Origin of the sequence: Streptomyces sp. NPDC102278, from assembly GCF_044766345.1 — a bacterium.
Lineage (GTDB): Bacteria > Actinomycetota > Actinomycetes > Streptomycetales > Streptomycetaceae > Streptomyces.
Genome location: NZ_JBIWLV010000007.1, coordinates 113,757 through 169,709 on the forward strand (window position 1 = coordinate 113,757; position 55,953 = coordinate 169,709).

Here is a 55,953-nt window from a genome sequence, read left to right on the forward strand (position 1 = left end):
GCCTGGGAGAGCCTGGTGTCCCGGCCGGAGGTGCCGGCCGCGAGCCGGGCCGCCTCGCGCAGGTCGCCCGCGAGGGTGCCGGTGTCCACGGCCGCCAAAGTGCCCTGCCGGTTCGCGCGCAGGGCGGCGGCGACCAGCCGCGGCTTGGTCTTCCACTGCCGGTAGAGCGTGGACTTGCCGCAGCAGGCGCGTGCGGCGACGCCCTCCATGGTCAGCGCCTCGTACCCGTGCTCGCGCAGCTGATCCAGGACGGCGTCGTAGAACTCCTGCACCCGCTCCGGGCTGATCTTGGACCGGCGCGCGGTGGTCGGCGGGGTCGACGTCATGGGATGCGGCCCTCCTCGGCGGCGTGCTGCGGGCCCAGGCGGCCCGCTGTGCCGTCCGGCGTGGTTCGAGTGTACGGCTACGCAAGCGTATCGGTACACCGGCGTATCGATACGCCAATGTATCGATACACTGGCGTGTCGATGTACGGCGAGGCCCTGACCGGACGAGCCCCGAACCAGCCGTGCGCCGAGGACAGGAAGCGAGACCGGGGGATGACCTCCCACACCACACCCGCGGACCCACCACCGGCAGGTTCGAAGGCCGCACGACGGCGACTCGTACGCGAGCTGCTGCTCGTCGCGGGCCTCTTCGCCGTCTACAAGGCGGGCCGTACGCTCTCGACGGGCCGCACCGAAGAGGCCTTCCGCAACGCCACGTGGATCTGGGACGCCGAACGCGTCCTGCACCTGCCCGGCGAGGGCGCGATACAGCGGCTGCTCCTGCACGGCGACGCCCTGATACACGTCGCGAACACCTACTACGCCGCCGTGCACTTCCCGGCGACCGTGCTCTTCCTGATCTGGCTCTACCTCCGCCGCCCCGGCCACTACCTGTGGACCCGCCGGGTGCTCGCCGTGCTCACCGGGGCCGCCCTCGCGATCCACCTGGGCTTCCCGCTGGCGCCGCCGCGGATGCTCGACGCCGCGCACCTCGTGGACACCGGGCAGGTGTACGGGCCCACCGTCTACCGGGCCGCGCCCGCCGCCGACACCATGGCCAACCAGTTCGCCGCCATGCCCTCGCTGCACTTCGGCTGGGCGTTGATGCTGGCCCTCGGGATGATCGCCGCCACCCGGTCGCGGTGGCGGGTCCTGTGGCTGCTGCACCCCCTGGTGACCCTGCTCGTGGTCGTCGGGACGGCCAATCACTACTGGCTCGACGCCATCGTCGCCACCGTGCTGCTGGGAGCCGCGCTGCTGGTCGTCCCCCGACCGGTGGCCGGGCCACGCGCGACACCGACGCAGGCACCGGCGCAGGAACCGGCGCAGGAACCGGCGTCGACGGGCCGGTCGGTCCCGCACCCCGTCCCGCACCCCGTCCCGCACCCCGCGGCGGCAGCACCGGCCGGCTCCGGCCCGGACGTACCCGTCCGCGCCGACGCGTACGGGGACCCGGCCGTGCACGTCCCCGCGACCGCCAGGGCCGGGCGATGAACGCCACCGCCCTCGCCGTCGCGCTCTGCCTGGCCTCCGCCGTGACCTACGCGGCCGCCGCCGTCGCCCAGGAACGCCTCGCCCGCGCGGCCGTCGCCCGCAGCGCCGGCGCGCTCCTCGGCAACGGTGCCTGGTGGTGGTCGGCCGGACTCAACGCCGCCGCCGCCCTGCTGCACGCCGCCGCGCTGCGGTACGGGCCGCTGACCCTCGTCCAGCCGCTCGGCGCCCTCACCCTCGTCGCCGCCGTGCCGCTGGGGGCGCGCGGCGCCGGCCGGCGGGTGGCGGCCACCGAGTGGCGGGGCACCCTCGCCACCGTCGCGGGACTCGGCCTGCTGCTGCTCCCGGCCTCCGGCCCCGCCCCCGACGACACCCTCACCCTGGCCGAGGCCTTGGCCGTGTCGGGCGCCACCGCCGCCGTGATCATGCTGCTGACGGTCCGCGGCGACGTGCGCTCGGGGCTGCGGCACGCGACGGCGTCCGGACTGGCCTCCGCCGCGGCCTCGGCCCTGACCCAGACCGTCACCGTCGCGGGCGGTCGCGGGGGATCACTGCTCAGCGTCCGGGTGATCGCGGTGGCCCTGCTCGTCGTGGTGTTCGCCGTCGGCGGGATGCTGCTGTCACAGCGGGCCTACCGGGGCGGGCTCGGTGCGCCGCTGGCCGTGGTCAACCTCGCCAACCCGCTCGCGGCCGCCGCGATCGGCATGGTCCTGCTCGGCGAGCGGCTCCAGGGCGGGGCCACGGGCATCGTCCTCGCCGTGGCCGGCGCCTTCGCGGCCGGCCGCGGGGTGCTGTTGCTCACCAGGACGACGCCGGGTGAACAGGCTTCCGTGCCCACCGCCCTGCCGACCCACCATGTGGCAGCATGACCGCCATGATCGAGCGGTCGTTCCTCTCCCTGTGGTCCAAGGACTCGGTGCTGTCCATCGGTTCGGTGGACTCGGTGCTCTCCATCGGCTCCGTCGGCAGTGTGCTGTCGGTCGCCTCGATCGGCTCGGCGCTCTCGGCCGTGTCGATCGGCTCGGCCCTGTCGCTGGGTTCGTCGGGATCCTGGCTCAGCACCGGCTCGGCGCTCTCCGCGTGCTCGACCTTCTCCGTCCTCTCCTACCGCTCCCGCGGCGGCCTCATGACGCTGGGCGCCGCCGCGGCCGTCGTCACCCTCGCGTACGCGGCCCGGGTACGGCGCGGCTGACCCGCGGAGAACCGTTTCGGCCGGCGGCGCGTCCTCCCTCGTGAGAACGCGTACGAACGCGATATCGCGCGACCGGAGCGGAGTGAACGACCATGGGCATCGTCGGCTGGATCATCCTGGGGCTGCTCGCCGGAGGCATCGCCAAACTGCTGCTGCCCGGACGGGACCCCGGCGGCCTCATCATCACCACCCTCATCGGCATCGCGGGCGCCTTCACCGGCGGCTGGCTCTCCGCGAGGTTCCTGGACCGGCCGATCCAGACCGAGTTCTTCGACGCGGCCACCTGGGGCTCCGCCATCGCGGGCTCGTTCGTCCTGCTCGTCGCCTACCGGATCCTCTTCGGGCACTCCCGCCGCTGACCCCCGCCCGCACGCCGCCTACGCCGACGACGGCGTGGTCCTCCTCCCGCCGGCCCCTACGAGGCCCGACCCCACCCGGCCGGGGCGGTCTTCACCCGCCCGGGGCGGTCTTCGTCTCCGGCTCGGCAGGGGCGAGAACCGGCCACCGTCGGACCGGCGGCCCTGGCGGCGCCCGGCCGGGCCGGGCTTCACTTCGGGCCCATGAGACGACACAGGATCACGGGCCTGCTCGGCGCGTTCGCGCTCGCCGCGGCCACCCTGGCCGGCGCCGGAACAACAGCGGCCGCGGCCCCGCCCGGCCCCACGACGGTACCCGCCTCCGCGGCCGTACCCGCCGGAGGCGAGCCGCCCGCCGAGTTCGGGACCGACTGGCACGACCCGCTCACACCCGGCCCGCCCATCGCCCGGCCGTCGACCCGGTCCTGCCGGGTGACCCTGGCGCGGGCCCGGTTCGTCGACTTCACCCCCTACCGGGGTGACTACGCGCCCCCGAGCGGCTGCGGCCGCGGCGACTGGGCCAAGGTGGTGCTCCGCCTCGACGGCAAGGTCAAGGGCCGCCAGTACGACCGCCTGGGCAACCTCGCCGTCGGCGGAGTGGAGATCCTGCGCACCTCCACTCCCGAGCCCTCGCCCGACGGCATCACCTGGTCCGTGGAGAAGGACGTCACCCACTACCGGGACACCCTCAGCCGGCCGCAGCCGGTCGAGATGCTGATAGGCAACGTCGTCAACGACACCTACACCGGCGTCATCGACGTCGACGTCACCCTCACCTTCTACGCCTCCGACGGTCGCACCCGTCCCGCCGCCGACACCCCGGACCGCGTCCTCCCCCTCACCACCCCCACCGTCATCACCCCCCGCAACACCGAGCGTCTGCTGGCGGAGGTGTACGCGACCGGCTCGGGCGGCGGCTGCGAGGAGTACTGGTACCTGACCGTCCCGGACGCCGCCCCCTACTCCTGCAAGGCGACCGACGGCCCCCACCGCGAGGTCCGCGTCCTCGTCGACGGACAGCTCGCCGGCCTCGCCGCCCCCTTCCCGACCGTCTGGACCGGCGGCTGGTCCAACCCCTTCCTCTGGTACGTGATCCCCGGCCCCCGCGCCTTCGACGTGCAGCCCATCCGCTACGACCTGACCCCCTACGCGGCGCTCCTCAACGACGGCCGCCCGCACCGCGTCGAGGTGTCCGTGGCCGGCGTCCCGGCCGGGCAGAGCGGCTGGAGCACCCCCACCAACCTCCTGCTCTGGCAGGACGCGGGACGGGCCGTCGTCACCGGCGCCCTCACCCGGCACGAGGAGGTCGCACCGACGGGCTCCTCCCGCTGGACCCCCGGCGCCGAACACCGGCTGGACACCGACGGCGGCCACGGCCTGACCGTCGCGGGATACCTCGACACCTCCCGCGGCCGGGTCGCCACCACCGTCACCCGCACGGTCCGGCACACCTCCACGCACCGCTGGACCGAGGGGGAGAGCCTCGACGCGCTCACCGCCGAGTGGACCGACCGGGAGAGCGTGACCCACGGTGCGACGACCACCCGCACGGATCGCGCGTACACGATGGACGGCCGGACCACCCTGGGCGCCGGGGACCGGCTGCGCACCGTCCTCTCGCTCGGCGACCGCGCCGACACCGTCGTCCTGCGCGGCGGCCGCGAGATCGACCGTTCGCGGCTCGACGACCGGTACACGGGTGACGCGAGCTACACGGCGAACGTCCCGCGCGAGGAGCGCCACGCGGTGGCCACCACCACGGCGCGCCACCGGCTGTACGGATCGCAGGCGCCCGGCGGGTGCCACGACCGTACGCTCACGACCGTGCAGGGCGTGCTGACGGTGGACCGGCGGGGCTGCTGACGCCCGCGCCGCCTACGATGACCGCCCATGGACACGAGTGAGGCCGGCAGACAGCCGGTCGACGGCCGCTTCGAACTGATCGGCCCCCTGGGCGCCGGAGGCATGGGCACGGTGTGGCGCGCCCGCGACATCGCGTTGCACCGCGACGTCGCACTGAAAGAGGTGCGCCCGCCGGACCCGGCGACCGCGGCCGCGCAGCCCGGGCTCGTCGTCCAGTTGCGGGAACGGGCGGTGCGCGAGGCCCGGGCACTCGCCCGGCTCACGCACCCGAACGTGGTGACGATCCACCACATCGTGGAGCCCGCGCCGGGCGGCGAGGGGCATCCGTGGATCGTGATGGAACTGGTCAAGGGCGGTTCGCTGCACGACCGGCTGGAGTCGGGGCCGATGCCCGTCGCCGACGTGCTGCGGATCGGACTCGACGTGCTGTCGGCGCTGCGGGCCGCGCACGCCGAAGGGGTGCTCCACCGTGACGTGAAACCGGCCAACGTCCTGCTGCGGCCGGAGGGCTCGGCCGTGCTCACCGACTTCGGCATCGCCGCTGTGCACGGATCGACCGCGCTCACCTCGACGGGCGCGCTGATCGGCTCGCCCGAGTACATCGCACCCGAACGGCTGCGCGGTTCCGAGGGGTTGGCCGCCTCCGACCTGTGGTCCCTCGGCATGACGCTGTACGTCGCCGCCGAAGGCGTCCACCCGCTGCGCCGCGCCACGACCATGGCCACGATGGTCGCCACGCTGGAGGATTCGATTCCGGCGCCGACGCGTTCCGGGCCGCTGGGGCCCGTACTGGAACGGCTGTTGGTACGGGATCCCGCCGCGAGGCCCGACGCCGAGCAACTGGGGCAACTGCTCCGGAACGCGAGCAGTGCTCTCCAGGGCACACCGCCCGCACCGGCACCCGTCCCCGCCTCCGTACCGTCGCCCGGATTCGGGCCCTACGGGCCGCCTCCCACGGCCGTGAACCCGCCCACTGCGCCCTTCGGCCCGCCGGGCGGCAATCCCTACGCGATGACCGCCCCCGTGCCGGCCGCCCGGACCCCGCGCCGCCGGCCCGTACTGCTCGCCGCACTGGTCGCCGTGCTCCTCGCGGGCGGCGCCACCCTGGCCGTACGGCTGCTGGCCGATGGCGACGACGGCGCCCGCGACGACGCGAAGGGAGGCCCGGCGGCCTCCCGCTCCGCCGACCCCTCGGCCGGCGCGAGCCCGGCCGGCGCGACGCCCTCCACCGGCACACCGTCCGCCTCCACCCCCGCCGGGCGGACCGACTCCCGCCCGGCCGTCGCCAACCGCGGCGACCTGCTCACCCCCGACGGCGCCCGCGCCGGCCTGGAGGCCCTGAAGCAGGGCACCGGCACCACCACGTTCGTGAGGCTGGTGGTCTACCCGGAGTACATGCTGGCCGACGTACCCACCGCGCCCGGCGCGAAGACGTACGACAACTGGCAGTACCGCGACGGCGTCGCCCGGCGCCTCGCCCCGGGCGGGACCATGGCCGCCAACGCCCGGCCGATGGACATGTCCGCGGTCAAGTGGGACGCGCTGCCGAGCCTCCTGGACGAGTCCAGGGAACGCCTCGGCGTCGCCGTGCCCAGTCAGCGGTACCTCATCCTCGACGTGTGGTCGGACGACACCCCGGCCGTCCGCCCCTACATCAGCGACCCGTACGGCCAAGGCGGATACGTCCTGGCGGGCGTCGACGGCAAGATCAAGAAGGTGGTCCGCAGCTGACGACCCGCCGGCCGGGGAGTCCGTGCCGACCTCAACCGGACGCGGTGGTAAGGCGGATGGTCCCCGGAGCCGGCCCCGACGACCGCGAGCCGGCTGTGACGGCCGCGGCCCGGAACGGGCCCCGGCGCGGGAGAGCGGCTCAGTAGGGCCCGTTGACGTTGTCGATCGAACCGTAGCGGGCGGCCGCGTAGTTGCAGGCGGCGGTGATGTTCGCGACCGGGTCGTAGGAGTCCTCGGACGTGCCCGGCACGTGGTACGCGCGGAAGGTCGGGTCGATGACCTGGAGCAGACCCTTGGAGGGAATGCCCGCGGCGGCGTTGGAGTCCCAGTTGTTGATCGCCAGCGGATTGCCCGAGGACTCCCGCATCACATTGCGGTGAATTCCCTCGTAGCTTCCGGGAATGCCGTGTTGGGCCATCACGTCCAGCGACTCGCGTATCCAGCCGTCCAGGTTGTTCGTGTACGCGGTCGCCGGTCTCGCCGCCGCCGCGGTCTTCGCCGCCGCGCCGAGGGACAGCTTGAGCCCGGGCCGGATGACCGCCGGGTCGGCGCCGACGACCCCGCGGTTCGCCTCGTAGAGCTGCGCCCATCCACCGGTCAGCGCGTGCTTGGCCGCGATCGTGGACAGCGTGTCGCCCGCGACCACGGAATACGTGGTGGGAGCGATGCTCTCGGCCGCGCCGGCGGTGCCCGCGCCGATCAGCGGGAGGGCCAGGGCGGCGCCGCCCGTGCCGGCGACGGCCAGCTTGCGGACGATCGAGTGCTGCTTCGGTCGGCGGTGCTTTCCCTTTGCGGGCATGGCGGAATTCCTCACGTGGGGGTGCGGGGAGCGTCCCTGGCGGTGAGGGGAATGAACGCTGGGCCACCGGGAACGAGGTGACCGTAAGACAGCCTGTGGGCGCCGAACAAGCCTGGAATTGCGTCGGGTGATCGACATCCCGCATTCGGCCCGGTTAATGACCTTGGGAATGGGAAGCGGAGAATGTCGATTCCCTTTCCAGGGAAAGGGAATCCGGCTCTTGCGTGGAATTGATGTTGAAGGGTCCCGCGTGACTCACATCACGGGTGCGCGGCCGCAGGCGGAAAACAGGGCAAGTCGCCCCTCTGTCTACCTGATTCGGGCGACCCGCCCGTTGGTTGCGAATCGCCCATCATGGTTCCTTTCCGGCGCGCATTCCGGTCGACCGGTGTCGGGGTCGCGACCCGGGGCGCGTGCGCGGGACCACGGCCGGTTCGGCTCCGCGAAGACCGCCGCCGACAGCCGGGCAGGCGCGCGGCCCAGCGCCCGCGCCGCGCGCCGGCGACCCGGACGTCGCGCTGGTCCCCGAGTACGACTTCGTCCCCACGCCCCGAGAAGCCCGGGCTGACCACCGAGCCCACCGTCCTCGCCCTGGTCGCGGCTGGCCATCCCGCGTTCGCCGCGGCGCTGCGGGCCGCCGTCCCACCGGAACTGGTCGGTCCACGGAACCGGCCAGTTCGCGCGCCGAAGGGTGACACGGCTCCCGCGCCGCGTGCCGTCCGTGTACGTTCGATGATCCAGACGGATCCGATCAGAGTGGGGTACGACGTGACACATCGCGTACGAGGGGTCATCGCCCGGAGCAAGGGCGCACCGGTGGAGACGACGACGATCCTCGTGCCCGACCCGGGCCCCGGTGAGGCCCTGGTCAAGGTCCAGGCCTGCGGGGTCTGCCACACCGACCTGCACTACCGCGAGGGCGGCATCAACGACGAGTTCCCCTTCCTCCTCGGCCACGAGGCGGCGGGGATCGTCGAATCGGTCGGACCGGACGTGACGTCCGTCGCGCCCGGCGACTTCGTCGTCCTCAACTGGCGCGCGGTGTGCGGAACATGTCGGGCCTGCAAGCGCGGCCGCCCCTGGTACTGCTTCGCCACGCACAACGCCACCCAGCCCATGACCCTGGAGGACGGCACGCCGCTCTCCCCGGCCCTGGGCATCGGCGCGTTCGCGGAGAAGACGCTGGTGGCAGCCGGCCAGTGCACGAAGGTGGACCCGGCCGCCTCGCCCGCCGCCGCCGGCCTGCTGGGCTGCGGCGTGATGGCCGGCCTCGGGGCGGCCCTGAACACGGGCAACGTCGGACGGGGGGACTCCGTCGCGGTCATCGGCTGCGGCGGCGTGGGCAACGCGGCCGTCGCGGGAGCCCGGTTGGCCGGCGCGTCGAAGATCATCGCCGTGGACCTGGACGACCGGAAGCTGGAGTGGGCGCGGGGCCTGGGCGCCACCCACACCGTCAACGGACGTACCGACGACGTGGTCAAGGCCATCCAGGCACTGACCGACGGCAACGGAGCGGACGTGGTCATCGAGGCCGTCGGCCGCCCCGAGACGTACCGACAGGCCTTCTACGCGCGCGACCTGGCCGGGACGGTCGTCCTGGTCGGCGTGCCCACCCCGGACATGAAGCTGGAACTCCCGCTCATCGACGTGTTCGGACGCGGCGGCGCCCTCAAGTCCTCCTGGTACGGGGACTGTCTGCCCGAACGCGACTTCCCGCTGCTCGTCGACCTCTACCTCCAGGGCCGGTTGGACCTCGACGCCTTCGTCTCCGAGACCATCGCGCTCGACGGGGTCGAGGAGGCCTTCGGCCGCATGGAGCGCGGTGAGGTGCTGCGGTCGGTGGTCGAGTTCTGATCCCGCTCAATCTCCCGATCCGCCTCCCGCGCCCCGATCCCGGCGACCAACCCCGGTGATCGAGGCGCGGCGGTTCGGAAGGCGGGGCGGCGGGGCGCGGACGGGCCCCGCCTGCCGTACCGCCCCGCCCCCCGGTGGGCGGTGCGCAGACTCGGGGGACCGTCCTCTGGGCACCGCCCGGGCGAGACCTCGACGCCACGGCCCTGACCGGCCCCACTTCGACGACGGGGCCTCTAGGGTGCGACGTATGACCGGACAACAGCCACAGCCCGCCCCGTTGCAGCCGATGCCCGCCGATTGGCAGCGCGCTCTCGCGGTGGTCGCCCACCCCGACGACCTTGAGTACGGCTGCGCCGCCGCGATCGCGGAATGGACAGACGGCGGCCGGGAGGTCGTCTACGTGCTGGCCACGCGCGGCGAGGCGGGCATCGACACCCTCGCACCCGAGGTGTGCGCACCCCTGCGCGAGGCGGAGCAGCGCGCGAGCGCGGCCGTGGTCGGGGTGTCCGCCGTGGAGTTCCTCGACCACCGCGACGGGACCGTCGAGTACGGCCTCGAACTGCGCCGGGACATCGCGGCGGCCATCCGCAGGCACCGGCCCGAGCTGATCGTCACCCTCAACCACCGGGACACATGGGGCGGCGCGGACGGGGGCGGCTTCTGGAACACCCCCGACCACAAGGCCGTGGGCCGCGCCGTCCTGGACGCGGCCGGCGACGCGGGCAACCGGTGGATCTTCCCCGAGCTGATCTCCGAGCAGGGCCTGGCGCCCTGGAACGGGGTGCGCTGGGTCGCGGTGGCCGGTTCCACCACGCCGACGCACGCCGTGGACGCCACAGCCGGTCTGGAGCGGTCCATCGCGTCCCTGCTGGAGCACAAGGCCTACATCGAGGTACTCACCGACCAGGACCCGCAGGAGTACGTGCGGACCTTCCTCACCGGTAACGCCCAGCAGGCCTCGGCACGCTTCGGGGGCCGCCCGGCGATCACGTTCGAGCTCTTCCCGCGTTGATCGCACCCCCCTAAACTGACGATCCGTCAGCGACGAGGGGGGTCGGGTGATCGACACCATCACCACGGAGATCGCGGAGGGGGAGGAGCGGGTCCGCCTCGAAGTCGAGGACGGGATCGCGTTCCTCACCCTCTGCCGGCCGGACCAGCTCAACGGCTGGAGCTGGGAATCCACCCGCCAACTGGGCCTGCTGGCCGACCGGATCCGCTTCGACCCCACGGCGCGCGTGGTCCTGCTGCGGGCCGAGGGGCGCGCCTTCTGCGCCGGCATCGACGTCACGGCCCCCGGTGGCGCGATCACCGGACGCACCCCCGCCGAGCGGACCCGGAACTACCACGAGGGCATCCGCTGGGTGCACGAGCGCTTCGCGGTCCTCGCCCGCCTCCCGCAACCCGTCGTGGCCGCCGTCCAGGGCTACTGTCTCGGCTTCGGCTTCGAGCTCGCGCTGATGGCCGACGTGCGGGTGGCGGCCGAGGACGCCGTCTTCGCCCTGCCGGAAGCCCGGCTGGGCGTGGCGGTGGACGCCGGCGGGGACCTGCGCATCGCCCGCGAGGCCGGCGCGGGCTGGGCGAAGTACCTGGCCCTGACCGGGCGCCGCATCGACGCCCGCACGGCGGAACGCCTCAACCTGGTCCAACAGGTCGTCCCCCGGGATGAGGTGGACACGGTCGCCCGGGCGCTGGCGGCCGAGATCGCCGCCAACGCGCCGCTCGCCGTCCAGGGCATCAAACGCGGGATCGACGCCTACGCGGACGCCGCCCTCCCGGCCGCCCTCGACGGCGTCGCGATGACGGCCGCGCTCACCCTCACCTCGCAGGACGCCCGGGAGGGGTACGCCGCCAAAGCCGCCCGCCGCCCGCCGCACTTCACGGGAGGCTGACCGGCTCACGGAGCGAACGGCCCGCGCCCCAACTGGGCACGGACCGGTACCACTTCCGGGTTCACCAGCGAGCGTCGCTGCCAGTTCGCACCGTCGACCACCAGCGTGTGCCCGGTGACGAAGCGGGCGTACGGCGAGGCCAGGAAGGTCGCCGCCCAGCCCAGCTCGCGCGGCGCGCCGACCCGCAGCGCGGGTTGCCGGCCGTCCTTGGCGTCCGGGGCACCCCGGTCCAGGCCGCCCCGGACGTCCTCGCTCATGTCCGCGTGCGGGAACAGCCCGGGGACCAGGCCGTTGATCTGGATGCCGTACGGGCCCCACTCGACGGCGAGCGTCTCCACGAGGTTCTTCACGCCCGCCTTGGCGGCGGCGCTGTGGGCGAAGCCGGGGCCCCCGGTCCAGGCGTACGAGGCGCCGATGTTCACGATCGAACCGGGGGTGCCCGCCGCGAGATGGCGGCGCCCGAACTCGCGGGTCATGAACCAGGTGCCGGTCAGGGTGATGTCGACCACCGCGCGCCACGCGTTCGGCGACAAGTCCTCCGCCGGGCAGGGGAAGTTGGCGGCCGCGTTGTTGACCAGCACGTCCGGCGGGCCGAAGGCCGCCTCGGCCGCGTCGAAGACGTCCGAGACCCGCTCCGGGTCCCGGATGTCACAGACGGCGGCCGCCACCCGGCCCGCGCCCGCGACGGCCGCCAACTCCGCGCACGCCGCGTCGAGTCGCGCGGCGTGCCGGCCGGCGATCACCACGTCCGCGCCGAGCCGGGCGAACTCGGCGGCGATGGCCTTGCCCAGCCCGGTGCCGCCGCCCGTCACCAGGACCACCCGGCCCGCGTAGGTCCCGGGGGGCAGGGCGGCGGCGCCGAGCGGCGGCGGCGCGGGCAGACCGCGCAGAGGGTTCTCCATGCGCCCATCGATAGCGTGTGGACGCGCAGATCACCAGGCCCGGGGCGGGCCCACGACAAGGTCTACGGCTGCGGGGCGTAGGCCTGCCTGCTCGCACAGGTCCAGATCACCGGCTTGAGCCCGCCCTTGGCGTTCACGGCCGCTCCGCCGACCCGGTCGTCGTCGGTGACCGCGTCGGCCCTGCTCGGCCGGTCGGCGGCGAGCCGGGGCAGCGCGAGGACCGGTCCGGAGCCGGGCCACCACTGCGCCTGGTCCTGGAGGGTCATCGACTCCGGGTGGAACTTGGCCGTGCCGACGCTCACGTTCGTCGTCGCACTGATCGCCTCGAAGGTGCCGTACGGGTGCGTGCTCAGCACACCGGGGGAGGAGCCGGGGTCGGTGTGCGGGGGTGTCCAGACGAACGGCCTGTACTCGTGCCAGGGCCCCAGCCAGTCGTAGCCGACGATCCGACCGCTATCGTCGATGTCCTGGACGTGGCTCGTGCCGCCGCCGCCGGGCGCCAGGGTGCGCGCCGGGCCGCCGTCGCCCGGCCACAGCACGGGGTGACTGCCCTGGAGGTGCTCGCCGGTCTCGGGCACCTCGTAGTCCTGCTCCGCCAGGCCGAGCACGTCCCCGCGGCCGTTGATGCCGGTGACCATCTCGATGCGCGTGCCCGGGCCCGCGTCCGCCGGCACGGGAAGGTCGCGCACCTTCAGGCCGTCCTTCCAGACGGCGCCGCCCGACGTGCCCCGCGAGACGATGTACCCGGCGTCGTTGACATCGGCCTCCAGGTCGGACCCGTAGCCGCCGGGCAGCGTGGTGACCGCCGCGGCGCCCTTCCGGTACGAGAACAGCGAAGTGCCCGCCGCCCCGTGCAGGACGCCCACCATCAGGCCGTGCCGGTTGACCGCGAGGACCCGCCCGGTGGCGTTCGGGTCGGTGACCGGGACCTTGTGGAGGGTGGTTCCCGTCCAGTACACGGGCTTGCCGCCGGACACCCCGACGCTGAGGTTCCCCGCGCCGAAGTCCAGCACTCCCTGCGTCTGTACGGAGTCCGGGGAGTGGGTGTCGGGCGTCAGCGCGCCCAGCACCTGGATCCTCGGGGTGCACGGGGCGGCCGCGACGGCCGGTCCGGCGGCCGTCACGAGGCCGGCCACGACCACGGCCGCCACTGCGGCCGCCGTACCCCGTCTGATGCGCACGTCGTTCATCGGTGGAATCCCCCTGGTGATGATGGTGTGGCGGCGCCGCGCACACGGCGGCGACAGGTGTCATCTCCCCTGTGGCACCTGCTCGTTGATGCTATCCCCGAGGGTCGTTCCGCAGGATGCCCCGGCGGGTGCCGATCCCGGGACGCCCAGGACGCGGGACCCGCCCCTCGGGGAGAGACCGGCGGAAGTGGTTCACAGATCGACAAGCGACCGCTTAGTATGCCCGCGGAGCGTGGTTCCTCGACGGCGGCTGGAGGCCCCGGATGCAGGCATGGCGAGTACACACCCCCGGCGAACCCCGCGAGGCGATGCGCCTCGAAGAGGTTCCCGAACCGATTCCGGGCGAGGGCGAGGTGCGCCTGAGGGTGCTCGCCGCCAACGTCAACTTCCCCGACGCCCTGCTCGTCCGCGGGCAGTACCAGATCAAACCGCCCCTGCCCTTCACCCCCGGCGTGGAGATCTGCGGCGAGACCGAGGACGGGCGCCGCGTCATCGCCAACCCGAGCCTGCCCCACGGCGGCTTCGCCGAGTACGTCACCGCGCCCGCCCGCGCCCTGCTGCCGGCCCCGGACACCCTCGACGACGCCGAGGCCGCCGCCCTGCACATCGGCTACCAGACCGGCTGGTTCGGCCTGCACCGCCGGGCCCGTCTTCGGGCGGGGGAGACCCTGCTCGTGCACGCCGCCGCCGGTGGCGTCGGCAGCGCCGCCGTACAACTCGGCAAGGCCGCCGGGGCCACCGTCATCGGCGTGGTCGGCGGCAAGGCGAAGGTCCGTACCGCCGAGGAACTCGGCTGCGACCTCGTGATCGACCGCACGGACGAGGACCTCGTCTCCCGCGTCAAGGAGTTCACCGGCGGACGCGGCGCCGACGTCGTCTACGACCCGGTCGGCGGCGACGCCTACACCGCCTCCACCAAATGCGTGGCCTTCGAGGGCCGGATCGTCGTCGTCGGCTTCGCGAGCGGCACCATCCCGACCCCCGCCCTCAACCACGCCCTGGTGAAGAACTACGCGGTCCTCGGCCTGCACTGGGGGCTGTACGCGATCAAGGAACCCGCCTCCATCCTCGCCTGCCACAACGAACTCACCCGACTCGCCGCCGAGGGCGCCATCGCGCCACTGGTCAGCGAACGCGTCCCGCTCGCCGCGGCCGCCGACGCCGTACAGCGCCTCGCCGACGGCGCCACCACCGGCCGCATCGTCGTGCTGCCCGCCCTGGACGGAGACGCCCCCCGATGACCGAAGCCGAAGAACTGCGCCTGCGCGTAACCGAGTTCCTCGCCGCACACCCGCCCGCCGACACCCCCCGGGACGAGTTCCTGCGCGCCCGGTTCGACGCCGGACTGGCCTGGGTCCACTACCCCGAAGGCCTCGGAGGACTCGGCGCCCCCCGCTCCCTCCAGGCCCTCGTGGACAGCGAGCTCGAAGCCGCCGGGGCCCCCGACAACGACCCGCGCCGGATCGGCATCGGCCTCGGCATGGCCGCGCCCACGATCCTCGCGTACGGCACCGAGGAGCAGAAACGCCGCTTCCTGCGCCCCCTGTGGGTGGGGGAGGAGGTCTGGTGCCAGCTCTTCAGCGAACCCGGCGCCGGATCCGACCTCGCCGCGCTCGGCACCCGCGCGGTCCTCGACGAGGCCACCGACACCTGGGTGGTCGACGGTCAGAAGGTGTGGACCTCCAGTGCCCACACCGCCCGTTGGGCCATCCTGATCGCCCGCACCGACCCCGACCTGCCCAAGCACCAGGGCATCACCTACTTCCTCTGCGACATGCACGCTTCGGGCGTCGAGGTCCGCCCCTTGCGCCAGATCACCGGCGAGGCCGAGTTCAACGAGGTGTTCCTGACCGGCGTCCGCATCCCCGACCGGCACCGCCTCGGAGCCGTCGGCCAGGGCTGGGCCGTCGCCCGTACCACCCTGATGAACGAACGCGTCTCCATTGGTGGCATGCGGATCCCGCGCGAGGGCGGCATGATCGCCCCGGTCGCCGCCACCTGGCGCGAACGCCCTGACCTGCGCACCCACGACCTCCACCAGAGGCTCCTGGAACTGTGGGTCGAAGCCGAGGTGGCCCGCCTCACCGGGGAGCGACTGCGCCAACAACTCGTCGCCGGCCAACCCGGCCCCGAGGGCAGCGGCATGAAGCTCACCTTCGCCCGCCTCAACCAGGAGATCAGCGCCCTGGAGGTGGAACTCCTCGGCGAGGAAGGCCTGTTGTACGAGGACTGGACCATGCGCCGGCCCGAGATCGTCGACTTCACCGGCCGCGACGCCGGCTACCGCTACCTGCGCGCCAAGGGCAACAGCATCGAGGGCGGCACCAGCGAAATCCTCCTCAACATCGTCGCCGAACGCGTCCTGGGCCTGCCCGCCGAACCGCGGGACGACAAGGACCTCCCCTGGAAGGACCTGGCCCGATGACCAGCCCGCGCGCCCCCTTCGACCTGCTCTACTCCGAGACCGAGGAGGAGCTGAGGTCCGCCGTCCGCTCGCTGCTCGCCGACCGCTGCGCCCCCGCGAGCATCCTCGCGCGCGTCGAGACGGACCACCCCCACGACCCGCGGACCTGGCAGACCCTCGCCGTCGGGATCGGCGCGGCCGGACTGCTGGTGCCGGAGAAACTCGGCGGCCAGGGAGCGAGCCACCGCGAGGCGGCCGTGGTCCTGGAGGAACTCGGCCGGGCGGTCGCCCCCGTCCCCTACCTGACGGCGGGCGTCCTCACCGCGGAGATCCTGCTCGGCTGCGACCCCTCCTCGGCCGACGTGGCCGCCCTGCTGCGCCAGGTCGCCTCCGGCGAGCGGCTCTGCGTCCCCGCCGTGCCGCTGACCCTGGCCCCCGGGGCGCCCCTGCCCACCGGGGTGCGTGACACCGGGGCGGGGACCCTGACCGGGTCCGTCGGCTCCGTCGCCGACGCGGCCGCCGCCGACGTGCTGCTCGTCCTCGCCGACACCGGGCTGTACGCCGTCCCCGCCTCCGAGGTCGCCCTGACCCCGTTGGTCCCGCTCGACCTGACGCGCCCGCTCGCCACCGTCACCCTCGACGGGGCCGCCGGCACCCGGCTGGCCGACCCCGCCACCGCGCGGGCCGCCGTCGCGGGCGCCCTGCTCAGCGGCGCCGGACTGTTGGCCTCCGAGCAACTCGGGCTCGCGCAGTGGTGCCTCACGGAGACCGTCGCGCATGTCCGCGGCCGCCACCAGTTCAACCGTCCCATCGGATCCTTCCAGGCCCTCAAGCACCGGCTCGCCCGCCTCTGGCTCGACGTGGCCTCCGCCCGCGCGGCGGCCCGCGCCGCCGCCGACGCCCTCGCCACGGGCGCCCCGGACGCACCACTCGCCGTCGCCGTCGCCCAGGCGTACTGTTCGGGCGTCGCCGTCCGGGCGGCCGAGGAGTGCGTACAGCTCCACGGCGGCATCGGCATGACCTGGGAGCACCCCGCGCACCTCTACCTCAAGCGGGCCAAGGCGGACTCCCTGGCCCTCGGTACGGCGGGCCACCACCACCGGGGCCTGGTGGCGGAGTTCGCGGAACTTCCCGCCCCCGGCCCCCATCCGGGGACGCCGGCCGCCGGCCCGACCCCGTGACGTGATCCCCATCCTCGTGGCATGACCGCCGCCATCACCCCGCTCACCCCCGCCGACCTGGCCGCGTACCGCGACGACCTCGCCGATCTGCTCGTCGCGGTCGTCGCCGGGGGATCCTCCCTCGGCTTCCTCACCGGACTCGACCGCGCCGGCGCCGCCGCCTGGTGGCACGGGCCGCTGCCCGCCGTCGAGGACGGCTCCCTCGCGCTGTGGATCTCCCGCGACGGCGCCGACGGACCCGTGGACGGCACGGTCGGCTGGTAGCGGGCGGCCGGCTCCGCCCCACCACCCTCTTCTTGAAGCACCCCCAGGGGTGACCTCGCCCCTCGCGCCGCGTTAGTCCGCGTAGCCGCGGGACCACCGAGCGAGGGAGACCGTATGCACGCCGTACCGCCCGCACCACTGACCCGGCGCGCGCTCCTGCGTTCGGCCTTCACCGCGGCCGTGCTGGCCGGTACCGCCGCGGCCCTGGCCCCCGTACTGCGTGCCAGGCGCCCCCGTCAGACGGTGACCCCGGCCCCGCTCGCCGAGGAGACGTACCGGGGCCGGCACATCGCCGTGGACCTCGCCGGTGTCCGCATCGACGGGCGCCCCCTGCACGTCATGCGCCGCGCGGACGGCAGTTACCTCAGCGGCGTCAACCACTTCCAGTCGTACGGGACCCCCATGGAGCTGGCCCGCGCGGCCGTCGACGAACTGGGCACCAACCAGCTGGCGATGGCCGCCCCCCACCACGGCTGACGGCAGGAGCCCGCGTTGTACACCCGGCAGAACCAGAAGAACCTCACCAGCGCCCAGAAGAAGCGGTTCACGGCGGCCGTGCTGGAGCTCAAGCGCAACGGCACCTACGACCAGTTCGTGCGGACCCACGACAAGTACTTCGTGCCCGACCGGGAACGAAAGCTCCGCGTCGGCCACATGTCCCCGTCGTTCTTCCCCTGGCACCGGCGCTACCTCCTGGAATTCGAGCGGCAGTTGCGGGCCGTCGACCCGGGTGTGTCCGTCCCCTACTGGGACTGGACCACCGACTCCAGCCCCGTGTCCTCGCTCTGGGCCGACGACTTCCTCGGCGGCACCGGGCGCGAGGGCGACCGGCAGGTGATGACCGGCCCCTTCGCCCACGACAAGGGGAACTGGACGGTCACCGTCGGCATCACCGAGGCCCGCTACCTCACCCGCAACCTCGGGCGCCCGCAGAACCCGATCGCCCTGCCCACCGCCTCCGAACTCCGATGGGCGATCGACGACCCCGCCTACGACACCTCACCCTGGGACTCCACGGCGAGCGCGGGCGGGTTCCGCAACAAACTGGAGGGCTGGGCCGCGCCGAAGAGCGAACGCTGGCGCAACCACAACAAGGTCCACCAGTGGATCGGCGGCCACATGACCGGCGGCACGGCCCCCAACGACCCGGCGTTCTGGCTCCACCACGCCTTCGTCGACCTCATCTGGGACCGCTGGCAGCAGAAGCACCCGAAGTCCGGCTACCTGCCCGCCGCCCCGCCGGCCCTGGGCGACCTCCAACGCGGCCGGGTCATCTCCCTGGACGAGCCGATGCCCCCGTGGGACGTCACCCCGCGCGAGATGCTCGGCCACCAGGGCCTGTACCGCTACGAATGATCCGATCGGCCCCACGGGAAAGGGCCCCCGCCGCACGGCGGGGGCCCTTCGTCACTCGGCCGTCAGGGCAGGCGATCAGCCGCCGTAGCCCTCGGTGTGGTGCTGGCTGCCGCCGTCCGACTGGTTGATGCAGGTGTTGCCGAACGCCGGGTTCAGCAGGCCGATCACGTTAACGGTGTTGCCGCAGACGTTGACGGGGACGTGCACCGGAACCTGGACGAGGTTGCCCGACAGGACACCGGGGGAGCCGACAGCCGCACCGTGCGCTCCGGCATCGGCGACTGCCAGACCCGCACCGGCAGCGATGCTGCTACCGGCGACAGCGGTGATGGCGAATGCCTTCGCGATACGCGACATCAAGATCTCCTCGTGAGATGGGGTCGCCACGGAATCCGTGGCATTTGACATGGCATACAACGCGGGGAGCGCCGCGGGGTCACGGTCACCGCCCCCACCCGGTGGCGGAACGTCGCACGGACGCACCCCGCGCACATCCCCGCTCGGCCGGCCGGGTCACGCCTTGTCACTCGTCGCGCGGCTGTGCGACGGTGCCCCGGAGACCGGATCCAGGTACCGGCGCCCCGGACCCCCAGGAGGACACGATGAGCTCAGCGGGCGGCGCCCGGCCCCGGGTCACGACCGGGAGCGGTGTGGTCGAGGGCCGGGTGGAGGCCGACGGGACCGCCGTCTTCCGGGGCATCCCCTACGCCGCTCCTCCGGTCGCGGCCCTGCGCTTCGCGGCGCCCGAGCCCCCGGCCGCTTGGGACGGCATTCGCGACGCGGGCGCGTACGGGCCCACCGCGCCGAAGGTTCCCTACCCGGAGCGGTTCGCGGCCCTGCTTCCCGACCCGGACGTCCCCGGCGACGACTGCCTGAACCTCAACGTGTGGACACCCGAGCCGGCGGCCGGGGCCCGACTGCCGGTCATGGTGTGGATCCACGGCGGCGCCCTCACCCGGGGGTCCACCGCGGTGCCCGTCTACGACGGGGCGGCCTTCGCCCGGGACGGCGTCGTGCTCGTCTCGGTCAACTACCGGCTCGGTGTCCTCGGGTACGGGCTCTTCCCCGACGCTCCCGCCAACCGCGGCCTGCTCGACCAGATCGCCGCGCTCACCTGGGTCCGGGACAACATCGCGGCGTTCGGCGGGGACCCCGATCGGGTCACGGTGTTCGGCGAGTCCGCCGGGGCGATCAGCGTCGGCGCCCTGCTCGCCGCGCCCCGGGCGGCGGGGCTGTTCGCCCGGGCCGTCCTGCAGAGCGGCGCACCCGAGGCGATGCACCGGGACCGGGTCCGCCCGATGGTCCGCAGGATGGCCTCGCTGCTCAAGGTCCCCGCCACCGCGCGCGCCTTCGCCGATGTCGCCCTGCCCGACCTGCTCGCCGCCCAGGAGGCGGTGTCGCGCCGTTCGGGCCCGGTCACCGGCGGTCCCGCCTTCGGTCTGGTCACCGACCCGGACACGCTTCCCGCGGACCCCCTCGACGCGGTCGACCCGGGCGTACCGCTGCTGCTGGGCTGGACCGCCGAGGAACACCGGCTCTGGCTGGCGCCCACCGGCGCGATGCGGGTACTGGAGCGGATGGGCCCGCTCGCCGTGGAGCTGGCGCGCGTCCGGGCCGGCAAGGACCGGGACGCGGTACGGGCCCTGCGCGCGGAACACCCGGGCGCCGGGCCGGCCGACCTCGCCGGACACCTGCTCACGGACCGGCTCCTGCGCGACCCGCTGCGGCGCCTGGCCGGCTCCCGCCGGACGGCCCCGAGCCACCTCTACGAGTTTCGGTGGTCCAGCGGGATCCCCGGGCTCGGCGCCTGTCACGCCCTGGAGCTGGGCTTCGTGTTCGACACCCTCCACAAGCCGGAGTCCTCCTGGCTGGCCGGCCCCGACGCGCCCCAGGCGCTCGCGGACGAGATGCACGCGGCCTGGGTCCGCTTCGCCGTCACCGGGGACCCGGGCTGGGCGCCCTGGGACGGCGCCGGCCCGCCGAAGGTGTTCGGCGGGCCGGAGCGCGAGGAGCGGGCGTCGGAGCGGGCCGTGGGCGCCGCTCCGTAGGAGGGTCGTTACTCGACCGGTCCCTCCATCACCTTGCTGATGAACTGGATCGGTCCCTCGCCCATGTTCGGGACGTACGTCTTGGCGTTGTGCTGACCGTTGGGGATGACCCGCAGGCTGGTGTGGATCGGCCCCTTGCCGTAGGTGGCGATGAACTTCTTCACGTCCGGCAGGGTCTTCTTGTTGTTCTCGTTGTCGCCGACCTGGAACGCGAGGTAGACGTCGGGGCCCTTCTTGGCGATGAGCTGCTTGGCGAGCAGCTCCGGGTTGTTCTCCGCCTTCTCCTGCTCGTGGCCCCTCCACAGCGAGGAGTCGGGGACGATGTCCGGGCCGGAGCAGATCGCCGCCTTGAACTTCTCCGGGTACTTCAGCACGGCCTTGAGGCTGGCGAAACCGCCGGTGGAGGAGCCCATGTAGGCCCAGCCGTCCCTCGACTTGACGGTGCGGAAGTTCTGCCGCATCAGGTCCGGGACGTCATCGGTGAGCCAGGTGCCCATCTTGGGCTGCTCGGGGATGTCCGAGCCGTCCCAGTAGATGCCCTTGTCGTCGGGGCCCGGGTTCAGCACCGGCATGGCGAGGATGAAGGGCTTGCCCTTGCCCTCGCCGTACCACTTGCTGATGCTGTTCTGCAGGCCGAGGTCGGTGCCCATCCAGTAGTTGGTCGGGTAGCCGGCGCCGCCGGGCAGGGCGATCATGACGGGGAAGCCGCTCTTGGCGAACTTGGGGTCGTTGTACTCCTTCGGAGCCCAGACCCACACCTTGCCCTTGAATCCGGACTTCTTGCCGTCCAGCGTGGTGACGGCCACATGCGTGCCGTCGGCCAACGTCATCGAGTTCTTGAACTGCGCCTTGGGGCCCGTGGGCATCGACATCTTCGAGGTCGCCGGCGGCTTGGCGGCTTCCTCGTTCTTGCCGTCGGGGGCGGCCCCTCCGAAGGACACGTCCTTGCCCTTGTCGGTGAAGGGCGGTATCTCGAAGTGGCTCATCACGAGCGCCGCGACGCCCGCGAGCGCGACGACGGTGGTCCCCGCGATCAGCCAACGCTTGACCTTGGACTTGCGCCGGGGCGGTTCGTCGTACGGGGGTTCGTCGTAGGACTGCTGCTGCCCGTACCGCGGATCGGGCCCGCCGTAGGGCGGCTGCTGCGCGTCGTACCGACCGTTGTACGGGGCGCCGCCCTGGTCGCCGTACTGATCACCCTGTTGACCGTACGGGCCGCCCTGGCCGCCGCCCTGCCCGCCCTGGGGCCGGCCCTGTGCGTCGTACGGCGGCTGCCCGTACGGCTGTCCGTACTGCGGCTGCCGCCGACCGCCCTGCTGCTGTCCGTGGGGCGGCCGGGGCTGCTGCGGCGGCTGCCCGTCAGGCCGATACGGCGGCTGGTTGTGCGGCCCGTCGGGTGCGTACGACATGTGCGGTGGCTCTCCGGCTGGTGCTGCCCCGTCGGGGCAAATTTGACTGCTTCCGTTCGAATGATGAACGAAAGTGCTCCGAGGTTCCGCATTTTTACTTCTCTTGACCTTCCGTGGAGGCGCGCATGACCCGTCTTCAGGAAGGTCCGCGGAGTTCCCGTTCTGTTCGCCGGGGATCCCTGGCCCATGCACATGCCCCTGGGTATGGTGCGTCCGCGCCGCCGCCCGCCCCCTCGTATGCCCGGAGGTATGTCTCGTGTTTGGCATGTCCCTTTCACGCCCCCCTCGCAAGACCGCCCTGGCCTCCGCCTTCGGTACCACCGTCGCGGGCGCCGCCCTGTGGGCGGGCCTCGCGGCCGCCCAGCCCGCGCACGCCGCCGCCCTCCCCGCCCCCGACCACGTGGTCGTCGTCGTCTTCGAGAACCACGCCTACAACCAGGTGATCGGCAGTTCCGGCGCCCCCTACCTCAACTCGCTCAAGACCGGAGGGGCCAACCTCACCCAGTCCTACGGCATCACCCACCCCAGCCAGCCGAACTACCTCCAGCTCTTCTCGGGCTCGCACCAGGGAGTCACCGGCGACAGCTGCTACACCCCCGGCTTCAGCTCCGCGCCCAACCTGGCCTCCGAACTGATCGCCGCCGGCAAGAGCTGGGCCAGCTACAACGAGACCCTCCCCGGCCAGGGCTCCACCACCTGCAGCAGCGGCAAGTACGCCCGCAAGCACAACCCCTGGTTCGCGTTCTCCAACGTGCCGACCGGCACCGCCAAGACCATGACCCAGTTCCCGACGGACTTCACCACCCTGCCCAAGGTGTCCTTCGTCGTCCCCAACCTCTGCAACGACATGCACGACTGCTCCGTCGGCACCGGCGACACCTGGCTCAAGAACAACCTCAAGGCCTACGCGGACTGGGCCAAGACCCACAACAGCCTCCTCGTCGTCACCTTCGACGAGGACAACAGGCTCGCCGGGAACAAGATCCCGACCGTGCTCTACGGCCAACCCGTCACCGCCGGCAGCACCTCCGCCACCACCTACAACCACTACGACGTGCTGCGCACCCTGGAGGGCCTGGCCGGTTTGACCACCCACGCGGGCAACGCCGCCGGCGCCAAGGACATCACCGGGATCTGGGCTTCCTGACCATGTACGTCGCGGACAGTCGCGGAACCCCCGCGCCCGCCGTGCCCCCCGAGCCGGCCGTCGCCCCGGGCACCCGCCCGGGGCGGCGCGCCGCGCTCGCCCCCACGGTGCTCGCCCTCGGCACGGTCAGCCTGATCACCGACGTCTCCTCCGAGATGGTCACGGCCGTGCTGCCGCTCTACCTCGTCGCCGGACTCGGCCTCTCCCCGCTCGGCTTCGGACTGCTCGACGGCCTCTACAACGGCGTCGGCGCCCTGGTCCGGCTCACCGGCGGCCACCTCGGCGACCGCTTCGGCCGCCACAAGGCCCTCGCCGGGATCGGCTACGGGCTCTCCGCCCTCTGCAAACCGCTGTTGCTGCTCGCGCACACCCTGCCCGCCATCGGGGCCGTGCTCGCGCTCGACCGCACCGGCAAGGGGCTGCGCACCGCCCCGCGCGACGCGCTCATCTCCCTGTCCGCCACGCCGGAGGAACGCGGTCGGGCCTTCGGCGTCCACCGGGCCATGGACACCGCCGGCGCGTTGATCGGGCCGATCCTCGCCTTCCTCATCCTGCGCGGCGCGGCCGAGGGCTACGACGCCGTGTTCACCGTCAGCGCCTGCGTGGCCGGGCTCGGCGTGCTCGTCCTGGTGCTCTTCGTCCCCGGCCGGCGCACCACCCCGGCCCCGGCCGCCGAACCCGTCTCGCTGCGCGCCGCCCTCGGCCTGCTGCGCCGCCGCGACCTGCGCCGGATCGGCCTCTGCGCACTGCTCCTGGGGCTGTGCACGGTCAGCGACGCCTTCGTGTTCCTGCTGCTCCAGCGGGCCACCGGGCTCGCGGACCGCTGGTTCGCGCTGCTGCCGCTCGGTACCGCCGCGGCCTTCTTCCTGCTGGCGCTGCCGCTCGGTCGACTCGCCGACCGGATCGGCCGGTGGCGCGTCTTCCTCGGCGGCCACCTCGCCCTCCTCGCCGCGTACGGGCTCCTGCTGACCGGCGGCGGACACCCCGCCCTGCCGTACGCGGTCCTCCTGCTGCACGGCGGCTTCTACGCCGCGACCGACGGGGTGCTGATGGCGGCCACCGCCGGCGCGGTCCCCGAGGAACACCGCGGCGGCGGGCTGGCCCTCGTCCAGACCGGGCAGGCCCTCGCCCGGTTCGCCGCCTCGCTCGGCTTCGGCGCTGCCTGGTCCGTGTGGGGCGCCCGCCCGGCGCTCCTCGTCGCGGCCGCCCTGCTGGCCGCGACCGTCGTCGGGTGCGTCCGCCTGCGGCCGGCGAACAGCTGATCCCCCACCCCCGAAAGGCCCTCATGACCCTCCAACGCCGGATCCTGATCCTCGTCTGCGCCGTCGCGCTCCTCACCGTCGTGGGGGCGCTCGCCGTCGTACGCGCCTCCTCGCGCGCCGAGGAGAAGAACCGCACCCAGGCGGGCGGCCCCCCGGTCGGCCGCGGCGAGGTGTCGCTCGACCGGGGCGAGGGCGGGGCGCGGATCGTCTTCCGCAACATGGCCTGGGGACCGCACCGCGACGAGCTCGCCACCGCCGCGGCCACCGCCCCCGACGGCCCCCGCACCGCGTCCGGCGTGAGCTGCCTGCGCTTCCACGCCGCGGCGGGCACGGGAATCTGCCTCCAGGCCGTCAAGGGCGGGGTTCAGGACGCCTACCGGGCCGTCGTCCTCGACGCCCGTCTCCACGAGGTGTCCGCCCGCCCGCTGGCGGGCATCCCCACCCGCGCCCGGGTCTCGCCCGGCGGCCGGCTCGCCGCCTGGACGGTCTTCGTCGGCGGGGACTCGTACGCCGGCACGAACTTCTCCACCCGGACCTCGCTGCTCGACCTGCGCACCGGCAGGTTCGACGCCTCGCTGGAGGAGTTCGCCATCCGCAAGGACGGGAAGGACTACCGCAACGCCGACGTCAATTTCTGGGGCGTCACCTTCGCCGCCGACGAACGGACCTTCTACGCGACGCTCGCGACGGGCGGACGGACCCACCTGGTCCGCGGCGACGCGGCCGAGCGGACCGTGACCACCCTCCGGGAGAACGTGGAGTGCCCGTCCCTGTCGCCCGACGGGACCCGGCTGGTGTTCAAGAAGCGGGTGCCCGGCCTGTCGGCCGACGCGCCCTGGCGGCTGTACGCCCTGGATCTCGCGTCGATGCGGGAGACCCCGCTCGCCGAGGACCGCAGCGTGGACGACCAGGTGGTGTGGAGGGACGGGCGGACCGTCGTCTACTCCCTGCCCGGGGACTTCGGATCCGACCTGTACACCGTGCCGGCCGACGGCACCGGGGCCCCGGTCCGCCTCATGGCCTCGGCCCTCGCCCCGGCCTTCCTCGACTGACGGCAGAGGGGACCGGGCACGAGCGGACCGGGCACGAGGGCACGGGGCCCCGGGCAGGAGACGGCGCGCCGGACGGAGGACCGTTACGCCGGGATCAGCGTCTTGCGGCGCCGCTTGCGGGACGTCGCGCCCGACACCCTCAGCTCGATGATCGACCGCACGGTCGGCCACTCCTCGTCGAGGATCGAGTAGAAGGCCGTACTGCGCACCGCGCCGTCGAGTCCCCGCGAATGGGCCCGTCGGACCCCCTCGGACGTGAAGCCCAGGCGTTCCATCGCGGCCCGCGAGCGCCCGTTGCGGGCGTCCGCGCGCAGTGAGACGCGGCGCACGCCCCAGGTCTCGAAGGCGTGGCGGAGCATGAGCAGCTTCGCCTCGGTGTTGATGCCGGTGCCCTGGGCGCCCGGCGACAGCCAGGTGTTGCCGATCTCGGCGGCATCGGGGATCGCCGTCGCCGGGTCCCCGAACGGGACCCCGGGCACCGCGGGCCACACGAGCGGCCCCTGCCAGTAGTCGAGTTCCAGGAACCGGGTCGAACCGACGACCCGCCCGTCCGTGGCTCTGACCACGGCGAACGGGAGGGATCGACCCGCCGCCTGATCGGCGAGGGCACGGTCGATGTACTCGTGGGACGCCTGCAACCCGTGCGGTACGGGAGTGAAGGCGTAAGTCGTACGATCCTCGGCCCCGGCCATGGCCAAGGCCTCGGTGTGGTGGGGGGCGAGGGGCTCAAGCCGCACGCTGCGGCCGGCGAGGAGTACGGGTACGGGCACGGAGCCTTCGGTCCTTCTGGGCGGTGGGGTGGTTGCACAGTCTGCGCTCCTGACGTCACCCCCCGCGCAAAACGCGAGTGAAAGGCAACGGGCTGTCAGGTGAACGCGAGTGGCTCAATGTAGCCCCTCGAAGTCCTCTCATGAACCCCCTGAATGGCAACGTCGCGGCCATGTTTTTCGCTCCCTTCCGTCCCGGGGGCGCGGAGCCCGCAATCCTGATCCACGGACACCCGTTCCACCGCTCGACACGGACCGTCCGCCCGGCCGCACCCGCCCCGGCCCGAGACCGTGACAGGGGCTCTGACCTGCGAGGACGTGGGACGAGTCCGAGGCCCCCGGGGCAGGGTCCCAGGGGCTGCTCCACAGACGGTCACGGCGCGCCCCCGGCCCCCTCAGGGCATCGAACAGGCGGTCGTCGGCGGAGTGTCCACGAGCGGGCGGACCGCGAGGGTGACCCGGTTGCGCCACCCGGGTCGGACGCGGGCCCGATCACCTCCCGTGGTGTGCTCGACGCCATGTACGACCCGCACCACGTGGAGGGCTCGGAGCCCCCCTGAGGCCCTTGGCGCGGCGGCGGCGGCGCCTGAGATCATCGGGGTATGGACGACGTACTGCGGCGGCTGGCCGCCGTCGGACCCTTCTTCACCGTGCCGTACGGGGACGAGCCGCCCGGCCCCGGTTTCCGCCCGCTCGACGCGTTGTACACGGACCACCTCGACCCGTACGTGAACGAGGTGGGGCGACGGATCCGCAGCGGACCCGGCCGGGTGGCGGCCTCCACGGCGCAGTTCGGGATCGCCTCGCGGCTCTGGTCGCTCGGGCTCGGCTGCGCCGCGCTGGCGGGTCGGGTGCCGGACCTGGCGCCCGACCGGGTGTGGTGGCGGCTGCCCGAGGCCGGCTCGCTGGAACTGTGGCTGCCCGGCCCCGGGGAGGGCGCCCGGCCCGCCGCGGCGCTCGGCGGGACCGTGCTCGGGAACCTGGCGGCGCTGGACGCGCCGCTGCGCGCCCGGTTCGGGGTGTCCGCCAGGGTGTTGCGGGGCAACACCGCCTCCGGGCTGGTCGGGGCGCTGCGGGTGTTGCTCGACCGGGTGCCCGGCGGCCCGGCCGTGGCCCTGGTCGCCGCGTTGCTGTCCGAGGGCGGGGCCCTCGGCGGGACGGGCGCCTTCGTGTACGAGGAAGGGCTCGGGCCGGCCTTCCTGCGCCGCAGTTGCTGCCTCTACTACAAGGTGCCCGGCGGCGGCCTCTGCGGGGACTGCGTGCTGCGCACGCGGCACCCGAAACGGAACGGGGCCACCGGGGAGTAGACGTACCCCTCCCCGATGGCCCCGCAGCGCCGCCGCGACGTCGTGCGCGACCGGCGCCGGTCACCCGATTCCGACTAGAAGGTCAGGTTCCAGGCGTCGATCTTGCCGGTGTCGCCCCCGGCGTTGTCGTTCACGCGCAGCTTCCACGTGCCGTTCGCGACCTCGGACGAGGCGTTGACGGTGTAGGTCTGCGCGATGTTGTCGGCGCTGCCGCCGGACCGGTTGTGCACGGTGTAGACCGTGCCGTCCGGGGCGATCAGGTCGACCTTGAGGTCACCGATGTAGGTGTGCTTGACGTCCACGCCCACCTTGAGGGTGGCCGGGGCGTTGCCCGTGACCCCGCTGACGGTGATCGGGCTCTCGACGGTCGCGTTGTCGGCGATCGCGAAGTCGGCCTGGTTCTCGAAGTACTTGCCGGCCGGCGGAGTGGAGCCGCCGACCGCCTTCAGCGCGTCGACCTGGCCCTCGCCGAAGAAGCCGTTCTTGGCGGTGGTGCCGGTGCAGCGGCTGTCCGAGGGGCAGGCGACGTCGTTGGCCTGGGTGGCCAGCTTGTCGCGGATCTGCGCCGGGGTGATGCCCGGATTGGCGCTCGCGAGGAGCGCGGCCACGCCCGCTACGTGCGGGGAGGCCATCGAGGTGCCGCTCATGGTGCCGTACTTGCCGCCCGGCTGGGTGCTGTAGATGCCGGTGGCGTCGCCGCCCGGGGCCGTGACGTCGATGACGTTCAGGCCGTAGTTGGAGTACGAGGCCTTCGCGGTGGTGCCCATCGCCGACACCGTGACCACGCCGGGGAGTTCGGTCGGGATGTCCAGGCAGGCGTTGGTGATGGTGCGGGTGACCGGCGTCGAGTCGTTCGGGCTCTCGGTGTCGGTCTTCTTGTTGGCCAGGTCGATGTTGGAGTTGCCCGCGGCCGCGACCTGGAGCGAACCCTTGCCCTGCGCGTACTCCTGGGCGCGCTTGACGCCCTCGATGATCGCGGCCTGGTCGGCGTTGTCCGGGCAGTTGAACTGCCAGGGGTCCGTGTAGTAGCTGTTGTTGGTGACCTTGAAGCCGTGGTCACCGGCCCACATGAACCCGCAGACGGTGTTCTCGGCGAAGAACAGCGAGGAGCCGGGCTCGGCGATGCGCACCGAGGAGATCTTCACGCCGGGGGCGACACCGATGACACCCTTGCCGTTCTTGGCCGCCGCGACGGTGCCCGCCACGTGCGTGCCGTGGGTGCCGACGTCGCGCCAGGCCCCGGTACGGGTGTCCGGCTTGCCGTAGGCGCAGGAGGCGGAGTCCGCCGCGTTGAAGTTCGGCGCCAGGTCCTGGTGCTGGTCGTCCACACCGGTGTCCAGGATGCCGACCTTGACCGAGGCGGAGCCGGTGGTGACGGCCCAGGCCTGGTCGGCCTTGATCTGCGTCATGTCCGCGCGGACCGGCTCGCCCGCCGGGGTGATGGATTGCGCGGGGTTGGCGGGCAGCGCCGGGTTGTAGGCGTCGGCCGGCACGTCGGAGGTGCGGGTGGCGCCGACCTGCTGGACCCCGCCGACACCGCGCATCGTCGTGGCGAAGGAGCCGGACGCGGAGTGGGCGACGATCACGCCGATGGCGTCGTAGGACTGGAAGACCGTGCCGCCGTTGGCGGCGACGGCCGACCGGACCGCCGAGGTGTCACCGGGGGCGGTGATCACGAGGTAGGCGCGGGTGCCGGCAACCCAGGTCGCACTCTGGGAAGTCGGCGCCGCCGCCGGGGCCACGGCCTTGGCGGCCGGGGCGGACGGAGAGACGGGGTCGGTGCCGGCGAGCGCGGCGGGAGCCCCGAAGGTGAGAGCGGCGCCGAGGGCGGCCGCCAGCACCAAGGCACGTCGAGGTCGGCTGGATATGTGGGGTATCAATGCGTCCTCCGATGACCCGGTGGCGCGGGTGGCACCTACCGGGTCGTACGAAACGAGTGGTGGACGCAAGATGTCAGACGCCTGGCCCGGTAGGGAAGTACCTTTTACCGCAGGCAAGTTGATGATCTTGTGGCTGAAAATCGCCGTACCGTACCGGTTTTCGCCGCCCGATGCGGGAGCGAACCGCGAACTCCGTCGCGTGCGGCCGGCTCTCGCCCTCCCCGGCGGCCGGTCCGGGCCGCCGACCCACCGGGCCGCGGCCCCTGCGGCGGTGCCCCGGCGGGCCGGCGGCCGGGGGTGGATCCGGTCATCGGGGCGACGGGTTCGCCCCTGCACACCAGCCGGGTCCCCTCGTACGAGGGGCGCGCGGCCGGGACAGGGGCGAGGGCGGGGCCGGGTGTGGGCCGGCCGGGCCGGGCACCGTGGGGGCGAGCCCCGCCCGGCCGGCCCCGGGGAAGGACCGGCGTCGCGCCGGGCCCACCCCCTCACGGGCGTTCCGGTCAGACCGGGACGCCGTCCTTGTCGCTGCCCGACTGGACGGGCACGGCGGCCGGTTCCTCCTCCGCAACCGCTCCGTGTACGTCGTCGATCAGCGTGGTCTCGTCGAAGGGGAGACGGCCCGCGAGGACTTCGGTCGCGCGCTCGCGGTCGAACTCCTTGGTCCACGTGCCGATCAGCACCGTCGCGACGGCGTTGCCCGCGAAGTTGGTCAACGCCCGCGCCTCGCTCATGAACCGGTCGATGCCCACGATCAGCCCGACCCCGTCCACCAGCTCGGGCCGATGGGACTGGAGGCCGCCGGCCAGCGTGGCCAGGCCCGCGCCGGTCACGCCGGCCGCGCCCTTCGAGGCGATGATCATGAACAGCAGCAGCGAGATCTGCTCGCCCAGCGCGAGCGGCTTGCCCATCGCCTCCGCGACGAACAGCGAGGACATCGTCAGGTAGATCGCGGTCCCGTCCAGGTTGAAGGAGTAACCCGTAGGCACCGTGATGCCGACCACCGGTCGCGAGACCCCGACGTGCTCCATCTTCGCGATCAGCCGCGGCAGCGCCGACTCGGAGGAGGACGTCGACAGGATCAGCAGGAACTCCCGACCCAGGTAGCGCAGCAGGGCGAACACGTTGATGCCCGTACACACCCGCAGCAGGGTGCCCAGCACCACGAACACGAACAGCAGACAGGTCGTGTAGAAGCCGATCATGATCACGGCCAGGGACTTCAGCGCGTCGACGCCGGTGGCCCCGACCACCGCCGCGATCGCCCCGAAGGCGCCCACCGGCGCCGCCCACATGATCATCGCGAGCACCCGGAAGACCAGCTTCTGGATGTACCCGATCCCGCGCAGCACCGGTTCGCCCGAGCGCCCCATGGCCTGGAGGGCGAACCCGCTGAGCAGTGCCACCAGCAGCGTCTGGAGGACCTCGCCCCCGGTGAACGCGGACACCATCGTGGTCGGGATGATCCCCAGCAGGAACTCCTGCGTGCTCTGCGCCCCGCCCGCCTCGGCCTGCGCCTCGCCGGCGCTGCGCGCCGCCTCGGTCAGGTGCAGTCCGCTGCCCGGCTCCAGCAGGTTCCCCACCAGCAGACCGATGGCCAACGCCACCGTGGACATGACCATGAAGTAGCCGAGGGCCAGACCGCCGACCGCGCCCACCTTCGCGGCCTTGCGCACCGAGCCGATGCCCAGCACGATCGTGCAGAAGATCACGGGCGAGATCATCATCTTGATGAGGTTCACGAAGCCGGTGCCCAACGGCTTCAGCTCGACGGCGACGCCGGGGGCGGCGAAGCCCACGGCGATGCCGAGCAGCACCGCGGCGATCACCGCGATGTACAGATAGTGGGTCTTGTCGCGCCTGGCGGCCACGATGCCTCCTGGTGGTGATTGCGTTCCGGGAGACCATCGCCCACCCTGTGACCCCGGTCACCCTTGCGTTCATTGAGTTCACGGCCGGGTGCAGACTGAGCGCCATGTTCCGCTTCCCCCGACCGCCGCGCAGCCTCGCCGGCCAGCTCTTCGCCATGCAGGTGCTGCTGGTCGCCGTCGTCCTCGCCGGCTGCGCGGTCTTCGCCTACGCGACCGCCCGCGGCCAGGCCGAGGAGGCGGCCCGGCTCCAGGCCGGGGCCGTCGCCCGCGCGGTCGCCGACTCGCCCTCGGTGGTCGAGGCGGTACGGGGCGCCGGACGCGGGACCGACCCGTCGGCGGCGCTCCAGCCCTACGCGGAACGGGTGCGGGTCGACTCGGGAGTGGACTTCGTGACGATCATGTCCCCGGCGGGGCGTCGCTGGACCCACCGCGATCCGCGCCGCATCGGCGAACCCTTCCTCGGGAACACCGCCCCGGCGCTGCGCGGTGAGACCTTCGCCGAGACCTACACCGGCACCCTCGGTCCGTCCATCCGCGTGGTCACCCCGCTGCTCGACGACGGGCGCGTCGTCGGCATGGTCAGCGCGGGCATCACCGTCCGCGCCATCAGGGACCGGCTGGCCCGGCAGCTCTCCGCCCTCGTGTGGGTCGCGGCCGGAGCCCTCACCCTCGGCGGCGTGGGGACGTACATCGTCAACGCCCGCCTGCGCCGGCACACCCACGGCATGAACGCGGCCGAGCTGAGTGGTGTGTACGACTACCACCAGGCGGCCCTGCACGGGGTGCGGGAGGGACTGTTGATGCTCGACGGCCGGCGTCGGATCACCCTGATCAACGACGCGGGCCGCGAACTGCTCGGCCTGCGCGGCGAGGTCAGGGGGACCGCGGTCGCCGACCTCGCCCTGCCCCCGCCACTCACCGGCGCCCTGCTCGCGGACCGGCCCCGGGTGGACGAGGTGCACCTGACCGCCGACCGGGTCCTGGTGGTCAACAGCTCTCCCGTGGCGGGCGGTGGCCGCCGCGGTACCGTGGTCACCCTGCGGGACCACACCGAACTCCAGTCACTCGCGGGGGAGTTGGACAACGAACGGGGATTCACCGAGGCTCTGCGCTCACAGGCCCACGAAGCGGCCAACCGGCTGCACACCGTGGTCTCCCTCATCGAGCTCGGCCGCGCGGACGAGGCGGTGGAGTTCGCCACCGCCGAGTTGGAGTTGGCCCAGGCCCTCACCGACGAGGTGGTCACCGCCGTCGGCGAACCGGTGCTGGTGGCCCTGCTGCTCGGCAAGGCCGCGCAGGCACACGAGCGGGGGGTCGAGCTGATCGTCACCCGGGACAGCAGCGCCGTCGACACGGGCCCCGGCACGCCGCCCGCCCGGGACCTCGTCACGGTCCTCGGCAACCTCGTCGACAACGCCGTCGAGGCACTCACGGGTACCCCGGGCGGGCGGGTCGCCGTCACGGTCCGGCACGAGGGCGAGAGTGAGGGCGAGCACGAGGGCGAGCACATCCTGATCCGGGTCACGGACAACGGCCCCGGGCTGCCCGAGGGCGCCGGGGCCGACGTCTTTCGACGCGGCTGGTCCGGCAAGGGGGAGGGGCGCGGGCTCGGTCTCGCGCTGGTCCGTCAGGTGGCCCACCGGCACGGCGGCAGCGCGGACGCCGCCCCCGCGTCGGACGGCGGCGCGGAGTTCATCGTACGGCTGCCCGTGCGCCGCGCGGTGCGCACGTGAGCGCCCCCGAGGTGCGGGTCCTGGTGGTCGAGGACGACCCGGTGGCCGCCGACGCCCACGCGCTGTACGTCGGCCGGGTGCCCGGGTTCACCGCCGTCGGCGCCGTCCACTCACTGGCCGAGGCCACCCGGGTGCTGGAACGGACCCGGATCGACCTGTTGCTGCTCGACCTGACCCTGCCCGACGGCCACGGACTGCGCTTCGCGCGCGGCCTGCGGGCCGCGGGGCACCCCGTGGACGTGATCGTGGTGACCTCGGCGCGGGACCTGACCGTGGTCCGCGAGAGCGTCTCGCTGGGCGTCGTGCAGTACGTGCTGAAGCCCTTCGCGTTCCCGACCCTGCGCGAACGACTGTTGCGCTATGCGGAGTTCCGCGCGACGGCGGGGGAGGCGGCCGGTCAGGACGACGTCGACCGGGCGATGGCCGCACTGCGCTCCCCCCGCCCGGCGGAACTCCCCAAAGGCCTCAGCGCCCCGACCCTGGACAGGGTCGCGGCGCTGCTGCGGGGGGCCGACGACGGGCTGACCGCCGCCGGGGCGGCCGAGGCGGCCGGGATCTCCCGGATCACCGCCCGCCGCTACCTGGAGCACCTGGTGGACACCGGTCGTGCGGACCGGACGCCCCGGTACGGCCAGGTGGGCCGCCCCGAACTGCGCTACCGCTGGCTCGCGGAAGCGGGCTCGGTGTCGAAGGTGTAGAACTTCCGGTGGTCCAGCATGTCGGCCGGCGTCACGTCGTTCCACGGCCGCATCGTGTCGTTCAGGTCCACGACGTTGGTGGTGCCGGCGGCCGGAAGGTACGTGGACTGCGGGTGCCTGGCCTGCCAGTCGGCCCACAGCTTGTCGATGTACGCGTGGTGCATCCAGAACACCGGGTCGTTCGGGGAGACGCCGGTTGCCATCTGTCCGCCGACCCACACGTGCACGCGGTTGTGGAGGTTGGCGCCGCGCCAGCCCTCCAGGTTGTTGCGGAAGCCGTTCGAGGCGCTGTTCCAGGGAGCCATGTCGTACACCGGCATGGCCAGTACGGCTTCCACCTCGGCCTTGGTGGGCAGTTCGGCCACACCGGTGCCGAGCGCCCTGCGCAGGTAGGAGCGGCCGTCCACCCGTACGTCTATGTTCCACTTGCCCGTCGCGTAGGCGAACGGTCCGTCCAGGACCTGTCCGTCGCGGGCCCGACCGGTGCCGCCGAGGAAGTCGGCGGCCCAGAGGGAGGAGCGGGTGGTGCGGTCCGTCGTCCAGTCCCAATAGGGAAGGGAAACGTTTTTGTCCACCACCTGGAGAGCCGCTTCGAACTCCAGCAGAAACCGACGGTGCCAGGGGAGGAAGGACGGGGACCGGTGGCCGACCCGGTCGCCGGAGTCGGTGTCGCTCATGATGAAGCCGTTGTGCGTGGTCACGAAGCGGTCGTAGCGGCCGGTGCGCTTCAGTTCGAGCAGCGCGTTGGTGAAGGCGCGCTTCTCCTCGGAGGTGAGCGTGGCCTGGTTCTTGCGCACGGTCATCACATGCCGCCCATCGGGACGAGGGTGGCGCCCTGGAGCTCGCGCACGGCGGCGCGGGCGAGCGAGATCGGGGTGGCGAAGGTCTCGTAGTGGTTGACCACGCTGATCCAGCTGCCGTCGGCGTTCCGCATCACGTGGAGTTCGCCGCCGTCTATGCGGACCGTGGGAAGGTCGGGCGAGTGGTGGCCGCCGTGATGACCGCCGCCGGTGGCGGGGGTGATCCGGATGCGGCGGCCCAGGTAGACCTCGTCGACCGTGCCGGCGGGTATCGCGGCGCGGGAGTCGGTGCCGGCCGCGTACGCGGTGGCGCCCGCGAGGCCGATGACGGAGAGTGCGCCGGCAGTGGTGCCCAAGGCCTGCCTGCGGGTGATCTTGTTCATGGCCGAAGAACTATCAGGCGGGCGGGGATAGTTGACCGCTATCCGGACATCGAAGGATAAGTTGCGTAGTGAACGAATTGGCCGATCTTCCCGTTCCGGCCGAGTTCGCCAGGCCGAACGGGAAGATCTGCGTCAGTAAGTCTACTCGTCAGTAATTCTTTCGGTATCTCGCGGTTCCTATGGGTGGGATCACATCGAAGAGTCGGCCGGAAGCGTGTGCGAAACGTCGCCCCCGACAGCACCGGGCGCCACCCGAGGCCGCCTTCGGAGTTAATGACGGTTATCGGCCTATAGTCCCGATATGGCCCTGCATGAGACGAAGGACGCATCCGCCACCGACTCCGACACGGACGTGTTCGCGTCCGTCCTGAGCGGGCAGGTTCTCCCCAAGTACCGGATGCCCGACGACCACTCACCCACCGAGGTGGTCTACGAGCTGATCAGCAACGAGCTGCTCCTCGACGGCAACGCGGCCCAGAACCTGGCCACCTTCTGCACCACCTGGTCCGACGACGGCGTCCACCGCCTGATGAACCAGTGCCTCGACAAGAACATGATCGACAAGGACGAGTACCCGCAGACGGCCGAGATCGAGGCCCGCTGCGTCAACATCCTCGCCGACCTGTGGAACGCCCCCGAGGGCACCACCGGCACCGGCTGCTCCACCACCGGCTCCAGCGAGGCCGCCATGCTCGGCGGACTCGCCCTCAAATGGCGTTGGCGCGCGGCCCGCAAGGCCGCCGGCCTGTCCACCGACCGACCCAACCTGGTGTGCGGACCGGTGCAGATCTGCTGGGACAAGTTCGCCCGCTACTTCGACGTCGAACTCCGCCAGGTCCCCCTGGAGCCGGGCGCCACCGGCCTGCGGCCCCATCAGCTCGCCGACCACGTCGACGAGAACACCATCGGTGTGGTCGCCATCCTCGGTGTCACCTACACCTGTGACTACGAACCCGTCGCCGAGCTCGCCGCCGAACTCGACCGGATCCAGCAGACCAGCGGCTGGGACGTCCCCATCCACGTGGACGCCGCCAGCGGCGGCTTCGTCGCGCCCTTCCTCCACCCCGACGTGGTGTGGGACTTCCGGCTGCCGCGCGTGGCCTCGGTCAACACCTCGGGGCACAAGTACGGGCTCGCGCCCCTCGGCGTCGGCTGGATCGTGTGGCGCACCGCCGACCTGCTCCCCGCCGACCTCGTCTTCGACGTGGACTACCTCGGCGGCGACATGCCGACCTTCGCCCTCAACTTCTCCCGCCCGGGCGGCGAGATCATCGCCCAGTACTACCTCTTCCTGCGCCTGGGCAAGGGCGGATACCGGCGCGTCCAACAGGCCTGCGCCGACACCGCCCAGTACCTGGCCGGCGAGATCGCCGGGATGGGGCCCTTCACCCTGCTCTACGACGGGCGCGGCGCGCTGCCCGCCGTCTCCTACACCCTCGCCGATCCGGCCGGGGCGGGCTTCACCCTCTACGACCTTTCCGACCGGCTGCGGATGCGCGGTTGGCAGGTGCCCTCGTACCCGCTGCCGGCCGACCGCGACGACACCGTGATCCAGCGGGTGCTGGTCCGGCACGGGGTGACCCGCGATCAGATCGCCCTGCTGATCGCCGACCTGAAGGCGGCCGTCGAGCACCTGGTCAAGCACCCGCAGCCCGTGCCGACCACCGAGCCCAAGTCCGGGTTCCACCACTGACGGCGGGCGGCCGTCGCGCCCCCGTGCGCGGCGACCGCCACGCCCGGGGTGCGTGGCGGCGGACCGGAGTGCGCGGCGGCGGGCCGGAGTGCGCGGCGGCGGACCGGAGCGCGCGGCGGCGGACCGGAGCCTGCCGGGCGGAGGGAGTCGCTCAGCGGGCGCCGAAGTTCTGCGTCCACCAGGGGCCGCCGGAGCCGTTGTGAATGCCCACGCCGATGTCCTTGAAGGAGCAGTTGAGGATGTTGGCGCGGTGGCCCGGGCTCTTCATCCAGGAGTCCATCACGGACTGGGCCGTCTGCTGCCCCCGCGCGATGTTCTCCCCGTAGGTGGACCAGTCGTAGCCGGCGGCGGTGGTCCGCTTGCCCGGGTCGGCGCCGTCCGGGTTGGTGTGTGCGAAGAAGTCGCGCCGGGCCATGTCGTCGGAGTGGCCCTGGGCGGCGGCACGCAGCTGCGAGTCCTCCTTCAGGGGTCCGCAACCCGCCTTCGACCGCTCGGAGTTGACCAGCGCCACCACCTGCCCGGCCACGCCCTGCGGCGGTGCGGGCGCCGGCGCGGGAGCGGAGGGGCGCGGGGCCGGCGGGTCGCTCTTGGTCCGCTTGGGGGTCGGCTTAGGCTTCGGGGTCTCGCTCGGCGACGGCGAAGCGGAGGCCGACGCGGAGGGCGAGGCGGAGGCGGAAACGGACGGAGAGGGCGACGGCGAGGCGGACGTCGAGGGGAGGGCCGTGCTCGGGTCGGGTGCGGAAAGTGCCGCCAGCGGGGACGCGGGGGCGCTGCCGGCGGCCTCCGGCTCACCGGAGCCGGGCAGCGAGCCGAGGTACACCAGACCGCCTCCCGCGACGCACGCGGCGATGACCGCGCCGCCGATGGCCCGGCGACGGTTCTGACGTCGCCTGCGCCGGTCGCCGCGACCGGCGGCGGCCTCGGCGGCGTGTCCACCGGCGCCCTCGCCCTGCTCGGCCGCCTTGCGACGGGCCGCCCGGCCCGGCCCGGACACCACCGGGGCGAGCTGGGTCGCCGCGTCGGCAAACGAGGCCCCCGAGTCGTATGAGGCGCCTGAGCCGTACGAGGTACCTGCGTCGTGGGAGGTACCTGCGTCGTACGAGGTGCCGGTGTCGTACGAGGTGCCCGCGTCGGCGAGGGTCGCGCCCACCGGGGTCATGCCGCCGGCGCCGGCCGCGGCCGACCGTATGCCGGCCAGCAGGGCCGCGCCGACCGGCACCAGCGCCAGCCCGGCCAACAGCCCCTCCGCCGGGACCAGGCCGCTCCACAGCCCGGAACAGCGCACGCACTCCCGCGCGTGCCGGGCTATTCGCTTGCGCCACAGCGTCGAGGGCAGCCCGTCCCAGCCCGCCGCGAGCCCGCGCAGCTCCTCGCACGGCGGCTGGGCGTCCAACGCCCGCTCGACCACGCGAGCCGACTCCAGTTGGGCCTTCATCCGCTGGACCCGGACCGCCGTGTGCTGGGGGGAGAGTTCCAGGGCGGCCGCCATCTCGCCGCGCGTCAGCTCACCGGCGCACTCCAGCCACCACAGCGACAGCAACGCCCGGTCGTCGGGCTCCAGCCAACGCGTCGCCCGCGCCGTCTCCCGGCGCTGCCCCTCCAGGTTGAGCCGTACGACGGTCAGGTCGACGAAGTCGGCGCCGGGGTCCGCGACGTCCCAGGCGGCCTCCAGACCGCTCTCGCCCGGGCCGCTCTGCCGGGCGGCCCAGTGGGCCCGTATCCGGTTCATCGCGATCGCGACCAGCCAGGACCGGAAGCTCTCGTCCGCACGCAGACCGCCCAGTCCGTCCAGCGCCCGCAGCATGGTGTCCTGCACCACGTCGTCCACGTCGCAGGACCCGTTCAGGGCCCGGCCGACGATGTTGTAGACGAGCGGCAAATAGGTGCTGACGAGCTCGTCCTGCGCGCGGGGATCGCCCGCGCGGGCCGCTGCCACCAGCGCTGCCGTGTGCTCTGTACTCATGTGATCTTCCCTGTCCGTACCGGCGGTCGATGATGCCCAATACCTGGGAGACAGTCGAGAGGGGCCTTGATAACACTTATCCGCAAGACGAATCCGCCGCCACCGCCGCGCGTGCTGTTCCGGCGGCGGGCCGGGGGAGCGGCAAGGGCGCCTCGGGGCCTCACAGCAGCGGGGCCAGCGCCGCCGTGGCCGCGCGCAGGGCGGGTGCGTACGCCTCGATCTCCTCGCGGGAGACGAGGAAGGTCACGGTGGTGACCGAGACCCCGCCCACCGGGCGTCCGTCCGGGCCCACGATCGCCGCGCCGATGCAGCGGATGGTCGGCTCGTTCTCCTCGTCGTCCACCGCGAACCCCCGGGCGCGCACCACGTCCAGTTCCGCCAGCAGCGCCCGCGCGGTGGTCAGCGTCCCGGGGGTACGGCCCGGCAGGCCGGTGGCGGCGATCAGGCCCCGTACCTCATCGGCCGTCAGGCCGGCCAGAATGCTCTTGCCGATCGCCGTGGTGTGCAACGGCATCCGCATGCCCACCCGGGACGCGGTCCGGAAGGGCTGCTCGCTCTCCAGCTTCCGGATGTAGGTGATGGTCTCCCCGCTGTGCAGGGCGAGATGGACGGTCTGGCCCGTGGCCCGCCGCAGCTCGCGCAGGATCTCCTCGATGCTCGCCGGCTCCCCGCCGCTGACCAGCGCAGACAGCCCCCGCAGCCGAGGACCCACGCCGTAGCGGCTCCCGTCCTCCGCGCGCACGAAGCCCTGTTCGATCAGCGATGCCAGGATCCGGAAGGTGCTCGACTTGGGCACGGCGGCCGCCGTCATGACGTCGGCCAGCCGGTGCGGGCCGCCCGGAGCGGCCACCGCCTCCAGGATCCGCAACGACTTCTCCAACGCGGAACCCGCCGCCGAACTCCGCCCACCGCGCGCGACGCCGTCGGCTCCCGTTGCTGCATCCGTTGACACGGGGTCTCCCGGCGTGTGTAAGGTCCGAAACAGTAAGTGCCGGTACACGATACGTCGTTCCACTACGTGGAACAACTGGGGGTTCCTTGTTGTCCTGTCATCCCTACGCGGTGATAGCGGCGCAGCGCCTGCTGCCGGTGCTGCGCGACGCCGACGCCGACGAGACCGTCCGCCGGACCACCGCACTGCTCGCCGCGGGTTGCCGGGCCGTGGAACTGACCACCTCCACCCCCGGTTGGGCCGGGGCCGTCGCCCGAACCGCGCCGCTCACCGACGCCGCCGGCCGCTCCGCGCTGATCGGCGTCGGCACCGTCACCACCGCCACCCAGGCCGAGCAGGCCCTCGACGCCGGCGCCGGCTTCCTGATCTCCCCCTACCCGGCACCCGAGGTCCGGGAGTTGGCCCGCCGGCGCCGGGCGGTCTTCATCGAAGGCGGGTTCACCCCCGGCGAGATCGCCGCGGCAGCCCGGTCCGCGGGCGCCGCGAAGGTCTTCCCCGCCCATGTGGGAGGCACCCGGTTCATCCGCTCCCTCAAGGCCGTCCTCCCCGAGGCCCTGATCATCCCGACCGGTGGCATCCGGCCGGGCGAGGTGCGCGAATGGCTCGCCGCCGGGGCGGGAGCCGTCGGCATCGGCGACGGGCTCCCGGCCGACCCCGGCGAACTGGCCGCCGTCTTCGCCGAACTGGCCCGGCCGTGCTGCCCGCGCTGCACCCCGGAGCGCTGACCGTGCCCGGACGGCGGCATCGGACCGACTACGACGTACTCGTCCTCGGCGAGGTCCTCGTCGAGATCCACGCCGACGCCGCCCTGCGCGACGCCGCCGACGGAACCGCAGCCCGCCTCTCCTACTCGGGCGACGCCCTCAACGCGGCCGCCGCCGCGGCCGCCGCCGGAGCCCGGACCGCGCTGCTGGCCGTGGTCGGCGAGGACGAACTGAGCGTGCCGCTGCTGGCCCGCGCCACCGCCCTCGGGGTGGACGTCTCCCACGTGCGTCGCGCCCCGCGACCCAACGGCGCCTACCTGCTCTCCGCGGACACCGAGGGCGACCGGGAGTTCGTCTACTGGCGCACCGGCAGCGCCGGTTCCACCCTCGCGCCCCGTCACGTCGTCTCCTGGCGGAGTCTGCTGACCGGTACCCCGACCCTGATCACCAGCGGCATCACCGGCGCCCTGTCGCCGAGCAGCCGCGAGGCGGTGCTGGCCGCCGCCCGGCTCGTGCACCAAGCCGGCGGGCACCTCTCGTACGACCCCAACCACCGCCCCCGCCTGACCGGCCGGGACGAGGCCCGCTCCCTGCTCGCCCTGATCGCCCCGCTGACCGGGCTGCTCAAGTCCTCCTGCCCGGCCGACGCGCTCGCGCTGGTGGACACCGACGAACCGGTGCTCGCCGCCGCCCGCTACCGCGCGCTCGGTGCCCGGGCCGTCGCCGTGACCGCGGGCGCCGACCGGCTGCTGTTGGACGACGGGGCGGGGGCCGCGTTCCATCCGGTTCCCGTCAACGCCGCCCCCGTCGACGCGACGGGCGCGGGCGACTGCTTCACCGGTACCGTCACCGCCCGGCTCGCGCTGGGCGACACCCTCGCGGACGCCGTGTCCTACGGGCTCGCCGCCGCCTCCCTGTCCGTGTCCGGCCGGGGCGGCACCGGACTCGTCCCCGACTTCGCCGAGACGGCGGCCCTGGCCGCCGCCCACCGGGGCAGGGCGCTCCCCGGCTGACCGGCGGCGGCCCCGGGCCGCCGGCCGCAGCCCCCTCGCTACGGCGCTTCGAGGAGGGCGATCTCCGCCGGCGACAGGCGCAGCGACCCGACGGCGACGTTCTCGACCAGGTGGTCGGGGTTGCCGGTACCGGGGATCGCCAGCACGTGGGCGCCCCGGCTCAGCGTCCAGGCCAGGCGGAGCTGGGCCGTGGACACCCCGTGTTCCGCGGCGAGCGCGAGGACCTGCGGCCCGTCGGTCTCGACGACCCCCGCCTCCCGGCCGGCGCCGGCGATCGCGAAGAAGGGCACGAAGGCCACGCCCCGCTCACCGCACGCGTCGAGGAAGGCGTGGTCCTCGGCGGGGGAGCCGATCCCGTACGGGTTCTGCACACAGACCACCGGGGCGATGGCCGTGGCCTGCGCGAGGTGGTCGGGCCGCGCGTTGGAGATCCCGAGGTGGCGGATCAGCCCGGCCGTGCGGAGTTCGGCGAGGGCCCCGAAGTGCTCGGCGATCGAACCGGTGCTCTCGCGCCGGGGCACGCGCAGATTGACCACGTCGAGGTGGTCACGGCCCAACTGGCGCAGGTTCTCCTCCACCTGGCCGCGCAACTGGTCGGGCTCCGCCCACCACCAGTTCCCGGCGGCGTCCCGGCCGGGGCCCACCTTGGTGGTGATGACCAGCTCGTCTCCGTAGGGGGCGAGCGCCCGGTTGATGAGCTCGTTGGCGGAGCGCAGCGGGGAGAAGTAGAAGGCCGCCGTGTCGATGTGGTTCACCCCGAGCTCCACGGCCTTGCGCAGCACCCCCGTGACGCGGTCGCGGTCGCTCGGGGAACCGTCGGCGAGGTGGGTGAGGCGCATCGCGCCGAAGCCGATCCGGTTGACGGTCAGATCGCCCAGCCGCCAGGTCCCGGCCGCGTCGGCATTGATCGTTTCAGAGGTCATGCGGCACTTTCGCACACCCCCTGCGGGGCTCCCACCTGCGGTGGGCGGGTCCAGGCGGTCCCAGCCCGGACGTACCCGTGCGCCTCGGGCGTGGAGACGCCGCCGGGCCGGTTCGATGCTCGCGGCCCGGCGGCGCCGGTCAGTGGGGTCCGTCGGTGGCTCAGCGCCCGCGCAGCCCCCGGTCGACGGCCGTGATCAGCTCGCCGTCGGCGGTGTCCGCGTCCAGTGACCAGAACATCGCGCCGCCCAGGCCGTTGTCGCGTACGTACCGCGTCTTGGCGCGCAGCACCTGCGGGTCGTCGTACGTCCACAGGGTGGTGCCGTCGAACAGCCAGGCGTGGCCGCCGCGTCGGTCGCGGTGGATCTTGTACGTCCCCGATGCGGCCAGCTGCCGCAGTTCCTTGTAGTCCGCGTACCCCGCCGCCCAGGCGGCCGGAGCGGGCCCCGTCGCCGGCTGCCCCATGCCGTCGCCGCCCCCGCTGACCCCGGTCCAGCCCTGTCCGTAGAAGGGCATGCCCATCACGAGCTTCCGCGCCGGCGCCCCGCGGCGCAGCCAGGCGTCCACGGTGCCGTCCACGCTGAAGTCGCCCCGCGCGTACAGCGCCGACTGCTGGGCGGTGTTCTTCTCGCCCGACACGTGGAAGTCGTAGCCCTGGAGCGTGACGAAGTCGAGGTCGCGCATGATCCGGGGCACGTCGAAGCCCGCGTCGATCTTGGCGGGCGCGGTCGGGACGAAGGCCGTCAGCTCGTACGTCCGCTTCTGCTTCCCACTCCGGCCGTACGCGTCGAGCTGCGTGCGGAACTCCTTGACCAGCTCGGTGAAGTTGCGCTTGTCCTCGGGCCGGAACTTCGTGTCCGTGTCACCGGCCGAGCCGGGCCACTCCCAGTCGAGGTCGATCCCGTCGAACACCCCGGCGGCCGCGCCCTGGCCGCCTCGGACGCCGTCCTGCGGCAGGTTCCCCTTGATGTAGAGGTCGATGCAGGACCGGACGAGCGCCTTGCGGGAGGCGGGGGTGAGCGCTGCGTCCGAGAAGTTCGTCGACCAGCTCCAACCGCCCAGTGAGATCAGCACCTTGAGTCCCGGGTGCCTGGCCTTCAGCTCGCGCAGTTGGTTGAAGTTGCCGGCCAGGGGCCGGCGGTCGTCGTCGGCCACCCCGTCGACCGAGTTCGCGGCGTCGAGCGGGCGCGCGTAGTCGGCCCACGCGTCGGCCTCGCCCGGGACGTTTCCGGTGAAGCACTTGCCCTCGGGGCTGATGTTGCCGAAGGCGTAGTTGATGTGGGTGAGTTTGCCGGCCGTGCCGCTGGCCTCAAGGTCCTGGACCTGGAAGTCCCGCCCGTAGACGCCCCATTGGGTGAAGTACCCGACCTTCCGGTACGAGCGGTCGTGACCGTCTCCGTCGGCCTGCGCGGCCGCGGCCGGCGCGAAGGCGGCCAGCAGGGAGAGGGAGCAGGCGGCGACGGTCAGTCTGCCGAGCGTGCTGAAGCGCATGGGCTTCCTTTGCGGATGCGGGAGCGGATTCGCGTGCGCTGTGCTGTGCTGTGCACCTCGGAAACTATTGGTCTGGACCATCTCGGTCAAGGGGGCGTCCACCTCGGGTTCTCCGCCGTCGCCGGCCCGTCCGAAAAACATCCTTCACGGCACTGGGCACCTTTGCGCGCCGTCGCTACCCTCCGCGCATGATTCCCACGGTGGTCTGGGGTACCGGCAACGTCGGCCGCGCGGCGATCCGCGCCGTCGAGGCCCACCCGGCGCTCGAACTCACGGCAGTGATCGTCCACAATCCCACGAAGGTCGGCCGCGACGCCGGCGAACTGGCCGGACTCGAGCGGATGTTGGGAGTCGCCGCGACCGACGACGTCGAGGCGGTGTTGGCCGCCCGGCCCGCCGCCCTCGTCTACGCCGCTTCCGGAGACATCCGCCCCGACGACGCCCTCGCCGACATCACCCGGGCGATCGCCGCCGGCGCGGCGGTGGTCAGCCCGGCCCTGTACCCGCTCTACGACCACCGCAACGCCCCGCCCGAGTTCATCGACCCGGTGTCGGCGGCGATCGCCGAGGGCGGCGGCTCGCTGTTCGCCTCCGGCGTCGACCCGGGCTGGGGCAACGACGTCCTGCCCCTGCTGATCAGCGGCCTCGGCACGACCGTGGACGTGATCCGCTGCCAGGAGATCTTCGACTACTCCACGTACGACCAACCGGACTCGGTCCGCCTCCTGGTCGGCATGGGACAGCCGATGGACCACGAGCCGATGATGCTGATGCCCTCCATCCCCACCATGGTGTGGGGCGGGCAGATCCGACTGATGGCCCGCGCCCTGGGCGTCGAACTCGACGAGATCCGCGAGACCTCCGAGCGCCGCGCCCTCGACGCCACGGTGACCACCCGCACCATGGGCGAGTTCGAGGCCGGCACCCAGGGCGCGATCCGGTTCGAGGTCCAGGGCATCGTCGAGGGCGAACCCCGGATCGTCATCGAACACGTCACCCGCATCCACCCCTCCTGCGCCCCCGACTGGCCGATACCGCCCGACGGGGCCGGCGCCCACCGGGTGATCATCGAGGGCCGCCCCCGGATCGAGGTCACGATCGAGGCCACCGACGAGGGCGAGAACCGCTCCGCCGGCGGCAACGCCACCGCGGTGGGCCGGCTGGTGGGCGCCATCGACTGGCTCGTGGCCGCCGAACCGGGAATCTACGACGCGCTCGACGTCCCGCTGCGACCAGCAGTCGGCAAATTCGGAAGGAAGCAGCCATGAGGATCGACATCCCCGAGGGCCGGCACCCCATCGAATACGTCTGGGGCGACATGGTCCCCGGCATCGGGATGGCGGCGGCGAACTTCTCCCTGTCCGTGTACGCCCACACCACCCTGGGCCTGCGCGAGTTCGAGGCCGCCCGGCTGCGCGTCGCGCAGATCAACGGGTGCGTCTTCTGCCTCGACTGGCGCACCGACCGCGACGGGGAGAAGGTCGAGGAGGAGTTCGCCGACGCGGTCACCGACTGGCGGACCACCAAGGCCTTCGACGACCGCACGCGGATCGCCGCCGAGTACGCGGAACGGTACGCCCTGGACCACCACGGCCTCGACGAGGAGTTCTGGGAGCGGATGGCCGCGCTCTACAGCCAGGTCGAGATCGTGGAGCTGAGCATGAGCATCGGTTCCTGGCTGGCCTTCGGACGGCTCAATCACGTACTGGGCCTCGACAGCGTCTGCATGCTGCCGGGCAGTTGAGATGCCCCGGGGCCGGTCGGAGAATCCGGTCGGCCCCGGGCTTCGGTCATCGCTACAGGTCTGTCGCGATGATCTTCTCTATGTTGCGCTCCGCGAGTGCCGTGATGGTGACGAACGGATTGACGCTGACGTTGCCGGGGATCAGGGCCCCGTCGATCACGTAGAGGCCCGGATGTCCGTGCAGACGACCGTAGTTGTCGGTGGCCTTGTCCAGGATCGCGCCGCCGAGCGGGTGGTAGGTGAGGTGGTCGCCCCAAATCTTGTACGTCCCGAAGAGATCGGTCCGGTAGATCGTCCCCTCCTTCGCGTTGATCTTGTCGAAGATGGTCTTGGCCATGTCGATGGCCGGCTGCTTCCAGGCCGTCTGCCAGTTCAGGTCGACCTGGCCCGTGGCCGCGTTCCAGGTGAACTCGGCACGGTGGGGGTTCTTGGTGATGGACAGGTAGAACGACGCATACGTCTCGATCCCGGTCGGCAGCGGCGCCACCTCGGCGAAGGCCCCGCCCGCGTTCCAGTTGTCGATGCCGCCGCAGGGGATCGTCGCCTGGAGCTTGCCGGTGGGGTCCCACATGTGGTTGGCCCGCCCGCACATGACGTTGCCGTTGTCACCCCAGCCCTTGCCGATCTCGCCGTTCAGGTGGGGGAGGGCGCCCGTGGCCTTCAGCCGGACGAGCAGCTTGCTCGTGCCGACGCTGCCGGCCGCGAAGAACACCCTGTCGGCCGTGACGGTCTTGGTGCCCACGGCGTCACCCGTCGTGTTGAGCTGCTCGATGACCACCGTGTAGCCGCCGCCGGTCGTGGGGGTGACCGTGGTGACCTTGTGCAGCGGCGAGATGCTCACCCTCCCGGTCGCCTTGGCGGCCGCGATGTAGGTCTTCTGGAGCGACTTCTTGCCGTTGTTGTTGCCGTAGAGGATCTCGCCGTCCAACGCCGACTTGGTGGCCGTGCCGGCCGCCTCCTGCTTCATGTAGTCCCAGTCGTACACGTCCGGTACGAAGACGAAGGGGAAGTTGGACCGCTGAGCGTGCTTGCGACCCACGCGGGCGAACTGGTAGCAGCTCACCGTGTCGAACCAGGCCGGGTCGATGAGACCCACCCCGAGACCGGAGTTGGCGCGCGGGTAGTAGGTGTTGTACATCTCGTCGGCGTTCACCGTGGGCAGGATCGCGCTGAAGTTCTCCCGCTTGGGCGTGACGGCCATGCCGCCGTTGACGAGCGAACCGCCGCCTACACCGCGGCCCTGGTAGACGGTGATCCCCGCGAAGTCCTCGGCGTCCAGGATGCCGGTGTACTTGGGGATGTCCTTGTCGATGGGGAAACCGAGGAAGTAGTTCAGCGGAGCTTTCGTCCGGGTGCGCAACCAGTACGAGCGCTTGTCCGGGTTGAGGGTGTTGCAGAAGATCTTGCCGTCCGGGCCCGGGGTGTCCCAGGCCATGCCCATCTCGATCATGTGCACGTCGACACCCGCCTGGGCGAGACGCAGCGCGGCGACGGAGCCACCGTAACCGGTGCCGATGACGAGGGCCGCCACGTGCGCGCCGTTGTCGATGGGTGCTGCCGCGGTGGCGACTTTCGCATGGGCCGCAGCGGCGTTGACCGACAGGGCCATGGCGCCGAAAATGGAACCAGTTCCAGCGATGAAACCGCGACGCGAGACACCCTTGGAAACCTTGCTGTGCAGGGACTTGTCACTCATGTGACGTTCCTCACTCTCGACGGAGTGGAACAAGTTCTACTGTCGCCGGCGTGGTAAGTCACTACATACGCCGAGGTAATTTCCGGCCGGTTTCATGTCGATGGCCCCACGCCCCGGCCGGCGCGGCGCCGACGAACCCGTCCTGGACCTCCCCACGAGTTCCCCACGGGGAAAGGAGCGCGCCGTGTGTCACCGCGCGACCGACCACCGAATTCGATGGCCCTCCCGGCCGCGCCGTGCCATGGTTGGTCCTGCCGAAGGGGCGTAGCTCAACTGGCCAGAGCAACGGTCTCCAAAACCGTAGGCTGCAGGTTCAAGTCCTGCCGCCCCTGCACGTCCGCACGGAGGGTGTGACCCTCGGTGCGCCGGGAGAAGTCGAGAGCCCCGCCGGGAATCCGGTGGGGCTCTCGGCGTCGAACGCCGCATGTCGGGTGAGCCGACCCTCGTGGCGGGGCCGTACCGCTCGCACTGCCCTCCCGGAACGGGTGGCGGGTGGCGTACGTCGAAGCCCGGCCGGCGGACGAGGAGCGCGTCCGCGTACGGACATGGGTCCGCCCGTCGGTCGCTGTCCCCGGGGGGTCCGACGGGCGGCATCCGAGTAGCACCGCAGCCCGCGGTCAATCGCTCGAATGTGTCAGGTCAGCCTAGGACCGACCACTGACAACGGCCGGGCGACAGAGTCGGCAACGGTCGGGCGGGGAGAGCGGGCACCGGCCGGGCGGGAGAGACGGCAACGGTCAGGCGGGACGTTCGCCGAAGCCCGGCAGCGCCGACATCGTGCCGGCCGGCCAGCAGGCGGCGTCGGTCGTGAAGCGCGGCGCGGGCATGGTCTCCCACCAGGAGCGGACCGCCAGGGTCGTGCGCTCCACCCCGGTCCGCGGGTCCACGTACGTCGTCTCCCGTTCACCGCTCCTGCGCACCGCGATCCGTCCCCGCTTGCAGCCGTCGGGGTAGTCGTTCCAGTTCACCCCGGCTTCCGACCGCAGCAGCTCCCGCATGCCACCGGACGAAACGCCGTGCAACCGCTCGTGGGGGAAGTGGGTCTGCGCGGCCAGGCTGATGCTGTTGCGCACGGCGTCCCGCTGCCGCCACCGGAAGTAGTTGGCGACCTCGACGGGATCGGAGATGGTGAACAGACGGGCGTCGAACAGGGCCCGCCCACCCGGCCGGCGCTCGTTGAACACCGCCGTGGCCAGCGAAGCCGCCACGGACAACTGCTTCGCCACCACACCGCCGAACCACGGCTCCGCGCCCGCGCTGCCGACATCGGTGTAGAGCACGCTGACCTCGTCGGACTGCGTGTAGGAGAACCGGGCCCCGGCGATCTCCGCGCACAGCGCCTCGGCGACCGCGTCCATGTCGGCCATGAAGGCCTCGTCGAAGGGGCGGTTCGCTCCCCGTATGTACGTGTGGAACGCACGGCCGTCGACCCGGAGCAAGGTATGGGTGCGGCGAGGCAGGACCGCACGGTGCACCGCCTCGTACCGCTTCATCCGATCGCCCAATGCCGTGCCGTCCGCCATGTCGTCCCTTCGTCGGTGTGGCCCCAGTCTGGCACGCACGGACCCGCGGGCCCGGAGCGTGACGACCGCGCCGACGTCACGGACGCGGAGTCGGGCGGACCCCGTCGCCCGCCGTACCGGGCGCACCAGACGCCCAGGAAGCACCGGATGCCCCTGGTGTTTCGGTCGCCCTGGACGTTTCGGACCTGCCGCAGAACTCGGCCTCGACGATGCCTCCCAGGTCGCCCCAATCGCCGTTGCGGTTGTAGGCGAGGGTATGCCGACCGTCAGGCGTGGTCACGACATCGGTGTCGGAGCCCGGGGTTCCGCCGCCGTGACTCCAGAGCGGCACACCACAGGTCGTCCTGACGGTGTAGAGCCCGAGTCCGTAGCCGGAGTAATAGGGGTCGTCGGGCGCGGGCACCACCGTCTGCATGGCCGCGAGCTGTTTCGCGGGCAGCAGCCTGCCGCGCATCAGGGCGCCGAAGAAGCGGTTGAGGTCACCGGTCGTGGAGATCGCCTCGCCGGCCGCCCACCCCCAGGACATGTTGTGCTCGGTGACGTCGTGGACCTTCGTGGCGCCGGCGTCCCTGGACAGCTTGGAGTACGCACGACCGCTCGGCCTCGGCATGAACGGGTCGTCGCCCGGGATGGTGGTGGCCCGCAGGCCGAGGGGTTCAATGACGCGCGCGCGTATCTCTTGACCGTAGCCGCGGCCGCTGATCCTCTCGATGATCAACCCGGCCAGGATGTAGCCGGTGTTGGAGTAGGAGTGCCGGTCGCCGGGGGCGAAGTCCGGACGGTGTGCCAGCGCGACCCGCACCAACTCCCTTGGTGTGTGCGTGTCGAAGCGGTGCGCGGGAAAGCCCGCCAACAGGTTGCGGTTCAAGAACGTCGGATCGCTGGTGTAGTTGTAGAGCCCGCTCGTGTGATTGAGGAGTTGGCGCACCGTGATCGCGTGACCGTCGTTGCCGTTGCCCCGCACGAGACCGGGCAGCCAATCCTCCACCGTGTCATCGAGGTCGAGCTTGCCCTCCGCTTCCATCTGGAGCAGCACGGTCGCCACGAACGTCTTCGTGACGCTGCCGATCCGGAAACGGTCGTCGGCCCCGCGCGGCGCCCCCGACCGCAGATCTCCGACCCCCGAAGTGCCCCTCCACACGGCACCCTTGTCCACCACCATCGCCGTGACACCGGGGGACCCGGCGGCCACCATCGCGTCCATCGCACGCTGGGTCGCCGCGTGTCGCTGCGCCAGGACCGAGCCGCCGGGCGCGGCCTCGGCCGGTAGCGACAACCCTGTCAAGACCATCGCCGCGGCGAGCCCCACCAGCCCGGTCCGCACTGTTCGACGTACTGCCATGCCATCTCCCCTGTGGCCCCGGCGCACCGCGGATGCGGCAGCGCCCCGTGGGAACAGCCTCTCCGGGACGGGGGTCCGAGGGTGATCCGGCTACCGGGCCTGTGTCGGGTGGGGGTAACCCCCACGGCGGGCGTCGTCGGCCGTCACCGCGAGCGGCGAACCTCCAGAGCCACCGCTCTCCCGGGCACGGTCCCGATCCTCGTGTGAGACCGCCGGGCGTCGTCGGCCGTCACCGCGAGCGGCGAACCTCCAGAGCCACCGCTTTCCCGGGCACGCTCCTGATCCGCGTGCGAGACAGCCGGGCGTCGTGACCGGACCCCTGGATGGCCGGTCGGAACCCGACTGGGCGCGGGCGTGCGGCGGCCCTCCCGTGGGGAGAGCGGGAGGGACGCGCGCCCGGGATGGTCCGGGAGCACACCGTATGCCCGGGTACACGGGCGCGGGTAGGCATATGACAGGGGGAATTCCGGGTCGGTCGACACCGGACCTAGGCGTCGTCGAGGCCGCCCTCGTCGGGACCGTCGTCAGGGTCGCGGTCGTAGGCTCCCGCCTCGACACGCAGCGCCAGTTCGCGCAGGACGTCCATCGACGAGACATCCGTCTGCCCCGAGTCGTGGACGGCCGCCAGCGCGTTGAAGGCGGCGGCGAAGGATCCGACGATCGTGTGCATGGCGGGAGCCAACGTTTCCCCGACGATTCGCCCCACCTGGAGGGGAGTCGCATCGGCCGGCACGCTGAAGTGCGGGATCATCTCGCTCAGCAACAAGGTGACGACGCCCGGCTCCGAGGCGGGGCCGGCTTCGGCGCCGGCCTCGTGGGACCTGCGGATCTCCTGGGACTCGGTGAGGATCCCGATGACTCGCTTCATGACTTCCGCGCGCTCCATCTGGGGAGGGTAGCCCCTGCGAGGATGTCGGGCGCCGGGTTGTCACGGTCCCGCGCGGCTCTGCGCTCCCTCATGTCCCTCGCGTTGCCGGCGCCCCGGCCGTCTGCGACGCGCGCCGGCCGGGAATGTCGCGAACGCAGGCGCGAACAGGGGCGCGGCGCCGTGAAGGCGCCCCGGTTCCCGTACACCGTCACCAACTGCGTTACCGGAACTGCCTACCAGGCCCCCGCGCGACGGCAGAGGCTGCTGCCCGGAGTCGACTTCACCGCCCGGTTGGTCCGACCCGGCGCGTTCGTCGGCGTGGTCCAACACGGCGGCGGCACGACCACACTGCTGCGCTGCGCCCATGGCACCTTCGGCACCTCTGGCCGACCGGCTGCCGGGCCTGCGCCGACGCGGGCTCGACGGGCGTCAAGCACCCGGCTCGACGGGGGGGGCAGGCGGCGCGGGAGTGACCCGGATCCGCCTGCCCACCCGACCGGATCGGTCTCAGCCCTGGGAGCCGTACGGGCGGGTGATCAGTTCCAACCAGTGGCCGGACGGGTCGGGGAAGTAGACGCCGTTGCCCCCGTCGTTGTGGTTGATCTCGCCCGGGTGCTTGCGGTGCGGGTCGGCGTAGTGCTCCGTTCCCGCCGCCTTGATCTTCTCGTAGGCCGCGTCGAACACGTCCTGGGATACGAGGAACGCGTAGTGCTGGGGAGCGATGGACCCGGCGGGGACGGTCGCGAAGTCCAGGGTGACGCCGTTTCCGGTCTCGACGGGGATGAAGGGACCCCACTCGGTCCCGACCTCCAGGCCGAGGATGTCGGCGAGGAACTCGGCGGACCGCCGGTTGTCACGGCAGTGGACGATCGTGTGGTTCAGCTGTACTGACATGGGTGGATGCCTCCGAAAGGCATGTCACGGCCGCCTCCATGCCTCACCCGGTCGGTGACCGACACGCGACGCCGTCCGCACGAGCCTAAGCACACGCATCGGGCCGGGTCCATCGATATTCGGTCGAATGAGCCGCCTGCCACAGGCGCCTGTCACCCAGGCGCCTACGCATGAGGCGCCTACGCATGAGGTGCCTAGGCGTGAGGTGCCTACGCATGAGACGCCTGCACATGAGGCGCCTACGCATGAGGCGCGCCTGCACATGAGGCACCTGCGCATGAGGCACCTGCGCATCAGGCGGGGCGACCCGGGCGCAGCCGGCCGCGCCGAACTGCCTGATTCAGGAACGCCCGTACACCGCATCGACGTTGTCCCGCGCGGGATGCGTCCGACCGGCCGGGCCCGCCGCGAAGGCCCGCAGCACGTTCTCCGTCACCCGTGTGGTCAGCGCCCCGGAACGCGCGTCCAGACCGTGGTTTCCGCCGCCGCGCCCGTCACCCTTCGCGTCGAGCGCCTCGACCCAGCGCATCGTTCCCGTCGCGAAGACCCCGGCGCCGCTCGCCACGGTGTAGTACGCCGTGTCCTGATGGCTGGGTCGGCCCTCGCAGACCACGGGGGAGTGGGCGACGATCTCGATCGGACGGGGTGTGGGAAAGCCGGTGTCGACCTTGTCGTACTCGACCCCGACCAGGTGCGCGAACCTGTCACCGGTCTTTACCCTCGTGCCCTCGAACAACCAGTGCCCGGGGTGGGTCACCACGTACGGGGCGTCCACCGGGTAGCCGTCATAGATGACACCGAGGAGGGAACTCTCCGGATCGGCGGTGGGGGCCGAGCGGAAATCGACCGTCGCCGGGTGGCCCCGTTTGAAGCCCGGGTCCTGGGCGTAGGACGACTTGTAGCAGACCACCGTGCGGTCCGGTCCCAGGTCCGACGGCTCCAAGCGGATCCGGCGGTAGCAGCAGTTCGCGCCCAGTATCGCGATGTTGGTGCCGGCGTCCCTGGCCGCGGTGACGTGGGCACGCTGCTCCGGGGACCAGTACTCGTCGTGTCCCAGCGAGACCACGGAGGCCGCTCCCTCCAGGAGTCGCTTCTCCCGTGCCACGTCGGTGGTCGTCGTGTAGGCCGGCGATATGCCGAGCCGCTCGGCGAGGGCTATCAGCGGCGCCTCGTACACCAGGAACAGGCCCGCGCCGTCGTCGTACTCGTACGGCCGGTCGAAGGTCACGGCGAGCGAACGTGAGGCGTAACCGCCGGAGGGGCCGTCATAGCTGCCGTAGCCACCCCACCTGTTGTACGCCTGCCAGGTCGCCACCGCGTTGACGATGACGGTGCGTCCCTTCGTGGACGCCGAGCGGACGGTCAGCGGGACGAAACGCTGGCCTTCGCCGCCCTGCGCGTCGAGCCGGAGCAGGTAGCAGCCCTCCGGCCAGCCTTCGGTGTCGACCGTGGTGGTCCGCGACCACCGGGTGCGGACCATCCTGGTTCCCGCGTCCACCGTGTGGTCGGGCTGGCGGACCCCGGGCATCGCCTGCGACCGCCAGACCAGCCGGGCCCGAGCGCCGCCGTACCAACCCATGCGGTAAGCGGAGACCGTGAACCGGGGCGCCGTGGTGGACACGTGCAGCCCGAACGACTCACCCGGCAGGACGCTGACCTTGTCGGCGAAACCCTCGATGGCGCGCGCCGACCCCGCCTTGGTCACGTGCCAGTCGGCATTGCCGGGTCGGGCGTTCTCGGCCTTGACGTCGAACACCCCGGATCCGGCGCCGGGAGACGAACCGGGCCCGTTCGACGACCCTGAGGGCGAGTCTCCCGACTTCGGCCTCTCACCCGCGCCGGCACCCTTCGCGTCGCCGCCCCCGCCGCTCGCACAGCCGGCGGCGGTCCCGATCCCGACGGCCGTGGCCGCTCCCGTCGCCGCGATCGCGATGAACCGCCGCCTGCCCGCGGAACCGGTCCCCCCGGCCATCTGCTCGTGATCCATGAAGGGCACGCTATGTCACGCTCCACCCCCTTCTTTCGTCGGGTTGTACGTCGTCCGGTGGCCACGGGGCTCATCCGACGGCCCGGTTTCACGCCAAGCGCACCACCAGTTCCTGACCGGCCCCCGCCGCCCCGGTCAGATCGCCGAACCCGAGCCGCAGTCGGGCCCCCGTGGACGCCGTCAGCACGCTCTCCGGCAGGGTCAGCACCGCGGCGACGGGCCGGTTCCACACCAGGGACAGCGAGGTTATTGCCCGGCAAGGGTCCGCCACACAGATCGTGGCCGTACCGTCGGTTCTCTCCCGCACCGTGACCGAACAGGGCGCACTCACCGACAAGGTCCCCGCCGATCCGGCCTGCCAGAAGTTGGCGCCGGTGAAGCCCAGCGAGACGCATGAGATCCCTTGCACCACCTCGGTGTTGGCGAGCACGCGGACATGGCCGGGGTCGGCGGCCCGCGTCGCCGTGCCGGCCGCCGTCGCCCCGGGGAGGATCTGGTGGACGTAACCGGCGGCCGTAGGATCGACGCCGTGGTCGTACCAGAGGGTCAGGTGGCGCCGGGTCACTGGAGTCGTGGATCCTCCCCGATTGATCTCGCTCCATCGGCCGGTGCGCGCCTGCCGCAGAGCCCTGAACGAGCCCGAGCCCGACATGACGTAGCCCCCGAAGCCCGCCAGGTGTGCCCAGCCCGGTGAGGGGAAGGTCGCCGACCAGCCGAGTCCGGACGGCTGGACCGTGCCGCCCACGCTCAGGGCGTGCGTGCCGGCGGCGCCCAGATTCCGGTTGTCGATGATCGTCTCGACCGGCACGCCGTCCGTGGCCCGGATCCCCGCTCCCAGACAGACGATCGTGTCCGCCAGGAAGAACCAGGACTTCCGGGCCGTCAGGGTGCTTTCCAGACCACGCAGGTCCTGCCCCACCGAGGCGAACTCCCCGTCCGTCGTGCCACCCACCCACGTCGCGTCCGGCCGGGAAGCCCCCCAGTCACCCCCCGCGCCGTCCGCGAGAACCTTTCGCGCCACCGTGGTGCCCGGCAGCCTGTACGGATCCACCGTGGGCCAGAAGGCGTCGGTGTACTGGCCGTTGCCGTAGGTGGAGCCCCACCAGGCGAGCATCCCGCTCCCGGTGTGCCAGCCGCGCAGGTTCTCACCGTTGCCCGTCTCGTAGTGAGTGATCCGCCGGGAGGCCATGGAGAGCGAGGCGGCCCAGCCCGCCCGCCGGTGCGTGACCCGGTCCATCGAGGCGAACAGCCGGTGCCCGACCGGCTCGGGGAGCGGCGCGACCGAGGTTTCGGCCGCCACGTCCGCCAACCTGGCCAGAGCGGACAGGCCGAGCGTGCGATCGGCCAGAGCGGGGCTGTACCGGTCCTGGAGCGTCCATCCTTTCACCAGTGCCCGCCAGCGGACCCGTTGGGTCTCGCTCGCGCCCTCGGCCAACACCAGGATCCCGGCCAGTACCGCATGCCCCCGTGTGTGGTCGTCCTGTTGTACTTGGCGGACGTCCCCCGCGGTCAGACCCCGACTGATCGCCCGCCCGGAAACCGAGTCCATGATCAACCCGTTGAACAGGAACGGGACCCAAGCACGCTCGACAGCGTCGAAGACGATCTGCGCGCCCGGATCCGTGACCTGCCAGGGAGTCCCGCGCAACAGGGCGAACAGCATGCCGAGCCCGCCGAGCAGCACCGCCCCGTACGTGCCCGTGTACGGCACCCAGGTGTGCTGGACGAAGGACCCGTCGCGATACAGGCCGTCGCCCGTCGAGACGTACGGGAACACCGGCGCCAGCGCGTCCCGGGCCAGGGCGATCTTCGCGGGATCCGCGCCGAGCACTCCGCTCAGCGCCAGCACCCGGCAGAGGTCGACCCGGTTGGCACCCGTACTGGTCCCGGTGTACGAGGCGACCGCCGAGTCCGGCACGAAGTGGTCCACGGCCGCGCGGAACGCGGAGAGTCGTGCCGCGTCCAGATCCTCGTACAGCAGGACGCAGAGGTCGAGCAGGGCTTGTGGCGTGCCGATCTGCCAGCAGTACCAGTTCCCGTACCTGGCCTGACCCGCGTGGTAGACCCGCGCGTGCAGGTGATCGAGCCCGGTGAGCAGAGCCGACCCCAACGCGGCGTCCCCGGTCCGCCCGGTTCCGGGCCGGACATAGGCCTCGGCCATCGTCCGCAGCCGGTAGTAGCTCTGCATCATCAGCTCGGGGTCGGTGGTGAAACCCAACTCCGGCCAGAGCGAACCAGGGGCAGGCGCCATGGTCGCGCGCCAGGCGTCCGCCTGCGTCCCGAGCTCCAGGAGTCTGGAGCGGAACGGCTCGGCGCCGGCGGGGAAGCCACCACCGAGGTAGAGGC

General features: G+C 72.4%; 49 protein-coding genes and 1 tRNA gene (2 of these 50 running past the window's edge). 28 read left to right on the top strand and 22 right to left on the bottom strand.

All coding sequences use genetic code 11. The features are described 5' to 3' along the window. Positions 1-326: the 5' portion of a TetR/AcrR family transcriptional regulator gene (locus tag ACIRO3_RS19070; protein ID WP_404138005.1), read on the bottom strand. The gene continues 307 nt to the left of window position 1, outside the view; the window shows 326 of its 633 coding nt (coding positions 1-326); its start codon is at positions 324-326; the stop codon falls past the left edge of the window. 213 nt (positions 327-539) lie between these two features. Between ACIRO3_RS19070 and ACIRO3_RS19075 the strand changes: the two genes are divergently transcribed. From ACIRO3_RS19075 to ACIRO3_RS19100, 6 genes are all read left to right on the top strand, one after another. After that, entirely contained in the window at positions 540-1,481 is a 942-nt protein-coding gene (locus tag ACIRO3_RS19075) for a phosphatase PAP2 family protein (RefSeq protein WP_404138499.1), read from the top strand. Beyond that, the gene (locus ACIRO3_RS19080; RefSeq protein WP_366001611.1) at positions 1,478-2,347 is read left to right on the top strand and encodes a hypothetical protein; all 870 of its coding nucleotides are present in this window, start codon (positions 1,478-1,480) and stop codon (positions 2,345-2,347) included. Before ACIRO3_RS19075 ends, ACIRO3_RS19080 begins: the two co-directional genes overlap by 4 nt. Next, positions 2,344-2,670, top strand: a complete 327-nt coding sequence (locus ACIRO3_RS19085; protein ID WP_404138009.1) for a hypothetical protein — start codon at positions 2,344-2,346, stop codon at positions 2,668-2,670. Before ACIRO3_RS19080 ends, ACIRO3_RS19085 begins: the two co-directional genes overlap by 4 nt. 92 nt (positions 2,671-2,762) lie before the next feature. Then, the gene (locus ACIRO3_RS19090; RefSeq protein ID WP_366001610.1) at positions 2,763-3,029 is read left to right on the top strand and encodes a GlsB/YeaQ/YmgE family stress response membrane protein; all 267 of its coding nucleotides are present in this window, start codon (positions 2,763-2,765) and stop codon (positions 3,027-3,029) included. A gap of 201 nt (positions 3,030-3,230) precedes the next feature. Then, positions 3,231-4,889 carry a peptide-N4-asparagine amidase gene (locus ACIRO3_RS19095; RefSeq protein ID WP_404138012.1) on the top strand — a complete coding sequence of 553 codons (1,659 nt, stop codon included), beginning with the start codon at positions 3,231-3,233 and terminating at the stop codon, positions 4,887-4,889. A 27-nt stretch (positions 4,890-4,916) separates the two neighbouring features. Continuing rightward, a complete protein-coding gene (locus ACIRO3_RS19100; RefSeq protein WP_404138015.1) occupies positions 4,917-6,620 on the top strand; it encodes a serine/threonine-protein kinase in 1,704 nt (567 codons plus the stop codon). 139 nt (positions 6,621-6,759) lie between these two features. On the opposite strand, the gene ACIRO3_RS19105 is transcribed toward ACIRO3_RS19100, so the two are convergent. After that, positions 6,760-7,419 carry a LysM peptidoglycan-binding domain-containing protein gene (locus tag ACIRO3_RS19105; RefSeq protein ID WP_361775694.1) on the bottom strand — a complete coding sequence of 220 codons (660 nt, stop codon included), beginning with the start codon at positions 7,417-7,419 and terminating at the stop codon, positions 6,760-6,762. Positions 7,420-8,187: 768 nt separating this feature from the next. Between ACIRO3_RS19105 and ACIRO3_RS19110 the strand changes: the two genes are divergently transcribed. From ACIRO3_RS19110 to ACIRO3_RS19120, 3 genes are all read left to right on the top strand, one after another. After that, positions 8,188-9,273 carry an S-(hydroxymethyl)mycothiol dehydrogenase gene (locus tag ACIRO3_RS19110; RefSeq protein WP_365999861.1) on the top strand — a complete coding sequence of 362 codons (1,086 nt, stop codon included), beginning with the start codon at positions 8,188-8,190 and terminating at the stop codon, positions 9,271-9,273. A 247-nt stretch (positions 9,274-9,520) separates the two neighbouring features. Beyond that, positions 9,521-10,285, top strand: a complete 765-nt coding sequence (locus ACIRO3_RS19115) for a PIG-L deacetylase family protein (RefSeq protein ID WP_404138020.1) — start codon at positions 9,521-9,523, stop codon at positions 10,283-10,285. Between the two features lie 46 nt (positions 10,286-10,331). Beyond that, positions 10,332-11,165, top strand: coding sequence for an enoyl-CoA hydratase/isomerase family protein (locus ACIRO3_RS19120; RefSeq protein WP_404138023.1), 834 nt, complete (start codon positions 10,332-10,334; stop codon positions 11,163-11,165). A gap of 5 nt (positions 11,166-11,170) precedes the next feature. On the opposite strand, the gene ACIRO3_RS19125 is transcribed toward ACIRO3_RS19120, so the two are convergent. Together ACIRO3_RS19125 and ACIRO3_RS19130 are read right to left on the bottom strand one after the other, a co-directional pair. Then, positions 11,171-12,067 (bottom strand): SDR family oxidoreductase, encoded by an 897-nt coding sequence (locus ACIRO3_RS19125; RefSeq protein WP_404138026.1) that lies wholly within the window; start codon positions 12,065-12,067, stop codon positions 11,171-11,173. Between the two features lie 62 nt (positions 12,068-12,129). Next, on the bottom strand, positions 12,130-13,257 hold the full coding sequence (locus ACIRO3_RS19130; RefSeq protein WP_404138029.1) for a hypothetical protein: 1,128 nt from the start codon (positions 13,255-13,257) through the stop codon (positions 12,130-12,132). 263 nt (positions 13,258-13,520) lie between these two features. Here ACIRO3_RS19130 and ACIRO3_RS19135 point away from each other — a divergent pair, with 263 nt between their 5' ends. The 6 genes from ACIRO3_RS19135 (at position 13,521) to ACIRO3_RS19160 (ending at position 18,462) form a co-directional block, all read left to right on the top strand. Then, the gene (locus tag ACIRO3_RS19135) at positions 13,521-14,498 is read left to right on the top strand and encodes an NADPH:quinone oxidoreductase family protein (RefSeq protein WP_404138031.1); all 978 of its coding nucleotides are present in this window, start codon (positions 13,521-13,523) and stop codon (positions 14,496-14,498) included. Next, positions 14,495-15,682, top strand: a complete 1,188-nt coding sequence (locus ACIRO3_RS19140; protein WP_404138034.1) for an acyl-CoA dehydrogenase family protein — start codon at positions 14,495-14,497, stop codon at positions 15,680-15,682. The genes ACIRO3_RS19135 and ACIRO3_RS19140 overlap by 4 nt, the downstream gene beginning before the upstream one ends. Further along, positions 15,679-16,842 (top strand): acyl-CoA dehydrogenase family protein, encoded by a 1,164-nt coding sequence (locus ACIRO3_RS19145; protein WP_404138037.1) that lies wholly within the window; start codon positions 15,679-15,681, stop codon positions 16,840-16,842. Before ACIRO3_RS19140 ends, ACIRO3_RS19145 begins: the two co-directional genes overlap by 4 nt. Positions 16,843-16,863: 21 nt before the next feature. Next, the gene (locus ACIRO3_RS19150; protein WP_404138040.1) at positions 16,864-17,106 is read left to right on the top strand and encodes a hypothetical protein; all 243 of its coding nucleotides are present in this window, start codon (positions 16,864-16,866) and stop codon (positions 17,104-17,106) included. 114 nt (positions 17,107-17,220) lie between these two features. Then, positions 17,221-17,583: a tyrosinase family oxidase copper chaperone gene (locus ACIRO3_RS19155; protein WP_361775724.1), complete on the top strand. Its 363-nt coding sequence runs from the start codon at positions 17,221-17,223 to the stop codon at positions 17,581-17,583. 15 nt (positions 17,584-17,598) lie between these two features. Beyond that, entirely contained in the window at positions 17,599-18,462 is an 864-nt protein-coding gene (locus ACIRO3_RS19160) for a tyrosinase family protein (RefSeq protein ID WP_404138044.1), read from the top strand. Between the two features lie 75 nt (positions 18,463-18,537). Here the strand turns inward: ACIRO3_RS19160 and ACIRO3_RS19165 are convergent, their stop codons facing one another. Beyond that, on the bottom strand, positions 18,538-18,819 hold the full coding sequence (locus ACIRO3_RS19165; RefSeq protein WP_404138048.1) for a chaplin: 282 nt from the start codon (positions 18,817-18,819) through the stop codon (positions 18,538-18,540). Positions 18,820-19,064: 245 nt separating this feature from the next. Here ACIRO3_RS19165 and ACIRO3_RS19170 point away from each other — a divergent pair, with 245 nt between their 5' ends. Continuing rightward, positions 19,065-20,510 carry a carboxylesterase/lipase family protein gene (locus ACIRO3_RS19170; RefSeq protein WP_404138051.1) on the top strand — a complete coding sequence of 482 codons (1,446 nt, stop codon included), beginning with the start codon at positions 19,065-19,067 and terminating at the stop codon, positions 20,508-20,510. An 8-nt stretch (positions 20,511-20,518) separates the two neighbouring features. Here the strand turns inward: ACIRO3_RS19170 and ACIRO3_RS19175 are convergent, their stop codons facing one another. After that, positions 20,519-21,919, bottom strand: coding sequence for an alpha/beta hydrolase (locus tag ACIRO3_RS19175; RefSeq protein WP_404138054.1), 1,401 nt, complete (start codon positions 21,917-21,919; stop codon positions 20,519-20,521). A gap of 265 nt (positions 21,920-22,184) precedes the next feature. Here ACIRO3_RS19175 and ACIRO3_RS19180 point away from each other — a divergent pair, with 265 nt between their 5' ends. The 3 genes from ACIRO3_RS19180 to ACIRO3_RS19190 are packed head-to-tail and all read left to right on the top strand — an operon-like array spanning position 22,185 to position 25,380. Beyond that, a complete protein-coding gene (locus tag ACIRO3_RS19180) occupies positions 22,185-23,066 on the top strand; it encodes an alkaline phosphatase family protein (protein ID WP_404138057.1) in 882 nt (293 codons plus the stop codon). 2 nt (positions 23,067-23,068) lie between these two features. Next, entirely contained in the window at positions 23,069-24,328 is a 1,260-nt protein-coding gene (locus ACIRO3_RS19185) for an MFS transporter (RefSeq protein ID WP_404138059.1), read from the top strand. Between the two features lie 23 nt (positions 24,329-24,351). Beyond that, positions 24,352-25,380, top strand: coding sequence for a TolB family protein (locus ACIRO3_RS19190; protein ID WP_404138062.1), 1,029 nt, complete (start codon positions 24,352-24,354; stop codon positions 25,378-25,380). An 83-nt stretch (positions 25,381-25,463) separates the two neighbouring features. Here ACIRO3_RS19190 and ACIRO3_RS19195 read toward each other — a convergent pair whose 3' ends face one another. After that, positions 25,464-26,150: a GNAT family protein gene (locus tag ACIRO3_RS19195; RefSeq protein WP_365999848.1), complete on the bottom strand. Its 687-nt coding sequence runs from the start codon at positions 26,148-26,150 to the stop codon at positions 25,464-25,466. A 599-nt stretch (positions 26,151-26,749) separates the two neighbouring features. Between ACIRO3_RS19195 and ACIRO3_RS19200 the strand changes: the two genes are divergently transcribed. Beyond that, positions 26,750-27,454, top strand: a complete 705-nt coding sequence (locus tag ACIRO3_RS19200; protein WP_404138065.1) for a (2Fe-2S)-binding protein — start codon at positions 26,750-26,752, stop codon at positions 27,452-27,454. Positions 27,455-27,528: 74 nt separating this feature from the next. Here the strand turns inward: ACIRO3_RS19200 and ACIRO3_RS19205 are convergent, their stop codons facing one another. After that, a complete protein-coding gene (locus ACIRO3_RS19205; RefSeq protein ID WP_404138068.1) occupies positions 27,529-29,295 on the bottom strand; it encodes a S8 family serine peptidase in 1,767 nt (588 codons plus the stop codon). A 539-nt stretch (positions 29,296-29,834) separates the two neighbouring features. Next, the gene (locus ACIRO3_RS19210) at positions 29,835-31,202 is read right to left on the bottom strand and encodes a cation:dicarboxylate symporter family transporter (protein ID WP_404138071.1); all 1,368 of its coding nucleotides are present in this window, start codon (positions 31,200-31,202) and stop codon (positions 29,835-29,837) included. Between the two features lie 104 nt (positions 31,203-31,306). Between ACIRO3_RS19210 and ACIRO3_RS19215 the strand changes: the two genes are divergently transcribed. Together ACIRO3_RS19215 and ACIRO3_RS19220 are read left to right on the top strand one after the other, a co-directional pair. Beyond that, positions 31,307-32,935 carry an ATP-binding protein gene (locus ACIRO3_RS19215; protein WP_404138074.1) on the top strand — a complete coding sequence of 543 codons (1,629 nt, stop codon included), beginning with the start codon at positions 31,307-31,309 and terminating at the stop codon, positions 32,933-32,935. Next, the gene (locus ACIRO3_RS19220) at positions 32,932-33,633 is read left to right on the top strand and encodes a response regulator (RefSeq protein ID WP_361775761.1); all 702 of its coding nucleotides are present in this window, start codon (positions 32,932-32,934) and stop codon (positions 33,631-33,633) included. Before ACIRO3_RS19215 ends, ACIRO3_RS19220 begins: the two co-directional genes overlap by 4 nt. Here the strand turns inward: ACIRO3_RS19220 and ACIRO3_RS19225 are convergent. Then, positions 33,591-34,436 (bottom strand): tyrosinase family protein, encoded by an 846-nt coding sequence (locus ACIRO3_RS19225; protein ID WP_404138079.1) that lies wholly within the window; start codon positions 34,434-34,436, stop codon positions 33,591-33,593. The two genes, ACIRO3_RS19220 and ACIRO3_RS19225, sit on opposite strands and share 43 nt — an antisense overlap. Beyond that, entirely contained in the window at positions 34,436-34,816 is a 381-nt protein-coding gene (locus ACIRO3_RS19230; protein WP_365999843.1) for a tyrosinase cofactor, read from the bottom strand. The genes ACIRO3_RS19225 and ACIRO3_RS19230 overlap by 1 nt, the downstream gene beginning before the upstream one ends. Positions 34,817-35,117: 301 nt before the next feature. Between ACIRO3_RS19230 and ACIRO3_RS19235 the strand changes: the two genes are divergently transcribed. Next, a complete protein-coding gene (locus ACIRO3_RS19235) occupies positions 35,118-36,509 on the top strand; it encodes a glutamate decarboxylase (RefSeq protein WP_404138082.1) in 1,392 nt (463 codons plus the stop codon). A 151-nt stretch (positions 36,510-36,660) separates the two neighbouring features. Here the strand turns inward: ACIRO3_RS19235 and ACIRO3_RS19240 are convergent, their stop codons facing one another. Beyond that, positions 36,661-38,472, bottom strand: a complete 1,812-nt coding sequence (locus ACIRO3_RS19240) for a sigma-70 family RNA polymerase sigma factor (protein ID WP_404138084.1) — start codon at positions 38,470-38,472, stop codon at positions 36,661-36,663. 160 nt (positions 38,473-38,632) lie between these two features. Next, entirely contained in the window at positions 38,633-39,424 is a 792-nt protein-coding gene (locus ACIRO3_RS19245; protein ID WP_404138087.1) for an IclR family transcriptional regulator, read from the bottom strand. Positions 39,425-39,534: 110 nt separating this feature from the next. Between ACIRO3_RS19245 and ACIRO3_RS19250 the strand changes: the two genes are divergently transcribed. Together ACIRO3_RS19250 and ACIRO3_RS19255 are read left to right on the top strand one after the other, a co-directional pair. Next, positions 39,535-40,149, top strand: a complete 615-nt coding sequence (locus ACIRO3_RS19250) for a bifunctional 4-hydroxy-2-oxoglutarate aldolase/2-dehydro-3-deoxy-phosphogluconate aldolase (protein ID WP_404138090.1) — start codon at positions 39,535-39,537, stop codon at positions 40,147-40,149. A gap of 2 nt (positions 40,150-40,151) precedes the next feature. Beyond that, positions 40,152-41,141, top strand: coding sequence for a PfkB family carbohydrate kinase (locus tag ACIRO3_RS19255; protein WP_404138092.1), 990 nt, complete (start codon positions 40,152-40,154; stop codon positions 41,139-41,141). Positions 41,142-41,179: 38 nt separating this feature from the next. Here the strand turns inward: ACIRO3_RS19255 and ACIRO3_RS19260 are convergent, their stop codons facing one another. Beyond that, a complete protein-coding gene (locus ACIRO3_RS19260) occupies positions 41,180-42,064 on the bottom strand; it encodes an aldo/keto reductase (RefSeq protein WP_361775785.1) in 885 nt (294 codons plus the stop codon). Positions 42,065-42,224: 160 nt separating this feature from the next. Beyond that, positions 42,225-43,553, bottom strand: coding sequence for a glycoside hydrolase family 18 protein (locus ACIRO3_RS19265; protein ID WP_404138095.1), 1,329 nt, complete (start codon positions 43,551-43,553; stop codon positions 42,225-42,227). Between the two features lie 188 nt (positions 43,554-43,741). Here ACIRO3_RS19265 and ACIRO3_RS19270 point away from each other — a divergent pair, with 188 nt between their 5' ends. Next, positions 43,742-44,821 carry a dihydrodipicolinate reductase gene (locus ACIRO3_RS19270; protein ID WP_404138098.1) on the top strand — a complete coding sequence of 360 codons (1,080 nt, stop codon included), beginning with the start codon at positions 43,742-43,744 and terminating at the stop codon, positions 44,819-44,821. Beyond that, the gene (locus tag ACIRO3_RS19275) at positions 44,818-45,297 is read left to right on the top strand and encodes a carboxymuconolactone decarboxylase family protein (protein WP_404138100.1); all 480 of its coding nucleotides are present in this window, start codon (positions 44,818-44,820) and stop codon (positions 45,295-45,297) included. The genes ACIRO3_RS19270 and ACIRO3_RS19275 overlap by 4 nt, the downstream gene beginning before the upstream one ends. A 52-nt stretch (positions 45,298-45,349) precedes the next feature. On the opposite strand, the gene ACIRO3_RS19280 is transcribed toward ACIRO3_RS19275, so the two are convergent. Further along, positions 45,350-46,993 (bottom strand): GMC oxidoreductase, encoded by a 1,644-nt coding sequence (locus ACIRO3_RS19280; protein WP_404138102.1) that lies wholly within the window; start codon positions 46,991-46,993, stop codon positions 45,350-45,352. A 258-nt stretch (positions 46,994-47,251) separates the two neighbouring features. Here ACIRO3_RS19280 and ACIRO3_RS19285 point away from each other — a divergent pair. Beyond that, positions 47,252-47,325, top strand: a tRNA-Trp gene (locus tag ACIRO3_RS19285). Between the two features lie 405 nt (positions 47,326-47,730). On the opposite strand, the gene ACIRO3_RS19290 is transcribed toward ACIRO3_RS19285, so the two are convergent. The 6 genes from ACIRO3_RS19290 to ACIRO3_RS19315 all read right to left on the bottom strand — a co-directional run. Then, complete coding sequence (locus tag ACIRO3_RS19290) at positions 47,731-48,516, bottom strand: tRNA(His) guanylyltransferase Thg1 family protein (RefSeq protein ID WP_404138105.1); 786 nt, start codon at positions 48,514-48,516, stop codon at positions 47,731-47,733. 76 nt (positions 48,517-48,592) lie between these two features. Further along, entirely contained in the window at positions 48,593-49,858 is a 1,266-nt protein-coding gene (locus ACIRO3_RS19295) for a serine hydrolase domain-containing protein (RefSeq protein WP_404138108.1), read from the bottom strand. A 487-nt stretch (positions 49,859-50,345) separates the two neighbouring features. After that, complete coding sequence (locus ACIRO3_RS19300; protein ID WP_404138109.1) at positions 50,346-50,744, bottom strand: hypothetical protein; 399 nt, start codon at positions 50,742-50,744, stop codon at positions 50,346-50,348. Positions 50,745-51,233: 489 nt separating this feature from the next. Then, the gene (locus ACIRO3_RS19305; protein WP_365999831.1) at positions 51,234-51,620 is read right to left on the bottom strand and encodes a VOC family protein; all 387 of its coding nucleotides are present in this window, start codon (positions 51,618-51,620) and stop codon (positions 51,234-51,236) included. Between the two features lie 340 nt (positions 51,621-51,960). Next, on the bottom strand, positions 51,961-53,607 hold the full coding sequence (locus ACIRO3_RS19310; protein WP_404138111.1) for a N,N-dimethylformamidase beta subunit family domain-containing protein: 1,647 nt from the start codon (positions 53,605-53,607) through the stop codon (positions 51,961-51,963). 88 nt (positions 53,608-53,695) lie between these two features. Then, positions 53,696-55,953: the 3' portion of a polysaccharide lyase 8 family protein gene (locus tag ACIRO3_RS19315; protein ID WP_404138114.1), read on the bottom strand. 127 nt of this gene lie beyond the right edge of the window; 2,258 of the gene's 2,385 nt are visible here — the last part of the coding sequence; its start codon lies beyond the right edge, outside the window — the gene reads right to left on this strand; it ends in the stop codon at positions 53,696-53,698.

Excerpts from the sequence above, each read along its gene's own strand:
- ACIRO3_RS19075 (WP_404138499.1), top strand. The coding sequence starts at position 540 with ATGACCTCCCACACCACACCCGCGGACCCACCACCGGCAGGTTCGAAG.
- ACIRO3_RS19080 (WP_366001611.1), top strand. The coding sequence starts at position 1,478 with ATGAACGCCACCGCCCTCGCCGTCGCGCTCTGCCTGGCCTCCGCCGTG.
- ACIRO3_RS19085 (WP_404138009.1), top strand. The coding sequence starts at position 2,344 with ATGACCGCCATGATCGAGCGGTCGTTCCTCTCCCTGTGGTCCAAGGAC.
- ACIRO3_RS19090 (WP_366001610.1), top strand. The coding sequence starts at position 2,763 with ATGGGCATCGTCGGCTGGATCATCCTGGGGCTGCTCGCCGGAGGCATC.
- ACIRO3_RS19095 (WP_404138012.1), top strand. The coding sequence starts at position 3,231 with ATGAGACGACACAGGATCACGGGCCTGCTCGGCGCGTTCGCGCTCGCC.
- ACIRO3_RS19100 (WP_404138015.1), top strand. The coding sequence starts at position 4,917 with ATGGACACGAGTGAGGCCGGCAGACAGCCGGTCGACGGCCGCTTCGAA.
- ACIRO3_RS19105 (WP_361775694.1), bottom strand. The coding sequence starts at position 7,419 with ATGCCCGCAAAGGGAAAGCACCGCCGACCGAAGCAGCACTCGATCGTC.
- ACIRO3_RS19115 (WP_404138020.1), top strand. The coding sequence starts at position 9,521 with ATGACCGGACAACAGCCACAGCCCGCCCCGTTGCAGCCGATGCCCGCC.
- ACIRO3_RS19125 (WP_404138026.1), bottom strand. The coding sequence starts at position 12,067 with ATGGAGAACCCTCTGCGCGGTCTGCCCGCGCCGCCGCCGCTCGGCGCC.
- ACIRO3_RS19130 (WP_404138029.1), bottom strand. The coding sequence starts at position 13,257 with ATGAACGACGTGCGCATCAGACGGGGTACGGCGGCCGCAGTGGCGGCC.
- ACIRO3_RS19135 (WP_404138031.1), top strand. The coding sequence starts at position 13,521 with ATGCAGGCATGGCGAGTACACACCCCCGGCGAACCCCGCGAGGCGATG.
- ACIRO3_RS19140 (WP_404138034.1), top strand. The coding sequence starts at position 14,495 with ATGACCGAAGCCGAAGAACTGCGCCTGCGCGTAACCGAGTTCCTCGCC.
- ACIRO3_RS19145 (WP_404138037.1), top strand. The coding sequence starts at position 15,679 with ATGACCAGCCCGCGCGCCCCCTTCGACCTGCTCTACTCCGAGACCGAG.
- ACIRO3_RS19150 (WP_404138040.1), top strand. The coding sequence starts at position 16,864 with ATGACCGCCGCCATCACCCCGCTCACCCCCGCCGACCTGGCCGCGTAC.
- ACIRO3_RS19155 (WP_361775724.1), top strand. The coding sequence starts at position 17,221 with ATGCACGCCGTACCGCCCGCACCACTGACCCGGCGCGCGCTCCTGCGT.
- ACIRO3_RS19165 (WP_404138048.1), bottom strand. The coding sequence starts at position 18,819 with ATGTCGCGTATCGCGAAGGCATTCGCCATCACCGCTGTCGCCGGTAGC.
- ACIRO3_RS19170 (WP_404138051.1), top strand. The coding sequence starts at position 19,065 with ATGAGCTCAGCGGGCGGCGCCCGGCCCCGGGTCACGACCGGGAGCGGT.
- ACIRO3_RS19175 (WP_404138054.1), bottom strand. The coding sequence starts at position 21,919 with ATGTCGTACGCACCCGACGGGCCGCACAACCAGCCGCCGTATCGGCCT.
- ACIRO3_RS19180 (WP_404138057.1), top strand. The coding sequence starts at position 22,185 with ATGTCCCTTTCACGCCCCCCTCGCAAGACCGCCCTGGCCTCCGCCTTC.
- ACIRO3_RS19185 (WP_404138059.1), top strand. The coding sequence starts at position 23,069 with ATGTACGTCGCGGACAGTCGCGGAACCCCCGCGCCCGCCGTGCCCCCC.
- ACIRO3_RS19190 (WP_404138062.1), top strand. The coding sequence starts at position 24,352 with ATGACCCTCCAACGCCGGATCCTGATCCTCGTCTGCGCCGTCGCGCTC.
- ACIRO3_RS19200 (WP_404138065.1), top strand. The coding sequence starts at position 26,750 with ATGGACGACGTACTGCGGCGGCTGGCCGCCGTCGGACCCTTCTTCACC.
- ACIRO3_RS19215 (WP_404138074.1), top strand. The coding sequence starts at position 31,307 with ATGTTCCGCTTCCCCCGACCGCCGCGCAGCCTCGCCGGCCAGCTCTTC.
- ACIRO3_RS19225 (WP_404138079.1), bottom strand. The coding sequence starts at position 34,436 with ATGACCGTGCGCAAGAACCAGGCCACGCTCACCTCCGAGGAGAAGCGC.
- ACIRO3_RS19230 (WP_365999843.1), bottom strand. The coding sequence starts at position 34,816 with ATGAACAAGATCACCCGCAGGCAGGCCTTGGGCACCACTGCCGGCGCA.
- ACIRO3_RS19235 (WP_404138082.1), top strand. The coding sequence starts at position 35,118 with ATGGCCCTGCATGAGACGAAGGACGCATCCGCCACCGACTCCGACACG.
- ACIRO3_RS19240 (WP_404138084.1), bottom strand. The coding sequence starts at position 38,472 with ATGAGTACAGAGCACACGGCAGCGCTGGTGGCAGCGGCCCGCGCGGGC.
- ACIRO3_RS19260 (WP_361775785.1), bottom strand. The coding sequence starts at position 42,064 with ATGACCTCTGAAACGATCAATGCCGACGCGGCCGGGACCTGGCGGCTG.
- ACIRO3_RS19265 (WP_404138095.1), bottom strand. The coding sequence starts at position 43,553 with ATGCGCTTCAGCACGCTCGGCAGACTGACCGTCGCCGCCTGCTCCCTC.
- ACIRO3_RS19270 (WP_404138098.1), top strand. The coding sequence starts at position 43,742 with ATGATTCCCACGGTGGTCTGGGGTACCGGCAACGTCGGCCGCGCGGCG.
- ACIRO3_RS19275 (WP_404138100.1), top strand. The coding sequence starts at position 44,818 with ATGAGGATCGACATCCCCGAGGGCCGGCACCCCATCGAATACGTCTGG.
- ACIRO3_RS19280 (WP_404138102.1), bottom strand. The coding sequence starts at position 46,993 with ATGAGTGACAAGTCCCTGCACAGCAAGGTTTCCAAGGGTGTCTCGCGT.
- ACIRO3_RS19290 (WP_404138105.1), bottom strand. The coding sequence starts at position 48,516 with ATGGCGGACGGCACGGCATTGGGCGATCGGATGAAGCGGTACGAGGCG.
- ACIRO3_RS19295 (WP_404138108.1), bottom strand. The coding sequence starts at position 49,858 with ATGGCAGTACGTCGAACAGTGCGGACCGGGCTGGTGGGGCTCGCCGCG.
- ACIRO3_RS19300 (WP_404138109.1), bottom strand. The coding sequence starts at position 50,744 with ATGGAGCGCGCGGAAGTCATGAAGCGAGTCATCGGGATCCTCACCGAG.
- ACIRO3_RS19305 (WP_365999831.1), bottom strand. The coding sequence starts at position 51,620 with ATGTCAGTACAGCTGAACCACACGATCGTCCACTGCCGTGACAACCGG.
- ACIRO3_RS19310 (WP_404138111.1), bottom strand. The coding sequence starts at position 53,607 with ATGGATCACGAGCAGATGGCCGGGGGGACCGGTTCCGCGGGCAGGCGG.